Annotated in this window: 24 protein-coding genes (1 of these 24 cut by a window edge); 11 read left to right on the top strand and 13 right to left on the bottom strand. The window is 70.6% G+C overall.

Features of this window, described 5'->3' with window-relative positions; all coding sequences use genetic code 11:
- Positions 1-21: 21 nt before the first annotated feature.
- From hemH to SX243_00475, 4 genes are read right to left on the bottom strand one after another with little or no spacing between them, the layout of a single operon-like run.
- Positions 22-1,158, bottom strand: a complete 1,137-nt coding sequence (hemH, locus tag SX243_00490) for a ferrochelatase (GenBank protein MDY7091426.1) — start codon at positions 1,156-1,158, stop codon at positions 22-24.
- Positions 1,155-2,381: a flavoprotein gene (locus SX243_00485; GenBank protein MDY7091425.1), complete on the bottom strand. Its 1,227-nt coding sequence runs from the start codon at positions 2,379-2,381 to the stop codon at positions 1,155-1,157. The genes hemH and SX243_00485 overlap by 4 nt, the downstream gene beginning before the upstream one ends.
- A 52-nt stretch (positions 2,382-2,433) precedes the next feature.
- Positions 2,434-3,483 carry a metallophosphoesterase family protein gene (locus SX243_00480; GenBank protein MDY7091424.1) on the bottom strand — a complete coding sequence of 350 codons (1,050 nt, stop codon included), beginning with the start codon at positions 3,481-3,483 and terminating at the stop codon, positions 2,434-2,436.
- Position 3,484: 1 nt separating this feature from the next.
- The gene (locus SX243_00475) at positions 3,485-4,456 is read right to left on the bottom strand and encodes a radical SAM protein (protein MDY7091423.1); all 972 of its coding nucleotides are present in this window, start codon (positions 4,454-4,456) and stop codon (positions 3,485-3,487) included.
- Between the two features lie 459 nt (positions 4,457-4,915).
- Here SX243_00475 and SX243_00470 point away from each other — a divergent pair, with 459 nt between their 5' ends.
- From SX243_00470 to SX243_00445, 6 genes are read left to right on the top strand one after another with little or no spacing between them, the layout of a single operon-like run.
- Positions 4,916-5,299 (top strand): hypothetical protein, encoded by a 384-nt coding sequence (locus tag SX243_00470; GenBank protein ID MDY7091422.1) that lies wholly within the window; start codon positions 4,916-4,918, stop codon positions 5,297-5,299.
- Positions 5,300-5,308: 9 nt separating this feature from the next.
- Positions 5,309-6,460 carry a 3-oxoacyl-[acyl-carrier-protein] synthase III C-terminal domain-containing protein gene (locus tag SX243_00465; protein MDY7091421.1) on the top strand — a complete coding sequence of 384 codons (1,152 nt, stop codon included), beginning with the start codon at positions 5,309-5,311 and terminating at the stop codon, positions 6,458-6,460.
- Positions 6,461-6,518: 58 nt separating this feature from the next.
- Entirely contained in the window at positions 6,519-7,109 is a 591-nt protein-coding gene (locus tag SX243_00460; GenBank protein ID MDY7091420.1) for an isoprenylcysteine carboxylmethyltransferase family protein, read from the top strand.
- Positions 7,106-7,393, top strand: a complete 288-nt coding sequence (locus SX243_00455) for an acyl carrier protein (protein MDY7091419.1) — start codon at positions 7,106-7,108, stop codon at positions 7,391-7,393. Before SX243_00460 ends, SX243_00455 begins: the two co-directional genes overlap by 4 nt.
- Before the next feature lie 5 nt (positions 7,394-7,398).
- A complete protein-coding gene (locus tag SX243_00450) occupies positions 7,399-9,270 on the top strand; it encodes a fatty acyl-AMP ligase (GenBank protein MDY7091418.1) in 1,872 nt (623 codons plus the stop codon).
- Positions 9,263-10,423 carry an NAD(P)/FAD-dependent oxidoreductase gene (locus tag SX243_00445; protein MDY7091417.1) on the top strand — a complete coding sequence of 387 codons (1,161 nt, stop codon included), beginning with the start codon at positions 9,263-9,265 and terminating at the stop codon, positions 10,421-10,423. The genes SX243_00450 and SX243_00445 overlap by 8 nt, the downstream gene beginning before the upstream one ends.
- A 10-nt stretch (positions 10,424-10,433) precedes the next feature.
- On the opposite strand, the gene SX243_00440 is transcribed toward SX243_00445, so the two are convergent.
- Both SX243_00440 and SX243_00435 read right to left on the bottom strand, forming a co-directional pair.
- Positions 10,434-11,195: a hypothetical protein gene (locus SX243_00440; GenBank protein MDY7091416.1), complete on the bottom strand. Its 762-nt coding sequence runs from the start codon at positions 11,193-11,195 to the stop codon at positions 10,434-10,436.
- Between the two features lie 662 nt (positions 11,196-11,857).
- On the bottom strand, positions 11,858-12,502 hold the full coding sequence (locus SX243_00435) for a hypothetical protein (GenBank protein ID MDY7091415.1): 645 nt from the start codon (positions 12,500-12,502) through the stop codon (positions 11,858-11,860).
- Between the two features lie 194 nt (positions 12,503-12,696).
- Here SX243_00435 and SX243_00430 point away from each other — a divergent pair, with 194 nt between their 5' ends.
- Genes SX243_00430 through SX243_00420 form a run of 3 tightly spaced genes read left to right on the top strand, consistent with a single transcriptional unit; the run spans position 12,697 to position 17,646 of the window.
- Positions 12,697-14,709 (top strand): serine/threonine protein kinase, encoded by a 2,013-nt coding sequence (locus SX243_00430; protein ID MDY7091414.1) that lies wholly within the window; start codon positions 12,697-12,699, stop codon positions 14,707-14,709.
- A complete protein-coding gene (locus SX243_00425; protein MDY7091413.1) occupies positions 14,699-16,204 on the top strand; it encodes a hypothetical protein in 1,506 nt (501 codons plus the stop codon). The genes SX243_00430 and SX243_00425 overlap by 11 nt, the downstream gene beginning before the upstream one ends.
- Positions 16,201-17,646, top strand: coding sequence for a LysM domain-containing protein (locus SX243_00420; GenBank protein MDY7091412.1), 1,446 nt, complete (start codon positions 16,201-16,203; stop codon positions 17,644-17,646). Before SX243_00425 ends, SX243_00420 begins: the two co-directional genes overlap by 4 nt.
- 92 nt (positions 17,647-17,738) lie before the next feature.
- On the opposite strand, the gene SX243_00415 is transcribed toward SX243_00420, so the two are convergent.
- Positions 17,739-18,362, bottom strand: a complete 624-nt coding sequence (locus tag SX243_00415) for a CsgG/HfaB family protein (GenBank protein ID MDY7091411.1) — start codon at positions 18,360-18,362, stop codon at positions 17,739-17,741.
- 151 nt (positions 18,363-18,513) lie between these two features.
- Positions 18,514-20,253 (bottom strand): cyclic peptide export ABC transporter, encoded by a 1,740-nt coding sequence (locus SX243_00410; GenBank protein ID MDY7091410.1) that lies wholly within the window; start codon positions 20,251-20,253, stop codon positions 18,514-18,516.
- A gap of 143 nt (positions 20,254-20,396) precedes the next feature.
- Between SX243_00410 and SX243_00405 the strand changes: the two genes are divergently transcribed.
- Entirely contained in the window at positions 20,397-21,782 is a 1,386-nt protein-coding gene (locus tag SX243_00405; GenBank protein MDY7091409.1) for a hypothetical protein, read from the top strand.
- Positions 21,783-21,798: 16 nt separating this feature from the next.
- Here the strand turns inward: SX243_00405 and SX243_00400 are convergent, their stop codons facing one another.
- From SX243_00400 to SX243_00390, 3 genes are all read right to left on the bottom strand, one after another.
- Complete coding sequence (locus SX243_00400) at positions 21,799-28,683, bottom strand: SDR family NAD(P)-dependent oxidoreductase (GenBank protein MDY7091408.1); 6,885 nt, start codon at positions 28,681-28,683, stop codon at positions 21,799-21,801.
- On the bottom strand, positions 28,680-38,603 hold the full coding sequence (locus tag SX243_00395; GenBank protein ID MDY7091407.1) for an amino acid adenylation domain-containing protein: 9,924 nt from the start codon (positions 38,601-38,603) through the stop codon (positions 28,680-28,682). The genes SX243_00400 and SX243_00395 overlap by 4 nt, the downstream gene beginning before the upstream one ends.
- 80 nt (positions 38,604-38,683) lie before the next feature.
- A complete protein-coding gene (locus SX243_00390) occupies positions 38,684-49,978 on the bottom strand; it encodes an amino acid adenylation domain-containing protein (GenBank protein ID MDY7091406.1) in 11,295 nt (3,764 codons plus the stop codon).
- Positions 49,979-50,037: 59 nt separating this feature from the next.
- Between SX243_00390 and SX243_00385 the strand changes: the two genes are divergently transcribed.
- A complete protein-coding gene (locus tag SX243_00385) occupies positions 50,038-50,877 on the top strand; it encodes a hypothetical protein (protein ID MDY7091405.1) in 840 nt (279 codons plus the stop codon).
- 1 nt (position 50,878) lies between these two features.
- On the opposite strand, the gene SX243_00380 is transcribed toward SX243_00385, so the two are convergent.
- Both SX243_00380 and SX243_00375 read right to left on the bottom strand, forming a co-directional pair.
- Entirely contained in the window at positions 50,879-53,317 is a 2,439-nt protein-coding gene (locus SX243_00380) for an ABC transporter permease (GenBank protein MDY7091404.1), read from the bottom strand.
- Positions 53,314-57,671: the 3' portion of an amino acid adenylation domain-containing protein gene (locus SX243_00375; protein ID MDY7091403.1), read on the bottom strand. It continues 2,542 nt past the right edge of the window; the window shows 4,358 of its 6,900 coding nt (coding positions 2,543-6,900); its start codon lies beyond the right edge, outside the window — the gene reads right to left on this strand; its stop codon occupies positions 53,314-53,316. Before SX243_00375 ends, SX243_00380 begins: the two co-directional genes overlap by 4 nt.

The raw sequence follows: 57,671 nt of genomic DNA, 5'->3' as shown, positions 1-57,671 counted from the left end.
GGTGGGCGCCAGCCCACCATTTTATTGGCCGTAACCACCGTCCGCGTGCACCGGGCACCGCGCCAGCTCCTCCGCTCGCTGCCGGGAGGCCGAGGCATCCTTCTCCGCCGCATCTCCGTCCCACTCCGAGGGACCCTGGACCCAGCCGGCGAGATTCCGGTGCACGACGCCGGCGAGGGCGTCGAGGTGGTCCGGACGGTCGTTCAGGGCCGGGATGTAGCGGAAGCGTTCGCCGCCGTTGTGCTCGAAGGCCTCGCGGTTTTCACCGTCGATCTCCTCCAGGGTCTCCAGGCAATCGGCGGAAAAGCCCGGGCAGACGACGTCTAGACTCTTGACACCGCTCTTGGCCATGGCGGTGACGGTGTCGATGGTGTAGGGCTTGATCCACTCCTCCTTGCCGAAGAGGCTTTGGAAGCAGACCTCGTAGCGCTCCTTGGGCAGCTCCAACGCTTCCGCCACCAGCCGCGCCGTCTTGTGGCTTTGGCAGTGGTAGGGATCGCCGCCGAGGAAATAGCGCTTGGGGATTCCGTGGAAGGAGAAGATCAGCTTCTCCGCCGGCCCGTCCTCACCCCAGCCCTCCCGCAGGCTGGCGGCCAGGGCGTCGATGTAGGCGGGGTCGTCGTGGTATTGGTGCACCGTCCGCAGCTCCGGAACCCAGCGCCAGGAGCGCAGCTCTTCGGTCACCGCGTCGACGGTGGACGCGGTGGTGGCGGCGGCGTATTGGGGGTAGAGGGGTAGCAGCAGGATGCGCCGGCAGCCCTTCTCCCGCAGCTCCCTCAGCCCGCTGGCCACCGACGGGTTGCCGTAGCGCATGCCGATGGCCACGTGCAGCGGGCTGCTCACCACCCGGTGCAGGCGCTCTTCGACGCCGGCGGCCTGGCGGCGGGTGATCAGCAGCAGCGGCGAGCCCTCGTCGGTCCACACCGTGCGGTAGGCCTCGGCGGACTTCGCCGGCCGGGTGGTGAGGACGAAGAGGTTTAGGATCACTTGCCACTTCCAGGCCGGAATCTCGATCACCCGCGGGTCGGAGAGAAACTCCCGCAGATAGCGCCGTAGCGCCGGGGTGGTGGGAGCGTCGGGAGTGCCCAGATTGGTCAGCAGCACGCCGACGGCAGGAATCTCGCCGTGGGCGAAATCCGCCTCGCCTTGATAGTTCATGAACCTTCTCCTGCCAGCAGGGCCAGGGCATCGTCCACCTGCCGCCAGCCGCTGCGCAGCAGGAAGGTGGTGTTGCGGCCGTAGGATTTCGAACCGAGGATGAAGAAACCCGGCTCCGGGTTGACCAGGGTGCTGGCGTCCTGGCCGCCGGCGGTGAGGCAGTCCTCGCTAGCGCTTCCCAGCAGCGCGGCGGCGAGCTTGATGGGGCCGCAGGTGGCATAGCATTCGTGGACCTGCAGCTGGCGGTAGAGGCGATGGTCGCCGACGTAGCCGGTGAGGGAGAGGATGCGATCGATTTCCAGCATCTCCGGCTCGGTGCCGTTTCCCATCGGGCGCAACCAGACCCGGAGCGGAACGCTGACATCGTCGGGAGCTTCCACTGCATCCACCGTCACACCCCGGCGCATTTCCAGGGGCCCGTCGCCGCGGGCCAGCTCGGCGGCGTCCCGGGCCAGCCGGGCGCGGTCCGGCAGCGCGTCGCCGGGCAGGGGTTTCGGCGGTGCCTCACCGCGCAGCGCCCACACCACTTCGGTGCCGGGGCGCTCCTCCGCCAGCCCGGCGAGGTCGCGGGCGGCGGTTTGGGCGGAATGGCCCGCTCCCACCAACAGGATGCGGCGGCTGGCCCATTCGTCCGCCTCCACCGTCAGGTCCGGGATGTGGCGAACGATGCGCTCGCCGGCGGCGCTCTCGCCGGGGGCGGCGATGCCTGCCTCTCCGAGCGCGTTGGGCTGATCGTAGGTGCCGGTACAGTCGAGAACGGCGGCGGCCTCGAGGGTGCTTTGGCGCCCTGCGGCATCCTCCACCAGCAGGCGGAAGGGCCGGCGGCCGCGCTCGGCGGAGCCGATCTCCTCGTGCTTGAGGAGTCCCCGGCGGCCGATCTCCAGCACCCGCAGCCCCAGGAGCAGATGCTCCGCCACCACTGGCAGCCGCGCCGCCGGCTCCAGCACCTGAGCCGACAGCTCGGCACCGGTGGGGCATTCCTCGCTGTCCGGCACCACGTGGCCAGCGGCTTCCAGATGCCGGCGCAGGCGCGGCGAGACGTCGAGGCTCCAGGGCGTGAAGAGGCGCACGTGGCCCCAGCGGCGGACGCTGGCGGCGACCCGGTCCCCGGCCTCCAGCAGCACGAAGAGCCGCCCGGCGTCCGCCAGGGCGAGGGCCGCCTCGATTCCGATGGGGCCGGCGCCGAGAACGGCGACGGGGAGTTGCTCCAGGTTCTGACTCATGATTGACAAGACCCTCGGATGGATTGGAGCGCGGAACGGCGCGGCGGGGCGGCTAGAAACGCGAAGCCTGGCGCTCCCGCGGCGGCAGGATTTCCAGGCAGGTGGTCCACCAGCCGGTGAGGATGGTCTCGACGAACTCCTCCGGCAGCTGCTCCTGCCGCATCTCTTCCGCCAGCGCCCGATGATCGTATCTCAGGGGCACCAGCTCTACCTTCAGCTGTTCGCCTCTAGCCTCCAGCAAGCAATAGCGTACCGCTGTCTCCCCGTCGTTGGGGGGCCGGCCGATGACGCCGACATTGACCACGTCGCCGCCGGAGGGCAGCGAGCGATGCCATTCGATGCCGGTGTGGGTACACAGGATGCCGTCGCAGCGCTCCTGGCGCAGCAACATCTCGAGGAACGGTATCGGCGAGGTGGAAGAGAAGAGGAACTCGTTGATCCGCCGCGGCGAGCCGTGGACCAGCAAGAGCTCCCGATCTCCCACCCGGATGCGCCGGCGCCGCGGCAGCCGACCCATCCAGGCCTTGAACTCGTCGGAGCAATGCTGGGCGGTGTAGCGATAAGAAATCTCGGCGAAGTGATTGTCCCGGGGATCGGTGTAGCCGCAGTTGCAGTCCTCCCGGCCGCTGGCCAGGGACTCCTCGTAATTGCCCTGGATGGTGGCAACGCCCGCCTCCACCAGCAGCGGCCAGACCTTTTCCGGGTTGGGGCCAAAGCCTCCCAGGTCGCCCAGGCAGTACACCGCCTCGGCGCCTCGCCGCCGGGCGTCGTCGAGCAGCGCCGCTAGTCCCAGGTGGTTGTTGTAGACACCGCCGAAGACCGCCACCTTGGAGTACGGCCCCTCCGCCGGTACGCCGTCCGGCGTCTTGACCAGGAAGCCCTCCACCTCCCGCCGTCGCTCCTCCGGCGTCAGGGCGCGGCCGCTGGCGGCGGCGGCGGCGCGAAACTCCGCCAAGGGCACCAGCTTCTCCCCCCAGGTGGCCATGCCGCGGTGGGCCGCCAGGCGTTCCCGGTGAGCGCGCAGCACGGCCTCGCCGTCCGTTTGTGGAGGGCGGTCGGGTTGTGGGGGGCCGTCCGGTCCGGGTGTCTTGGGGTCGCTCATCTCAGGTCTTGCAGCTGACGCCGTAGACGTGGCAGGTCCAGCAGGCGGCGTGATCCAGGGGATAGGAGCCCAGGGTGTCCGCCAGCTTCTCGCCCATGCGGCCGGCGGGCTCGTTGACCAGGATTGGACACACCCACACTCCCTGCTCGGTGACCATGCGGCAGGAGCTGCACTGCAGGTGGTCGGTGGCGCCCTCCGGCAGGTCCTCGGCACGCAGCCGCTGCCAGCTCTCGTAGGTACCCCCGCGCTCCGCCTCGGCGCCGATCTGGAAAACCGGCAGCACCTTGAGTCGCGGTTTGTCGATGCCCAGACCCCGCAGCAGCTCGAAAAAGCGCTCCTTGCCCGCGGCGCTGCCGGAATCGCTGTACACCTCGGTCACCGTCAGCACCGGGTTGAGACCCACCGCCACCAGGTTGCTCAGGGCGTCGAGGACCCGCTGGAAGGTGCTCGGGCCGCGGATGGCATCGTTGCTCTCGGCGTCGTAGCCGTCGAGGGAGATGCGCAGGTCCAGCGAATACTCCGAGGCGTCGGCGAGAGCCTTGAGGCGCTGGCAGCGCTCCGCATCGAGGAGCAGGCCGTTGGTCAGCACCGACGCCGGACCGACCTCGAGGGTAGCCTCCAGGATGGCCTCCATCTGCGGGTTGAGAAAAGCCTCGCCGCCGGTGAAGTAATACTCCTTGACCCCCAGCGCCACCGCCTCCTCCAGCACCTCCCGGACTCGCTCTAGGGACAAATGGCCGTGGGTACGGTTGGTAGGGGAGCTGGAGACGAAACAGTGGGTGCAGGCGAGATTGCACAGGGTGCCGGCGACCTGGAACCACAGGGTGTCCAGAGAATCCAAGGCGACCCGCGGCGCAGCCTCTTCGCTTTTCGAGAGCGCAGTCTTCGAGAGCGCAGTCTTCGAGAGCGCGGTCGTCGGGGCCGCCGCGGCGTCTTCCTCCGGGGCCAGCACGGGTAGAGGATCGCGAGCCATCAGGAACCGGCGTGCCGGGGGCGCGAAGGACGAGAGAGAAGGTCGGAGGCGCTCAAGGTCGAAGAATGGGTCGCTCGGTTTGGGGTCAAAGGGTCGGAAATGTTCGGAGCCTCGGAATCTTCAGGTCGCGAACATCGGGCCGCACGAGGTGCCGCTGCCACGGGCCAGAACGAATCTCGGCGCAACGGCCGCACCCGAGTATACGCGCAGGCCCTTGATTCAGATCTCTGTGGTTGAGATCCAGCCGGTATACTCGGCGCGCAAGGGGCTTGCCAAGCCCAACCCTGGATTCCCCGCACCGGGCACCGTCGCCGGCCCCTCTCTCCGGGCTGGGCGGCTGCCGGAGCGCGTGCTTCCTCGGTCTGGCCCATCCGCGAGCCCCCATCCGCGGCCGGGACGCCGAATGACCGGCGTCCCGAATGACCGGCCTCCAAGCCCGCGGCGGACTCAAAAACCACCGTGCTCAGATTTCTCGCCCTTGCGTTCCCCGCCATCGCCCTGATGATCTCTCTATTCCATTTTGGCTGGGATGCTCTCGACCTGGGCGCCGACCTCAACCTGGCGCCGCGGGTGCTTTTCGCCAGCTGGTTGCTGGAGGCGGTGGGGCTGATCACCCTCTTCCTGCTCATCCACGGCGCCGGCCGCGGGCGCTTCCTCGCCGGCATCGCCGCCGGCTGGATCGCCTGGGTTTTCCGCGGGCCGCTCTTGGTTCTCACCCTCGCCGGCGCTGCCCGTATCGCTCCGGAGCCCTGGTGGAATGCCACCCTCGGCTGGCTCGGCCTCTACACCCTGTGCGGGATCCTCCTCGCCCTGCTGGCCCGGCGGACGGGATTCGACTCCTAGGTGCCAGCCTTGCCCCCCTCTCCTCCGCCTCGTGGAAAGCCCTCGGCCGCAGCCTCCCCCGGGCCCCGCATCGCCGCCGTGGGCCAGGGCTTCCCGGCTCATTACTACGACCAAGAACAACTCCTCGGCGCTCTCGAATCGCTGTGGGGGGACCGCTTCTTCAACCCCCAGCGGCTGCGCCGGCTGCACCGCAACGTGTTGGTGGGAGGGCGCCACCTGGCGCTGCCCATGGAGCGCTATGCCGAGCTCGAAACCTGGGGTCAGGCCAACGACGCGTGGATCGAAGTGGCCCTGGAGGTCGGTGCCGCGGCGGTACAGGACGCCGTGGCCCGGGCCGGGCTGGAGCTGGCGGACATCGGTGCCCTGATCTTCGTCACCGTTACCGGAGTCGCCACGCCGTCCCTCGACGCCCGGCTGATCAATCGCCTGGGGCTGTCGCCCAATCTCACTCGCTTACCCATCTTCGGCCTCGGCTGCGTCGCCGGCGCCGCCGGCATCGCCCGGGCCACCGACCTGGTGCGCGCCGACCCTCAGAAGGTGGCGGTGCTGCTGTCGGTGGAGCTGTGCTCCCTGACCCTCCAGCGGGAGGACCTGGAAGTAGCCAACCTCATTGCCTCCGGCCTCTTCGGCGACGGCGCGGCGGCGGCGGTGGTGGTGGGGAGTGAGCGGGCTGCGGATCTGGCTGCGGATCTGGCAGGGGACGAAGCGGAGAATGCTCTCGGGGGATGGCCGGAGATTCTCGCCACCCGCTCCGTCTTCTACCCGGACAGCGAGGGGGTCATGGGCTGGGACATCTCCGAGCGCGGCTTCCGCATCGTCCTGTCGCCGGAGGTGCCGACCATGGCCCGGGACCACTTATGCCGGGACGTGGACGCCTTCCTCGCCGATCACGGCTTGGGCCGCGGCGACATCGCCCGCTGGATCTGCCACCCCGGCGGACCCAAGGTCCTGGAGGCCATGGCGGAGGGTTTGGAGCTCCCCGACGGCGCCCTCGACGTGACCTGGAGAAGCTTGCGAGAGGTGGGCAACCTCTCCTCCAGCTCGGTGCTGCTGGTGCTGCGGGAAACCCTGGAAAGCCACCGCCCGCCGGCGGGTAGCTACGGGCTGCTGCTGGCCATGGGCCCGGGTTTCTGCTCCGAGCTGGTGCTGCTACGGTGGTGAGAAAAGACAACCCATTCTGCCGGCCTGTCTGCCGGCCTGTCTCCTGGACCTAGCCGCCATGACCGAATTTCTCGGCCTCGACACCCGCCAGCTCTACCTCGGGCTCCTCGCCCTGGTGGTGGTGGAGCGTCTCTTCGAACTGCGGCTGGCGCGGCACAACCTGCGCTGGGCCGAAGAGCACGGCGGCGTCGAGGCCGGCGCCGGCCACTTCCCGGTGATGGTGGCGGTGCACACCCTCTTCCTCATCGCCTGTCCGCTGGAGGTTTGGTTTCTCCACCGCCCCTTCGTTCCGGCGTTGGCGCTGTCCATGACCCTGCTGCTGGCGGCCACCATGGGCCTACGGTATTGGGCGGTCAAGACCCTCGGCGTCCGCTGGTCGCCGCGGGTGGTGGTGGTGCCCGGGCTGCCGGCGGTGAACGCCGGCCCCTACCGCTTCCTGCGTCACCCCAACTACCTGGCGGTGGTGCTCGAGGTCGTCGCCCTGCCGATGATCCACGGCGCCTGGCTCACCGCGGTGGCCTTCTCCCTGGCCAACGCCGCGCTGCTGGCGGTGCGTATCCCGGCGGAGGAGGCTGCGCTGGCGGAGCACAACGACTACCAGAACCGGCTGGGAGATCGCGCGGCGCTGCTCCCCGGGAGGCGCGGATGAGCGATGTGGCGGTTCTCCGGGCGACGGTGCTCGAAGGCATTGAAGAGGTCGCCCGCCGGCACCTCCACTGGCAGGGAGCGGTGCGCCGGGAGATGCGGCTGGTGGAGGATCTGGAGCTCGACTCCATGCGTCTCTTCGTCCTCGCCGCCGAGGTGGAAAACCATTTCCGCATCGCCCTCGACGAAGCGGACGAGTTGCGGCTGGTCACCGTCGGCGACCTCGCGGATCTGATCCTGCGCAAGCTGACGTCTCGAGATCAGAGCGAGCCGAGCCCTAGCGGGTAGATGCCATGAGCGCCCCCACCCTCACCGCCCAGCTCGCCGCCGCTGCATCCTCCGAGGGCGCCACCGGCACCGGCGGGTTGCGCTTCCTCGACCGCCGGCTGGAGGAGCGCTGGCTCGGCTGGGGGGAGCTCCACCACCGCGCCCGCCAGGTGGCGGCGGGTCTTGCCGCCCTAGGAGTCCAGGCAGGGCAGCGGGTGGCCCTGATCTACCCCACCGGCGAGGACTTCTTCGCCGCCTTCTTCGGGATCCTCGCCGCCGGCGCGGTGCCGGTGCCCCTCTATCCGCCGGTGCGCCTCGGTCGGCTGGGGGAGTATCAAGAACGCACCGCCGGCATGTTGCGGGCCGCCGGCGCGCGGCTGGTGCTGGCGGAGGGCCGGGTGGCGCGGCTGTTGGGACCGGCGGTGGAGATCGCCCGCCCGCCGTTGGGCGTGCGCCGTCTCGACGAGCTCGCTGAGGGGCTCTCCGGGGGGCTCGACGGGGCCGGCGGGCCAGAGCATACGGCCACCGAGGACGAGCTGGCGCTGGTGCAATTCTCCTCCGGCACCACCGTCGCCCCCAAGCCCGTGGCCCTCTCCCACCGCGCCGTGGTGGCCCAAACGCGGATCCTCAACGCCCACTGGCCGCCGGACGCGGCGGGCCTGCCCACCGGCGTCAGCTGGCTGCCCCTCTACCACGACATGGGGCTCATCGGCTGCGTCTTCTCCGCTCTCGCCCTGGGTACCGAGCTCACCCTGCTGCCGCCGGAGGATTTCGTGGTGCGGCCGGCGCTGTGGCTCAAGGCCTTGTCCCGCACCCGCGCTGCCGTCTCGCCGGCGCCCAACTTCGCCTACGCCCTGGCGGTGGAGCGTATCCGCGACGACGAGCTAGCCGGCGTCGACCTGAGCGCCTGGCGAGTGGCCTTGAACGGTGCCGAAACGGTGGCGCCGGAAGTGCTCCGGGCCTTCTGCCGCCGCTTCGCCCGCTGGGGCTTTCGGCCCGAGGCCCTGACGCCGGTCTACGGCCTGGCGGAAGCCGCTCTGGCGGTGACCTTCTCGTCCCTCGACCAGCCCTTCGAGAGCCGCCGCTTCCAGCGCCGGCCGCTGGTGGAGGAGGGCCGGGCGGTGCCCGCCGAAGGGGCCGCCAGGGAAGCCGGGTCTCGGGAAGTCAGCTCTCCGGAAGCCGGGTCTCGGGAGGGTGCGGGTGAAGAGGACCAGGAGCCCGCCACGGAAATCGTCTCCGTCGGCCGGCCGCTGCCGGGCTTCGAGCTGGAGATCCGCGGCGACGACGGCGCCCCCGTCGGCGAAGGCCGCGCCGGCCGGGTGTGGATCCGCGGCCCGTCGCTGATGGAGGGCTATCTCGATCAGCCCCAGGCCACCGCCGCGGCGCTCCGGGACGGCTGGCTCGATACCGGCGACCGCGGCTTTCTCTCGGAGGGTGAGCTCTACCTCGCCGGCCGCGCCAAGGATCTCGTGCTGCTGCGCGGCCGCAACTATGCGCCGGAGGAGATCGAGCAGGCCCTGGACCCCCTGCCGGCGGTGCGCACCGGCTGCGCGGTGGCCGCCAGCTATCTGCCGGAAGGCGCCGATGGCGAGCAGCTGGTGCTGCTGGTGGAAGGGCGCCGCGGCGCCGGTCGGCAAGAGCTCGCCGACCTCCCCGAGGCCTGTCGCCGAGCGGTCTTGGCGAAGGTCGGGGTGCGCGCCGAGGAAGTAGTCGTGCTCGCCCCCGGCACCCTCCCGCGTACGTCGTCGGGCAAGCTCCGCCGGAGCACGGCGCTGGAACGCTGGCGTCTGGGCACCCTCGAAGCGCCGGATTCGGTCAACCCCCTGACCCTGGGCCTGGCTTTCGGCCGCAGCGCCATCGCCTACGCCCGCGCCGGAGGACGCAAGGGCCATGGCTGAGAACCCCAACGGGAGCCCCATCGTCGTCGTTGGCGCCGGTCCGGCGGGGCTGGCGGTGGCCCTCGGGGCTCGCCAGCGGGGCCTGGAAGTCCTGGTCCTCGACCGTCGCCACCCACCGCTGGACAAACCCTGCGGCGAGGGCCTCATGCCCGATGCCGTCGCCCGCCTCGACGAGCTCGGCGTCCGCCTCGACCCCCGGGCCACCGCCCCCTTCCGCGGCATCCGCTACCTCGACGGCGAGGTGGTGGCGGACGGCCTCTTCCCCCACGGCGGCGGTCTCGGCGTCCGCCGATTGGAGCTCCACCGCGCCCTGGTGGCGCGCTGTCACGAGCTGGCGGTGGAGATCCGCTGGGGCCAGCGGGTGACGGGAGTGCGCAGGCTCGAGAGCCGGCGGGGGGCGCCGCCCCGGGCCGTCGTGGAGACCGCGGAGGAAGAGATCCCCGCCCGCTGGGTGGTGGCGGCGGACGGCCTGCGCTCGCCCCTGCGCCGGCAGGCCGGCCTCCAGGCTCCCGAACTGCGCCGGACGAAAGAGCACCGCCGCTTCGGCCTGCGCCGGCACTACCACCTGGCTCCGTGGAGCGATCGGGTCGAAGTCTATTGGGCCGACGGCTGCGAGGCTTACGTCACGCCGGTGGCTGCTGGCGAGGTGGGCGTGGCGATGTTGTGGGGCGGCGACGGCCGGGGCTTCGACCAACTGCTGGAGCATTTCCCGGCCCTCGCCGAACGCCTCGAAGGCGCCGTTCCGGCGAGCCGCGACCTCGGCTGCGGCCCCCTCCACCAGCGGGTGCGCCGGGTCACCCGCGGCCCCCTGGCCCTGGTCGGCGACGCCTCCGGCTATCTCGACGCCATCACCGGCGAAGGCCTGGCCCTGGCCTTCCACCAGGCCGCCGCCCTGGTCGACGCCCTCGCCGCCGGCAACCTCCGCCCCTACGCCCGCGCCCACCGCCGCATCGGCCGCCTGCCCAACACCCTCACCGCCGTCCTCCTAGCCATCGAACGCCGCCCCCGGCTCCGCCGCCGCGTAATCCGCACCCTAGCCGCCGACCCCGCCCTCTTCTCCCGCCTCCTCGGCATCCACGCCCGAACCCTCAAGCCCACCCAGCTCGGCTTCGATGGGGCCTGGAGACTGGTGCGGGGGTTGGCGGGGGCCTAGGCTTCGCTCCTTAGAGCAGACAACGGAATGCTCGCGACTCTGCCGAGTTGACGGTGCTTGCAACCCAACTGAACATCGAGTTGTTGCAGCTGGCGTTGCCATAGGCCTCGACAGCAGGTCCAGAGTTGCCGCTGCTACTTATGACGACCGCTGCAGTATTGGATCCCCATTCCCAATTGCCGGTCATGTTGCTTATCCCGAATGAAGTGGCGTTGAGACAGCTGAGCCGCCATTCGAAAGTTTCAGGCAGTCGCATCCCCAACAGCAAGCAAGTGGCTTTAGCGGTTTCCCAAGTGGTCGCGGTTCGCTCATCACGTTCTATCACCCAGCCAAGATCTCCCACGTCGCAGTTACCCCCGGTGGGAGGCTCAGAGATGGTGTGGATGTCCGCTTGGATCGCGCCGGCCTTCAGGCAGATTTCAGTATAGGGCTCGGCAGGGGTGAAGTCTTGGATTCGGTTGTTGTAGATACCAGAGTTCGCGGTTTGTGAGCCGCCGGTGGCAGCAGCGGTTGTCTGCAACGTACCGTCCGGAAACCTAACCCCGCCGGACGTCGTCTCGAGGATTCCATCAGCGACAAGGCCCTGTGTGACAGCGGTTGGGCCGTCGAGAGTAATTTCACCACCACCGACGACAGTGACATTTTCCGGGATGTTCTCGAACGAGATAATCTGAATGGTTGCACCCTCCTCCTGGGCCACCACCGGCGGATGACTCAATAGTCCCGATGCGCTAAGGAGAATAAGCCCGAGAAATAAGTAGCGAAGAAACATGACGAGATCCTTTCTGGAAAGGCGCGTACCAAAGCCCTGATAAAAAGAGTGACTGGTTGAAGAAGCACTACCCCAACAGCCCGCAGCCATAAGACCGGAAGCATGGCGCACGATGAGCAATTATAATTCGACTGGTAGTCCTGGGCGAGGAGTATCTTCGAACATTCCTGCCGGGTGGCTATTGTTTGTCGTAGAAAAGGCCTCGTCGACTATGGGCTGGCCAACCTATCCCGTCTTCACGCAACCGCGACTGCGAGGGGCCTACGGATCCTTCCACCGCAGACGGTTTCGGGCCGTCACCGAAGGTCTAGGCATCTGCTGCTTGAGACGATCAACCACTTATGGGATATGAACCGGGTTTTGGATTGCTAACCAGCAGGACAGCTCGCCCAGAGGTGGTACAGCTGTGCCTTGAGAGTCGTCGTGGAGAAGTCCTCTAGGTACAGCGCGCCCGATGAGTACCGGCTCTCCACCAGCCACGTGGAGCGGAACAGCCTCACCATCCGGACCCACATGAAGCGGATGACCCGGTTGACCTGCGCTTTCTCCAAGAAGTGGGAAAATCTGCGGGCTGCCTTCGCCCTTACACTTCGCCTTCTACAACTTCTGCCGGTTCCATCGCTCCCTGCGGATGAACCCGGCGATGAAGGCGGGCGTGGTGGCTAGCCCTTGGAAGATGGCGGACTTGCTGGCGGCTTGATGGCCAATTTCAGAAGTCGAGCTTCACCGTTGACACCCAAGTGCAGCTGAAAAATGGACCGGCAAGGCAGTGGATCAAGTGGGATTGGAATAATGACCCGCTCGGGGGAAACGTGAGTCGCTTCGATAGAGAAAAGCTGCTCGCCATCTGGACTTCTCCAAACGACACCGACTGAGTAGATGGCATCTGTGCATTCGGCGAGAACGTTTTCGGCGCGAAGCTCTTCAAGAACCCCAGCCGTCACTTCGAGCAGATGACTTGGATCGGGATCTATAGCGAGGCCCCTAGTGTCATCCTCGGAGGCAGGCTGAAGCCGCACCTTGTAACCGAGCGGCTCAAGTCTACTGTCGAACTCTGGCTCCCTGAATCTCATGAGGGCCACGGTTTTGAGCCTCAGCTTGTGGTAAGCCCAGAACTGTCCCCAAATCATCAGGATCACTCCGCCTGCAATCGTCACCTCAGATGGAACAACAAGGCCGAATCGTCTCTCGATCCAATTAAGACCTAAAGTAGAGAGGAAGACGACCACGCCGCCAAGAAAGGCGATCACGGCGCCCACAGCCTCTCGGACGTACTCGACCAGAGATTTCCAGATCTGCCGTCCCATACCAACCCCCACAGCCTCCACGCGCCGGCCCCACGCCGTCGCGCTCTGCGGGGAAGTCTAGCGGAACGGGTCAAACGCCTACCTACGGCCTACCAACAGCCCATTAGGACACCACCCGCCTCCACCCACCCTCCCCGCCGCTGCCGCGGACGGGGTAATATTGTTGTTTCAACGGAATTTCCCACGTGGAACTCATGAAGCGCTGGCTCCCCCAACTTCGTAGGCCGAGAGTTCGCCTCGGCCTGCTGCCCCGACTGCTCCTCGCCCTGGCCCTGGTGGGCTTGGTGCCGCTGGTGATGGTGACGGCGGATCGGCAGCGGGTGGAGGAGTCGTTGCGGGAGCAGGTGCTGCGTACCCATGCGCTGGCGGCGCGCAATACGGCGGATCGGGTGGCGGGGTATTTGGATCTGCATCGGGCGGTGGCGGATGCTTTGGCCAACAATCCGCAGGTTTATGGGGATCCGTCCTCTCCCGCCACCGGCGAGCTGCTGGCGGGGCTGCTCCAGGGGCAGGAGACGGTCTATGCCCTGGCGCTGACCAATATCGAGGGGGAAGAGTTCCTCCGCGCCCAGCGGCGGGAGGGGGCGGCGGCGGCGGAGGTGGCGCTGCGGGCGCCGACCAGCCGCGAGGTGACCCATCTGACGGCGGACGGAGGAGAGTGGTTGCGGCTGGACATCCCCTTCGCCGACGCCAGCGGCATGGTGCGGTTGCTGGCGACGGCGCGGCCGCTGGCGGAGCTGCTCCGCCCGAAGGAGATCGGCCGCGAGGCGGAGCTGGTGGTGGCGGACGAGGGCGGCCGGGTGGTGGCCGGATCCTTGGCCAGTCTCGACGAGCTGCCGCCGTCGCTGGTGGCCAAGGCGGTGAGCGGGCGCATCTCCGGCGCTGCCGGTGAGGACGAAGCGGTGGTGGGGGCCTTCTCGCCGGTGCCGGCGGTGCCCTGGGTGGTCATCTCCACCCAACCCCGGGAGGTGGCGGAAGCGGTGGCGGCGCGGCTGCGGCTGCGCACCCGCATGGCCGTCGCCGGCGCCATCTTCGCGGTGCTGGTGCTCTCCCTGGCGGCCTGGGCCTCGGTGGTGCGGCCCATCCGCGACCTGGTTCGCGCCCAGCGGGCGTTGGTGGGGCTGACGACGACCCCCGGCGGCACGGAGATCGAGCAGTTGCAGGAGTCTTTCTCCGTTCTCGAGCGCCGGGTCAAGGCGCGGGAGGCGCTGGACGAGGTCTTTCTCGGCCGCTACCAGGTGCTGGAGGTACTGGGGGAGGGAGGCATGGGTACCGTCTTCCACGGTTGGGACCCGACGCTGCAGCGGCCGGTGGCCCTCAAAACTCTGCGGCTGACCCAGGAGATGGAGGAAGAAACCCGCCGCAAGCGGGTCTCGGAGTTGCTCCACGAGGCGGTGGCGGCGGCGCGCATCAATCACCCCAACGTGGTGGCGGTCTACGACGTGGTGGAGAAAGACGAGCTGGCCTTCATCGCCATGGAGATGGTGGAGGGTCGGTCCTTGGAGGATTTCCTGGGGTTTCACCGGCGGCTGAGCCCCGGCCAGGTGGTTTCCGTCGGGCGACAGATTGCCCTCGCCCTGGGCGCCGCCCACGAGCGCGGAATCGTGCACCACGACGTCAAGCCCGGGAACGTGTTGCTGGGGCCCGACGGCGAGATCAAGGTTGTGGATTTCGGCATTTCCCGCTTCCTCTCGTCGCTGGCGGAGGAGAAAGACAAGGTCTTCGGCACCCCCGGCTATCTGCCACCGGAGGCGCTGCGGGGGAAGGGCTACACCGAGGCCGGCGACCTCTTCGGTCTCGGTGCCATCCTCTACAACTGCCTCACCGGGCTGCGGGCCTTCCCCGGCACCAGTGTTCGGGACGTGGTCACCCGCACCCTCTACGATGAGCCCCCGCCCCCGTCGGAGTCCGCTCCCGGCGTGCCGCCGGAGCTGGAGGCGGTGATCCTGAAGCTGCTGGCCAAAGATCCCGAGCAGCGCTTCTCCAGCGCCGGCCGGGTGGCGAGGGCTCTGGCGGTGCTGGAGGAAGAGGTCCTGAGCTTGGAGTCAGAGGGTTTGCAGTCAGGGGATGACGAAGGGTTTTCCCGGGGAGAAAGCCGGAAAGAAAGCCAGAAGAAAGAAAGGAACTCTCGCGATGCAGCAGACATGGGCCGTTCTCGCCTTCTCTCTACTGTGCCTTTCCGTGCCGCGCCCGGCCGTGGCCGCTGACGCCCCGAAGGCTGTAGAACAAGATCCCCCCCAGACGGTGGAAGAGCCCAACGAAGGGTCCGCCGAGGAGCCGGTTGAAGGAACCGTCGAGGAGCTGGTCGTACCGCCGGGGGTCTGGGTGGAGCTGGCGAGGCCTGCGAACGCCGTCGCCGTGGAGGCGGCCCTGGGAGGCGGGCTGTTGCGGCCGGTGGGTGGGCGGCTGCGGGCTCCCGAAGCCGGGGACCACTGGCTGGCGGTGGCCTCCCGGGACGCCGCCGGAACCCGCTCGCCGGTGCGCTGGCTGCGGCTGCGGGTGGACGGCACGGCGCCGCGCCTGGAGGTGACGGTGGAGCCGCCGCCGGTGGCCGCCGCCGCCGAGGATTCTCGCCGGGAGCCCTGGATCGCCCCCGCCAGCCGTGCCCAGGCGAAGGCGGAGGACGCCCCGGCGGGGGTCGCCGCCCTCGCCCTGGAGGCCGGCGCCAACCACCTGATGATGCGCGCGGAAAGCCTGAGTCTGGAACTACCCACTGCGGGGGAGGTGGAGCTGACGGCGCGGGCGGAAGATGCGGTGGGCAATGCCGCCGATGCCGAGATCCGGCGCTTGCGGGTGGACGCCCGGGCGCCGACGGGAGAGGTCGTTCTCGAAGGGCCGACGGTGACCCGCGGAGACCGCGTCCTGGCGCCGCCCTCACTGGTGGTGACGGCGCGGGTAGAGGACGGCGAGAGCGGGGTGGCGAGCTGGACTCCCCGCATCGGCGGCGAGGAAGTGTCGGCGGAGCGTTGGGCCGGCCCATGGACCGCCGGCCGCTACTCCCTCGACGCGGTGGCGGAGGATCGGGTAGGCAACCGCGGCGCGCTGCCCGGGGTGACGGTGGAGATCGACGATGAGGGGCCGGAGGTCGCCTGGACCTTCGTCGGCGCCGAGCCCCACCCCGCCGGTGTAGCCCCGGCGGGGAAGGAGAGCGCCGGGGAGCGAGTCTATCGATCGCCGGTGCTGGTGCGGCTGACGGCACAGGACCCGGCCCGGGTGGCGTCCCTCCATTGGTCTCCCGACGGCTCGGACTGGCGGCTTCTGGAACTGGCGGAAAGCCCGGAGACCACCACCGCCGCGGTGCAGACCCACGGCCCGGGATGGCTGCGGGCGGCTGACGGCGTCGGCAACCGGAGCCGTCAAGAGGTGACGGTGCGTATCGACGACGAAGCACCGATGCTGCGGGTGACGGGCCCCCGGGGCGAGGTTCCCGCCGGCGAGCTGGTGGATCTGAGGCAAGGCGAGACGATCTCCATCACCGCCGAGGACCCGGGCTCCGGCATCGCCGCCGGTGAAGCCACGCTGGTGGGCTGGCTCGACGGCCGGCCCTTGCCCCAGGAGCTGAGCTTTCCCACCCGCGGCCGCTATCGCCTGCTGGCCTGGGCGGAGGATCGGCTGGGCCATCGGGCGGAAGCGCTCTGGCAGATTCATGTGGACCGATCGGAAGAGCCCGCGAACCGGCGGGAAGAAGAGGTGCAGCCATGAGCCGCCGAAAGCATTCCATCGCCGGGCTCCTGGCCCTGGCCGCCGCCCTCCTCGCTCTGCCGTCCCTGCCGGTCCAGGCTCAGGACCCGGCCCGCCTAGCGCCCCTGCCCCATCCCGGGGACGAGGTCTCCTGGTACGTGGTGAAGGAGGGGGACACGCTGGAGGAGATCACCGGCCGCACCCTCGGCGTGGCCTATCTGTGGCCGGAGAATCACCGCCTCAATCCCACCATCCGGGATCCCGACCGCCTGCGCATCGGCCAGCGCATCCGCATCATCACCTCCCGCGCGCCGGCGGCCCGGGAGGCGGAGGTGACCCTGGTCTCGCGGGTGGTCAAGACCCAACGCTTTCCCAGCCGCCAGGAGGAGGACGCCTACGTCGGCGCCCGCCTCCAAGAGAGGGATGGCGTGCGCACCGCGGAGAGCTCGTCGGCAGAGCTGACTTTCGAGGAGGAGCGCAAGCTCTTCATCGGCGAACGCTCGCTGGTCTTCCTGGAGCGGGTGGATTCCACCCTCACCGGGGTGCAGCGGGAGTCCATCGAAATCCGCCAGGGCATGGCGGAGGTCACCGAGCGTGCCAAGGGAAAGCGCCGCAGCGAGATCGAGATCATCGTCGGCGAGGCCCGGGCGCGGCCCCAGCCCGGCGCCGGCGAAGCCGCCCAAACCCGCGCCAGCCGCCCCGCCGACGGCGGTGCCCGGGTGATGGTCTACGGCGGCAGCAGCGAGGTGGAGGCCGCCGGCGAGACCGTCGAAGTGCCTCAGGGCATGGGCACGGCGGTGCCCGAGGACGGCCCGCCGGCACCGCCGGAAAAGCTCCTCCCCGCCCCGGCGCCGGTTGCGCCGGCGGCGCGGCAGGCCTTCGACTACTCGAACCCCCGCTTCCGCTGGCAACCGGTGACCGCCGCCGTCTCCTACGTGGCGGAGGTGTGCGCGGACCGCGAATGCTCTGCCCTGGTGCGCCGGCAGGACGCCCTCACCGACACCCTCTGGGAGCCCGAGCCTCTACCCCCAGGAGCCCTCTTCTGGCGGGTGACGGCGGTGGCGGAGTCCGGCCTCGACGGCTACCCCAGCGAGCCCCGCCCCTTCGAGATCGCCTCGCCCCGGCCGGACCTGCTGGCCCCGGCGGTGGCGGCGGCGTTGGTGGGGCCGGGGACGACGGACTCTGAGGCAGAGAAGACGGTGGCGATGTTGGGCGCCCAGGGACGCCTGGAGCTCCACGCCGCCGACGACATCTCCGGCGTCGCCACGGTCCAATACCGATGGGGCGGTGGCGAGTGGCGCACCTACGCCGGGGAGCTCCTCGAGCCCCCAGCGGGCTCCGGCCCTCACCAGCTGGAGGCCCGGGCACAGGACCACCGCGGCCGCTTCTCCGAGCCCTGGATTCTGGAAGTCCACCGCTCCGCCACCGCCCCCGAAGCTCCGGAGGTGCGCTGGCGGCCTTGATCCGCTCTTCGCCAGCGAACCGCCCCAAACGCAACAAGGCCCGGCGTCCCTCGAAGGGAGCCGGGCCTTGGAGTATCTGGAAGAGCCTCGGATCAGAGGTCGGCGTTCTTGATGCTGGCGGTGAGCTCCTGGATCACCGGGCGCATCACCTTGTCGAACATCCGGCGGTCGTTGTCGACGCCGCCGCCGAAGCCGCCGACGGAGACCTTGACCTTGGAGTCCTCGCCGCGGGCCTCGTCGGCCCACAGGATCTCGCCGGTGGTGGTGTCGATGATGCGGGCGTTCATCGCCGCGGTGAAGGAGCGCTTGCCGGCGCGGAAGCCGGGCAGGCGGCCGACGCTGCGGCCGTGGGCGCCGGAGTCGGTGGCGCCGTACTCGGTGACGGCACCGGTGAGGAAGTACTCGACGCCCAGCAGCTTGCCAGCCTGAATGGCGGTGGAGGGGTCGACATCACCGGAGAGGGAGAGGTTCTTCTCGCGCATCAGGGCGTTGAGCTGCTCGCGGTCGATGACCCGGAACTTGCCGCTCTTCACCAGCTCGGTGACGAAAACGTCCTGAGCGGCTTCGGCGCCGCCGTGGCCCCACCATTGGTTGTCGGCCTTGTTCTTGAATTCGAGCACGGCGATGCGTGGCTTGTCCGACGCGTCGGCGGCCAGGGGCGCGAAGGCGACGGCGAGAAAGGCAGCGCAGAGAACGAGAGAAAGGACACGCTTCATATTGAATTCCTCCAGGGTGTTTCGCAGTGAGATGGCATGTACGCGAAAGATCGAAAACAGGGGTGCCCGCGCGGGGCTCATAGCAAGTAATTCGAGTCCCTAGGATACCAGATCTGTATCGACCTTCGGGAATAGGTCTTCCGCACCACCCTCAGCGCCGCTGATCCCGGGAGCCCACCACCCGAGCCGTCAGCTCGTGCACCGGGGGGAAGGTGACGCGGCCGAAGTCGAAGTGCAGCACCCGATCCGCCAGATGAAAATAGGCGTCGTCGTGACTGATGACGAAGAGGGTCTTGCCTCGCCGCCGCAGCTCCGGCAGCAGCTCGAGGTAGAAGAGCTGCTTGAATTGGGGATCCTGGTCCGCGGCCCACTCGTCGAAGAGATAGATGGGGCGGTCTTCCAGATAGGCGGTCAGGAGCGCCAGCCGCTTGCGCTGGCCCTGAGACAGCTCCAGCGTGCTCAGGGTGCCATTCTCCACCGAGACCTTGTGGGCCAGATCGAGACTCTCCAGATAGGTTTGCACCCGCTGATCCAGGGAGGGCTCGAGAGACGACTCCGGGGATGGCTCGCCGGAGCCTCGGGCGCTGGCCGCCCCCCCCAACCCCAGAAGGTCTTGGAAGAGATAGAAATCCGCAAAAACCGCCGAGAAGAGCTGACGGAGACGGTCTCGGCCATCGTCGGTAACCGGCATGCCGTCGAGCAGCAGCTGGCCATCGGTGGGGGCATAGAGGCCGCTCAACACCTTGGCGAAGGTGGTCTTGCCGCTGCCGTTGCCGCCCACCAGGAAGACGATCTCCCCAGGGGTGAAGCGCGCGTCCACCGGCCCGAGGGTGAAGGGATGGCCGTCCCGGCCGTCGTAGACCGAGGTCACCTGATGCAGCTCCAGGGAGCTCCACCGCTGCGGCATCTCGTCGGCCTCGGCCTCGTCCACCGCTGCGTCGAGGGCCAGGCCGACCTTGGAGATCTTCTGCACCGCCACCCCGGCGCGGGTGAGCACCGGGATGTTCTGCAGCGTGGTGTCGATGGGCACCATGATGTAGAGGATGGCGAGGGTGTATCCGGTGAGCACCTCCAGATTCGCCGTGCCCATCTGCGGCAGGGTGAAGAGGAGCACGCCGATGAGAGCGTAGAAGAGAGTGCTGCCGAAACTGTTGGCGACGGCGAAGACCGTGCCGCCCCGAACCCCCAGGGTGCGCAGCTCCTGGACGGTGGGTTGGAGCTGCTGGCCGAGGAAGGCGTGGCGGCGCAGCAGGTGGAGCTTGAGCTCCTTGAAGCCGTCGGTGAGGCCGCGGAAATGCTCCACCAGCCGGTCCTCGGTATCGCGACGGCGCTGGAAGTATTCAAAGGCGCGGGAGAACGCCAGGCGATAGGCGGTGATGCCGGTGACCGCCACCGCCAGCACCAGCACCAGCAGCTTCCAGGATAGCCACCCGAGGTACACCAAGCAGCCCCCCACCAGGGTCAAGTTCATCAGGATCATGGGGGCGATGGAGGTGGCGATGGCGATGGCGGAGACGTCGCTGGTGAGGGCGGCGAAGATGCGTGCCTTGCCCAGCTCTTCCATGCGCTTGAGGGAGTTGGCCAGCACCCGCCGGCTCAGCCGCAGGCGCAGGCGGCAGATGGCGTCGGCGGTGAGCTGGAGCATCAACACTTCGGCGCCGAAGCGGGTCAGGGGCAGCAGGGCGCAGAGGGCGACGAACTGCCAGAGCAGCGCCGGGGACGGGTCCGCCACCTCCGCCAGGGTGCTGTTGATGGTGGCCACCAGGGCGGCGCTGACGGCGCCGCCGGTGAGCCCGCAGACCATGGCCAAGACCACCTTCAGCCGCGCCGAGCCTTCGCCGTCGAGAACCCGCAGGATGAAGCGCAGGATGCGCAGCAGATCGTGGGTCATGGTCCGGCCTCCGCCCGCCGCCCCCGCCGGGGTTGAAGGCCTCCGGATCGCTGGCGTCCTTGGTACCATGAGCCCGTGGGCGCTGCATCAATTCTCATGTTCTGCCATCTCCCTCTCCTCCAACTCGTCCGCCGGGCGAAGCCATGAGCGCCGAGCCCCGCCTCACCTCGGCGATGGATGCCGGGATCGCCGAGACCCTGGAGACCGTCGCCGGCCTCGCCAGCCCGGTGGTACGCACCTGCCACGTGGGCAACAACACCTCCAACGTCTGGGGCTGGCTTGCCCTCGCCGGCAACGCCTACCTGGGCCAATACGACCACACCCTCTACGGCGTCGACGAGAACTGTATCCCCTGGGTGCTCCTCGGCGACGACGGCGTCGTCGAGGCGTGCTTCGACCACAAGGGGCAGCCGCGGCCGGAGGAGGTGGGGCAGCACGTCAATCAGCATCTGGCCAAGGCCCAGCGGAAATACTTCGCCCACCTCAACTTCGGGATCTTCGGCCAGCACCAGGGGGAGGACTTGATCACCTCCCACTATCGCCTGGCGGAGCGCCTCAGCCGGCAGATGAACGGCCGCGGAGTGCGCATTCGCTCCCAGGAGGTGCTCGACGAGGCGGAGCTTTTCCGTTCCCTGATCCACGACTTCTTCCGCCACCGCAAGCTCGACCTGCTGTTCAACCGCTGGGTTCGCACCACCGGCAAGAAGGGCTATGCCGTGGCGAAGAAGATCCGCAGCATCGAATACGGCGCCGGTGGCCGGGCGACCATCACTGCCGCCTCGTCCGGCACCGTCTTCGAGGGCACCGCCGAGGAGCTGATGGAAGCTTTCCTCGACGGCATGGCCAAAGTCTCCCACCGCATCCGCACCGCCGAGCCCCTGGGCAAAATCAGCTACCCATGGTTCGAGAACTTCTTCAACTTCCTCACCTACGCCGCCCGGGAGCATCGCACCGACCCCGACCAGCGGGTCTTCTGGCATGCCGGTGGCTCGTCGAGCCAGTACTACATCCACCACGAGTGGGTGCAGAGCGGATTTGCCGAGCTCACCGAGCTGCTGGAGGCCTGGGGCTATCTGCCGGTCGGGGCCCGAGTGTCCATCATCCCCACCTTCTGCTGCCAGCTCTTCGCCACCACCGAGGACTCCCTGCCGCTCCTCGAGGCGCTGCTGGCGGCGTGGCAGGAGTGGCTGGAGGAGCGCGGCGAGGTCGCCGAAGCCTTGGTCCAGCGCCTGAATACCGCCACCGACGCCTTCGCCGTCGGCGCCGCCGTGGCGGAGGAGCTGGCCGGGCCCCAGGGGGAGGAGCTGGTGCGCCGCATGGACGCTTTCAACGGCGCCGACCGCAACCGCCTGCCCATCGCCCACGCGGCGGATCTGGGCCACCCCACCTACAATAAATTCGGCGTCGCCCAGCACCATCTGCTGGGGGTCGAGCCGCTCTATCCTTGGGCCTTCCGGGAGCTCACCTGGGGTCAGGCGGAGCTGCTGATCAAGGCTCTCGGTCATCTCACCATCCACCGTTCCGGCTAGCGCCCCTTGGTGCCACCTAGCGCGCTGGCGCCGGTGACGAGAGCGGCGCCAGCAGGTCCGAGAGCCGGCGCTGGGGGTCTTCCGGCAGACTCCGCAGCAGGCCCAGATAATCCTCCACCAGGCGCTCCACCGTCGACGCCTCGAAGAGGTCCGTGCGATAGCGGAAGGCCACCCGCAGGCCGTCGCCGGTCTCGCCGGTGATCACCAGCAGATCCCGGGACACCGCCCCCGGGTCGATCTCCAGGGAGCGCAGCTCCAGCCCCGGCAGCGAAAAGCTGCGGCCGGGGTAGTTCTGGAATACGAAGGCCACCGGGAAGACCTGGTGATAGGCCTCCAGCCAGCCGGGCTTGAGGGCTCCCATGAGGTCCGCGAAGGGCAGGAATTGATGATCGAAGGAGCGCACCGTGGAGTTGCGGGTGCGCTCCAAGAGCTCCTCTACCGTCGGATCGCCGGCCAGGTCGTTGCGCAGCACCAGGACGTTGGTGAACAGACCGATGAGGGGCTCGGTCTCCACCCGCTCGCGATTCGCCACGTCGGTGGTGAGGGCGATGTCCCGCTGGCCGGTGTAGGCCGCCAGCAGCACGTTGAGAGCCGCCAGCTGGACCATGAAGGGGGTCGCGTTGTGGCTGCGGGCGAAGGCCTTGAGAGCCTCGTAGGGCTCTGCCGGCAGCTGGCGGAAGATGTCCTCCGAGGGGAAGCCGCCGCCGCCCTGGCGCGGGTGGTCGCCGGGAAGCTCGAGGATCGGGAAGTCGCCGCCGTCGAGCTCGCCGCGCCAGTGTTCCAGCTGCTCCGCCAGCACGCCACCGGCCACCAGATGCTCCCGCTGCCAGACGGCGTAGTCGCCGTAGCGGATGGGCAGCCGGGGCAGCCGGGGCTCGCGCTGCTCCACCGTCGCCGCATAGAGCTCCGCCAGCTCCTGGGCGAAGAGGCCGCCGGACCAGCCGTCGGTGATCAGGTGGTGTTTGATGACGAAGAGCTCGTGCTCTTCGGCAGAGCGCCGGATCAGGGTGATGCGGAAGAGGATCTCCCGCTCCAGATCGAAGACGTGGCTCGCCTCATGATCCCGCAGCCGCCGCGCCTCCAGCTTCGACACCTCCTCCGGTAGCCGGCTGAGGTCGACCAGGGGCATGCGCAGCCGCAGCCGGGGCAGCACCACCTGCTGTGCCCCGTCGTCGCCCTGGCGGAAGCGCGTCCGCATGGCCTCGTGGCGGTCGAGAATGAGCTGCAGACCGGCGGCCAGCACCGGCAGGTTCAGCCGCCCTACGAAACCCACCGCCAGCGGCAGGTTGAGGGAAGCACTGGCGCCACCGCGGCGGTAGCGGGCCCAATAGCGTTCCTGGTTCAGGGACAGGGGCAGCACCTCCCCCTCGGTGGCCTCGATGGGCGGCAGCCGGGTGGCCGCCGGCGCCTCGCCACTGCCGGCGCGCTCCGCCAGCTGTGCCACCGTCGGGTGTTGGAAGAGGTCGTTGGGGGAGAGCTGGAAGCCCTCCTGGCCGGCGCGGGCGATGGCCTGGATGGCGATCACCGAATCGCCGCCGAGCTCGAAGAAGGAGTCGTCCATCCCCACCCGCTCGATGCCCAAGACCTGCTGGAAGATCTCCGCCAGCTGCTCCTCGGACGGGTTGCGCGGCGCCACATAGGGGGTTGCCAGATCCGGCCGCGGATGCGCCGGTCGGGCCGCCGCCGGGGCCCGGAGCTGCTCCATGCGGGCGAAGATCTCCTGCTCCAGCGCCTCCAGATCGACGGTGGAGACCACCACCCGCGCCGGTGCTGGATGGCTCAACAGCCCTTCCAACACCCGCAGGCCCTCCTCCGGAGCCAGGCCCCGCTGCAGCACCGTCGGCTGTCTCGCCGCCTGCTTCGGTTTCTGCTCGCCCTCTTCGTTGGCTTCATCGGCCGCCATGGGATCCATGCGCACCCGCTTGTAGGTGTAGTCCTCCACCTCCACCAGCACCCGGCCCTCGGGGTCACAGACGGTCACGTCGTAGCTCAGGCTCTCGGGAGCGTCGCCGTCCGCTTCCTCACCAAGAGCTCTGGCCTCATCGAGACCTCTGCGCCGGGCGTGCACCACCACGTGCTCGGGGATGGCGCCGAAGATGCGCAGCCGGCGGTAGCTGAAAGGCGCGTAGGGACCGCGGTCCCGGGCGCGGTAGAGGCTGCCCACGGCGACGTCCATCAGGCCCGGGTGGAAGGAGAAGAGCCGCAGATCGCCGGCGACCTGAGGATCCAGCCGCAGCTCCGCGAGGCTCTCGTCGTCGCCAGCTTCCGGTCCGGAGGTGTAGAAGGAGACCAGGCTGCGCCAGCGCGGGCCGTAGCGCGCCACCTCTTCGTCGTCTCGGGAGCCGTCGTAGCCCAGCCACCAGGTGCGCAGCCGCTCTTCCGGCGGCGTGCTGCGGCAGCGCTGCCGCAAGGCGTCGAGGTCGACGGTGCCGGCGGCAGCCTCCACGCCCCGGACCCGCGCCACCCCGTGCACCGTTTCCGGCCCGTCGTCCGGTCCCACCGGGCCTCCGGTGCTCGCCGGGCGGCTGGCGAGCTGGAAGCGGTACTCGTCGCCGGCGGGCTCCAGCCGAGCCTGGACCTGCCGGGGGCTCTCGCCCAGCACCAGGGGAGCCATGAAGAAGACGTCGTGAATCTCCACCGCCCGGTTTGCTGGGGAGCCGCCCTCCTCCTGAGACTCGAAGAGCGCCCGGGCGATCTCCAGCTGGCCGGTGCCGGGGACCACGGCACGGCCGAGGATCCGGTGCTCGTCCGCCACCCAGGTCTGTCCCGCTTGCAGCTCGCTGTGAGCGGTGAGGGTGCCGTCGGAGCTCTCGATGCGCTGCAGGAAGGGGTGGCGCCGCGGGTCGAGGCGGGTTCCAGCGGCGGCCATGCCCACCTCCCGCCAGGCGTCCCAATCGATGGCCAGGGCGCGGCGGCCCTCGCCGCGGCGGGCCTCGGCGAAGGCGTCCAGGTAGGCGTTGGCGGCGGCGTAGTCCACCTGCCCGACGCCGCCGAGGACGGCGTTGACCGAGGAGAAGAGCACCAAGAAAGTTTCCGGCCGCGAACTGAGGAGCTGGTCGAGAACCCGGGTGCCGGCGACCTTCGGCGCCAGCACCACGGCCATTTCCTCGGCACTGCGCCGGCGGGCGATGCCGCCGCCGGGAACGCCGGCGGCGTGGAAGACGCCGTCCAGGGGACCCAGCTCTTCTTCCGCCCGCGCGAAGACCTGCGCCATTGCGCCGGCGTCGGTGACGTCGGCGGAGCGCACCAGGATGCGGGCACCGGCGGCTTCCAGGCTGCGGATCTCGGCGATGCGCTGGCGGATGTCCGGCGGCGTGTTGTGGTGGGCATCGGCGAGGATCTCGTCCCAGGTCTCGCGGGCCGGAAAGGGGGAGCGGCCGATGAGCACCAGCCGTGCTCGGCGCTCCTCCGCCAGGCGGCGGGCCAGGGTCCAGCCGAGACCGCCGAGGCCGCCGGTGATCAGGTAGGCGCCCTCCTCCCGCAGCCAGCTCCCGTCGTCTCGCGGGCCGTCGTCGGTCGCGAGAGCCCACGGGCTCAGGCGCCGGGCGAAGCGGCGGTCGCCGCGCAGCGCCACCCAGCGCCAGCGCAGCCCGGTCGCCGCATCGGCCGGGGTCTCCGCCGGCTCCTCCGCCAGGAGCTCCCGGGCCAGGGTCTCCACCATCGCCGGCGCAGCCGGCTCCTCCGGGGCTCCGGTGAGGTCGAGGCCGCGGCAGACCAGGCTCGCCTCCTCCTGGGGCAGCACCGCCACCACGCCGGTGAGCAGCGCCTTGGCGGGTTCCACCGGTCCCTCGCCGGCGACGCTGGCGAGACCGCGGGCGACCAGCGTTAGCTCCGCGGGCGCCTGGGCCGTGCCGGCGTCCGCTACCGCCACGGCGAGGGCGGTGAGTTCGTGGACCCGGGCGGCGTCTTCGCTGGTTTGCTCACTGGCTCCTTCGCTGGCTTGGGCCCAGGAGTCCATTCCCCGCAGGTCCACCACCCTCGCGACGGAGAGGTCCTCGAGCCGCTGAGCCCAGGGTTCATCCTCGGCCTCGGCCTCGGCCCCAGAGAGGATGGAGACTTCTTCTCCCCGACGCTCCAGAGCCTCGGCGAGGGCCTTCGCCCAGCCCCCCTGATCGGGAATCAGGCACCACGAGCCGCCCTCATCGCCGCTGTGCTCCTCGGCGGTGGCGGGCCGGGGAGAGCTCGGCGCGAGCTCGTGCCAGGTGGGAACCGACAGCCAATCGTCCTCCGGCCGGCGGTAGAGTCCGCGGCGGCGCCGCGCCGGGGCCTGGGGAGAGCGGCGGCCCTCGACCCAAAAGCGCTGGCGCTCGAAGGGGTAGGTGGGCAGGGGCACGCGGTGGCGCTGTTCGCCGGAGTAGAGCCGTTGCCATGGAATCGCTGCCCCTTGAGCCCACAGCGCCCCCAGCGCCGCCATCACCCGCCGCTCCTCGGGCACCTCGGACGCCTTGCCCAGGGAGGCCACGGCGGTGGCGCCGGCGCGCCGGGCGAGGGACGAGAGGGTCTGCCCCGGCCCCACTTCCAGGAGCAAGGGGTCGCCGTCGAGGAGCTCCTCCAGGCCGTCGGCGAAGCGCACCGTCTGGCGCAGCTGGCGGCACCAATAGTCCGGGTCGGTGGCCTGCTGGGGGGTAATCCAGGTACCGGTGACGTTGGAGACGAAGGGAATCTGGGGGGCCTGGAGCTCGATCTCCCGAAGCCGCTGGGCGAAGGAGCCGAGGATGGGATCCATCATCGCCGAGTGGAAAGCGTGGGAGGTGGCCAGCCGGCGGCAGCCGACGCCCTCCTCTTCCAGGCGGCGGGCCAGGTCTTCCACGGCCGACACCGGGCCGGAGACCACGCAGCGCTCGGCGGCGTTCACCGCCGCCAGGGCCAGGGCGTTCCCCAGCCGCGGCTCGATCTTCGACGCCGCCAGGGGCACCGCCAACATGGCACCGGCGGGGCGGCTTTGCATCAACGCTCCCCGGGCGGCCACCAGGGGCAGCGCCTGCTCCAGGGTCACCACCCCCGCCAGACACGCCGCCACCCACTCCCCGAGGCTGTGACCGAGCATGGCCCGAGGCTCGACGCCCCAGGAGATCCACAGCTGGGCCAGGGCGTAGCTGATGACGAAGAGGGCCGGCTGGGCGAGGGCAGTGGTGCCTAGGCGCTCCGCCGCCGCGTCCTCCTCTCCCGCCGGCGGATCCAGGAGCTTCCGCAGGTCGAGCAAGAGGTGGGGCTCGAGGAGCTCGCTGCACCGATCCACCACCCGCCGGAACTCTCGTTCGGTGCGGTAGAGCTCCATCCCCATGCGCAAGTGCTGGGTGCCCTGGCCGGGGAAGAGGAAGGCCACCGGCCGGTCGTCCCGGGCAGCGGTGGCGGTGAAGCCCTCGCCGGCGGCCAGCTGCCGCGCCATCTCCTCGCGATCCCGGGCCACCACCACCCGCCGGCGGGGGAGGCCTCGGCGGCCCATCTGCAGGGTGAAGGCGACGTCCGCCAGGGGCTGCTCCGGATGGCTCTCCAGATGCTTGGCCAGGCTCTCGGCGAGCTGCTCCAGACCGCCGTCGCCGCGGGCGGAGAAGGCGGCGATCTGCCAGCGCCGGGAGGGGCCGGAGGGCAGCCGCCGGGGCGCCTCCTCGAGCACCACGTGGGCGTTGGTGCCGCCGACACCGAAGGAGCTGATGCCGGCGCGGCGGGGGCCGTCCACCGGCCAGGGCGTGGGCTCGGTGGGCACGAAGAAGGGGCTCTCTTCCAGCTCCAGCCGCGGATTGGGTCGGTGGAAGTGCAGGCTCGGAGGAATCTCGCCGTGCTCCAGGGAGGAGACCGCCTTGAGGAGCCCGGCGACGCCGGCGGCGGCGTCGAGATGGCCGACGTTGGTCTTCACCGAGCCCAGGGCGCAGCGCTCCGGCCGCGGTGCCGAGCCGTAGACCCGCTTGAGGGCGGCCACCTCGATGGGGTCGCCGAGGGTGGTGCCGGTGCCGTGGGCTTCGATCATCCCGACGGTCTCCGGCTCGATCTCCGCCAGCGCCAGCGCCTCCGCCAAAACCTCCGCCTGGCCTGCCTCGCTGGGGGCGGTGTAGCCGGCCTTGAGGGAGCCGTCGTTGTTGATGGCGGTGCCGCGGATCACCGCGTGGATGGTGTCGCCGTCGGCCATGGCCTCGGACAGCCGCTTGAGCACCACCACCCCGACCCCGTCGCCGAAGGCGGTGCCGTTGGCCTCTGCATCGAAGGCCCGGCAATGGCCGTCGGGAGATCGATGGCCGCCCTCCAGGTAGGGGTAGCCGCTGACCAGCGGCACCTTCACCGACACGCCGCCGGCGAGGGCCAGGGTGGATTCCTGGTTGATCAGGCTCTGGCAGGCCAGGTGCAGCGCCACCAGGGAGGTGGAGCAGGCGGTCTGCACCACCACGCTGGGGCCCCGCAGGTCGAGCTTGTAGGAGACCTTCGAGGCCAGGAAGTCTTTGTCGTTGCCGACGATGATCTGCAGGTCGCTCACCCCCTCCAGCACCTCCGGGGACGAGTAGAGGTTGCGCAGATAGGTGTTGGCGGCGACCCCGGCGAAGACGCCGATGCGCTCCTCGGCGCGGGCCGGGTCGTAGCCGGCGTCCTCCAGCGCCGACCAGGCGGCCTCCAGGAAGAGGCGGTGCTGGGGATCCATCAGCTCCGCCTCCGACGGGCTGTAGCCGAAGAGCCCGGCGTCGAAGCGGTCGGCATCCTCCAGGGTCGACTTGGCGCCGACGAAGTTGGGCGCCGCCAACGCCTCCGGCGGCGTGCCCGCCGCCAGCAGCTCCTCGTCGGTGAAGAAGGAGATGGACTCGACGCCGGCGCGCAGATTCTGCCAATAGGTGGCAAGATCCGGCGCTCCCGGGAAACGGCCGAAGCGGCCGATGATGGCGATGTGATGAAAGGCGTCGTCGAACGAGCTCATGCTCCCTCCGAAGGCTCGGGGTTGGGGCGTCGTGGCGGTCCGCCGCTACGGCGGCGCAGCGAGGCGAGTCGGGCCTGGGCGCGGGCGCGGCTCTCGTCGACGGCGGGAGCATCCTGCTCCTCGTTCGCCAGGAAGCCCGCCAGCGACCGCACCGTCGGATGGCGGAACATCTTGACCACCGAGATGGGGCGGCCGAGGGCGGTGCGCAGGCGGCTGTTGGCCTCGACGATGAGCACCGAATTGCCCCCCAGGTCGAAAAAGTTGTCGTCCACGCCGACGGATTCGAGATCGAGGATCTGCTCGAAAACCTCGGCGATGACCCGTTCCGTGTCGTTGCCCGGCGGTGCGTAGGGCTGGTCCGAGGCGGCCTCTGGGACTTCCTGGGCAGCGGTCTCGCCGGCGCGCTCCGCCAGCGCTCGGCGGTCGAGCTTGCCGTTGGGAGTGCGGGGCAGGGAGGAGAGCTCGACGATGCGCGCCGGCACCATGGCCTCCGGCAGCTCCCGGGCAAGGACCTGGCGCAGCGTCGCGGTATCGAAGGCGGTGTCGGCGGAATCCGCGGCGGTGTCGGCAGCAGCGGTGCTGGCAGCAAGAGGGGCCGACGGCTGGATGCCGCCGTCCTCCGGGCGCCGGGCGTAGATCATGTACACCCGCACCGGCGACGGATGGTCGTCTTCCACCACCACGTGATCGTCGATGGCCACCTCGAAGCCGTGGGCCTCCAGGAAGTCGGTGCATTGGTCCCGCAGGTCGTCGCCGTGGACCTCCGCCACCACCTGGCGCACCCGCGGCCAGAGCTCGTCGTCGAGGCCGCGCATGACGTGCATCTCGCTGCGCTCGACGTCGATCTTGAGCAGGTCGATGCGCTCGACGCCGTAGCGTTGCACCACCTCCGTCAGGGTGATCAGCGAGCGGCGCACCCGGCGGCTCTCGAATTGCTGGTCCAGGTACTCGGTGAGCTGCTGCTGGTCGAGCACCGAGCGGGCGCCCTCGGAGGCTTCCTCCCGCAGCCAGGCCTGGATCAGGCTGGCGGTCTCCCGCTTGTCCTCCTCGGGGTCGGCGAAGCGGCTCGACATGCCCGGCATGTGGGGGTAGAAGGTGAACTCCGCCTCCCCCGGCTCGTCGGAGACACCCTGGTCGAAGAGCACCACGTCGAGATCGTAGAGGGCGACGTTGGTGGCCAGGGCGCCGTGGGTGTCGGGCATGGGCTCGAAGGAGTAGACCCGGGCGCCGGGGCTGGCATGGTGCACGAAGAGGGTGAAGAGGCCGACGTTGGCCCCGACGTCGAAGACGCAGGCGCCTTCGTCGAGGGTCACCCCGTGCTGCAGGTAGGTCTCGGTCTCGAAGATCTCCCGGTACATATTGTTCGCCTGGAAGTCGCTCAAGTGGGTGACCACCATGCCGTTGGGCAGCCGCACTTCCAGCCGGCCGGCGAGGAGCGAGCGCCGCCGCTGGGCGTCGACGGCGGGGGTGAGGGCGGCGCGCCGGGTGGGCACCACGTAGGCCATCAGGCGGGTGTCGCCGGTGCTGCCGCGGGTGGCCACCACCGCCGCTTCCCGCACCTCCGGCCGTGCCTCCAGGTGCGCCTCGATCTCCCCGGGCTCGATGCGGTGGCCGCGGATCTTGACCTGCTGGTCGACCCGGCCCTGGAAGAGCAGCACGCCGTCGCCGCGCCGCCGCGCCAGGTCCCCGGTGCGGTACAGGCGAGCGCCGGGCTCGGCGGCGTAGGGATCCGGCAGGAAGCGCTGGGCGGTGAGAGCCGGGCGGCCGTGATAGCCCCGCACCACGCCCACTCCCCCGATCATCACCTCCCCTGGTGTTCCCACCGGCACCAAGCCGCCGGAACGGTCCAGCAGGTGGATCTGGGTGTTGGCCACCGCTTGGCCGATGGGCACTGCTTGGCCGATAGGCACCGTCGCCCCCTCGCCGGCCACCGGGTGGCAGCTGGACCACACCGTCGTCTCGGTGGGGCCGTACATGTTGAGCAGACGGCCCATCAGCACCGTGGCCAGATCCTGGGCCAGTTCCGCCGGCAGCGCCTCGCCCCCCACCAGCAGCGCGTCGAGCTCCGCCAGGGCGGGGCGGGAGTCGGGGTCGAGGGCGAGCATGCGGGCCAGCGACGGGGTGCATTGGAGGTGGGTGACGCGGTGGCGGCGGATCAGCCCGGCGAGGCTTTCGGTGACCGCTTCCGGGGTCCGGGGGCGGAAGGCCGGCAAGGCCACCGTCGGCGGGTTCTCCCCCTGCCAGTCCCGGCGCAGGGCGTCCAGGGGCTCCAGGGCGCCGAGGGCGTCGTCGGTGGCGACGCCGAAGTCGAGGAGGCACGCCACCTCGTCGGCACCGGCGGCGCTCATCGCCTCGAGGATCTCGCGGCCACGGCGCTGGTCGCCGATGAGGGAAGCGCCGTTCAGATAGCGGCCGACGTGGGCCTCCAGCAGGGCCTCGATCTCCCGCTCCTCCTCCTCCGTCGGCGTGCCCTCCGGCACCAGCGAGCCGATGAGATCGGCAGAGCTGCGCAGATAGCGCCGCAGCGCCTGCCGGGCCGGTTCCAGGTCGTCGGCGACGAAGGTGTGGAGCATCACCGCCACGTGCCCCGGATGGCCGGGATGGTGGCGCGCCAGGGCCTCGCGGTAGACGCCGATCTTCTCCTCCAGCGCCGCCAGGTCCTGTCCCAGCATGTGGGTCAGCACGCCGGTGCCCAGCTCGCCGGCGAGGGCGAAGGTCTCCGGGTTGCCGGCGGCGGTGGTCCACACCGGCAGCTCCGGTTGCAGAGGCCGCGGATAGGTTCGCACCGCGAGGGTCTCCCCCAGACCGTTGGGCAGGGCCACGGCCTCGCCGCGCCACAGGGCCCGCACCTGCTCGATGCCCTGGCGCACCAGCTCCTTGCGCTGGGTGAAGTTCTCCGGCGCCAGGACGAAGTCGTTGGCGTGCCAGCCGGAGGCGAAGGCGACGCCTACCCGGCCGCGGGAGGCGTTGTCCAGCAGCGCCCAATCCTCCGCCACCCGCACCGGCGAGGTCAGCGGCAGCACCACGCTGCCGGCGCGGATCTCCAGGCGCTCGGTGACCCCGGCCACCAGGGCGCCGGTGAGGGCGGGGTTGGGGAAGGGGCCGCCGAAGGCGTGGAAGTGACGCTCCGGAGTCCACACGGCGCGGAAGCCGTGGCGGTCGGCGAAGCGCGCACCTTCGAGGAGCAGGCGGTAGGGGTCGTTGTCCTCCGGACTCTCCCTCTTTGCCTCACGTGTTGCCTCACTGGCGAAGTACGCGAGGCTCAGGTCGCGGCCCCGATCTTGCTGGCCCCGGTTTTGCTGGCCTCGGGCCTGCTGGCTGCGGGCCTGCTGACCGTGAGCGGAACCCCGCATCGGCTCGCCGGGGGCTTTGGCGGCGAGGACCTGGGCGCCGGAAAGCTCCTGGGCGCCGGCGAGGACCACCCGGTGGCCTCGGGAAAGGGTCCACAGGAGCTCCAGCACCGAGATGTCGAAGGAGACGCTGGTCACCGCCAGCCAGGTCTTGGGCTCGTCGCCGAGAACCTCGTCCATGGCCGCCAGGAAGCCGGCGAGGGTGCGGTGGGGCACCATGACGCCCTTGGGCCGGCCGGTGGAGCCGGAGGTGTAGATCAAATAGGCCAGAGTCTCCGCGGCGCTGCCTCTCAGCTCGGGCCAGCTCAGCTCGGGCCAGCTCTCTTCGGGCGGGGCCTCTTGGGAAGCAGAATCTTCGGTGGAGGGTTCCTCCTGCAGCGGATCGATCACCACCGGCGCCGCGGCGGAGGACCCGCTCAGTCGCTCCGCCAGCTCGGCGGTGGTGATCAGCGCTCCGGCGCCGGAGTCTTCGAGCATGAAGGCCAAGCGCTCCCGCGGGTACTCGGGGTCCAGGGGCAGATAGGGGGCGCCGGCGTCGAGCACCGCCAGCAGCGCCACCACCAGCTCCGTCGAGCGCGGCAGGCACACCGCCACCGGCTGCTCCGGGCCGACGCCGGCACCGACCCCAGCATCGAACCCAGCCTGGCGCAACCGCCGGGAAAGGCGCGCCACCCGGCGCCCCAGCTGGCCGTAGGAAAGGCTCTCCTCGCCGGCCACCAGCGCCGGCGCTTCGCTCCGGTCCGCACAGGTTCGGCGGAAGCGCCGGCTCACCGACTCCTCGAGGGCGGCGAGAGGTCGGTCCGTGGCGTTCCAGCCGTGGACCAGCTGGTGGCGCTCGGCGGCGGTGAGCACCGGCAGGGTGTCGAGGCGTGGCTCGAAGCCCTTGGCGAGGCCGCCCAACAAGGTCTCGAAGGCTCGCGCCCAGCGCTCGCCGGTGGCGGCGTCGAAGAGGTCGCGGCGGTATTTGAGGGTTCCCCCCAGGCCGCCCTGCTGCTCCGCCAGGGTGACGATGAGGTCGTAGGGCGAGGTGCCCGCGGGCACGTCCACCGAGCTCAGCACCAGCCCCGGCAGCTCGATGCGCGGCACCGGCGCGTTCTGGAACAGCAGCAGCACCTGGAAGAGGGGGTGGCGGCCCAGATCCCGCTGTGGGTCCAGCGCCTCCACCAGGCGCTCGAAGGGTAGCTCCTGGTGCTCGAAGGCGCCCACCACGGATTGGCTCACCGCCGCCAGGAGCTCCTCGAAGGAGCGGCCGCCGGGAGTGTCCTGGGCGAGCACCAGCAGGTTGACGAAGCAGCCGATGAGGGGCTCCAGCTCCGCCCGCGGACGGTTGGCGACGGCGGTGCCGATGGCCACCTCGTCCTGCTGGCTGAGGCGGTGGAGCAGGGTCTGGAGCGCCGCCGCCACCACCATGAAGAGGGTGGCGCCGTGCTCCCGGCCGTGCTGCACCAGGCCTTGAACCACTTCCGGTGCCACGGTGAGGGAGGCCTCGCCGCCCTCGGCGGAGGGTTCCAGGGGCCGCGGATGGTCGGTGGGCAGCTCGAGAATCAGCTCCCGGTGCCCGAGCTCGCCGCGCCAATAGTCGAGCAGCTTCTCCAGGCCGCTGGGCTCTCCTTCCCGGGCCTTGTCCTCCGAAGCTTCCAACCGGCGCCGCTGCCAGGCGGCGTAGTCGGAGAATTGCACCGGCAGAGCGCCGAGGGGGGACGGTGCCCCCAGGCGCTCGGCCTCGTAGAGCGCCGCCAGGTCGCCCACCAGCACTCCCAGGGACCAGCCATCGGCGACGATGTGGTGCAGGGTGACCAGCAGCAGCGACTCATCGGCGCCGAGGCGGAGCAGGGTGGCGCGCAGCAGCGGCGGGCTCTCCAGGTCGAAGAGCTCCAGGGCCTCGCGCCGGGCGAGTTCGGCGATCAGTCCATCGCGGTCCGCCGGGAGAGGCGAATCGGAGCTGGAGGCTTCGGTGAGATCCAGCCGCCGCAGCCGCGGATTGGGGTTGGGCAGCACCATCGCCCGGGGACGGCCCTCGCGGGTGCCGTAGGCGGTGCGCAGCACGGCGTGGCGCCGGAGGAGCGCCGCCAAGGCCCGCTCCAGCGCCGCCTCGTCCAGCTCACCGCGCAGGCTGACGGCGGCGGGGATGTGGTAGGCGGGGCTGTCGGGCTCGATCTGGTGGATCAGCCACAGCCGCTCCTGGGCGAAGGAGAGCTGCACTTCCCCCGCGGCGGCGGGGATGAGGCCCTCGGTGTCTCCCTCGGAGGGATAGCCGAGCTCGGCCGCCAGGTCCCGGGTCACCGGCGCCAGGCTCTTCAGGGGGTAGCGGTCGGTGCCGCTGGCCGCCGCCCGCGCATCGATGCCGTCGTGCTGGTGGAATTTGGGGTCGCCGTGCATCCGGGATTGGGCGTAGAGGCCGTCGGTCATGCGCTCGCCCTGGTAGGGCTCGAGCATCGCCTCCTCCGGCGTGAGGCCCAGCCAGCGACACAGGTCCCGCATCACCCCCGCGGGATCCGCCAGCAGGTCCTCGAAGCGCAGGGTGCGGTGGCGCTCCGGAGGCAGCTGGGCGAAGAAGCGGCGGATATTCTGCTGCCCCACGGTCCACAGCAGCTCCGCCTGCTGGCGCGGCGTGTAGGGGTTGTCGAAGCGCAGGAATTGCTCCAGCCGCACGTCGACGTAGGAGCGCACGGTGGCGCAGGGGTGGCGCACCAGCTGAATGTAGTAGGCGCCGTCGAAGAGCTCCTCCGCCCGCGCCAGGGCGGTGGGGTCGAGGGCGTAGGTAGAGGTCTTGTCCACCACCGTGCGGCCGCTGCGCTCCTGCAGGTAGGCATAGGCGTCGGCCACCGGGCGGTCTGCGTCCTCCAGCTCGCCGAGGCGGCGAATGGCCTCCTCGGCGTCACAGTCTTCGAGCTCCATCACCGCCCGCAGCAGGCCTTCCCGGGCGAAGCGGTGGGCCCCCGACAGGTCGTTCCGGCGCTTCCCCAGGGTGCGGTAGCCGAGCAATTCGAGCTCCGGCGGCGAGAACAGCCGGGAGTGGCCGGCGAGCATCACCCGCAGCAGGGTAGAGCCGGAGCGCGGCGGCGAGAGGATGAAGATCGCCGGCGGCAGCTTCGCTTTGGGCTCGGCTTCACTGGTTTCTTGGGTCTTTCGGGCCTCGTGAGCTTCGGCCACCATCCGCCGCAGGTCGAGGAAGTCGAAGGGGCCGACGCCCTCTTCCTGGCCGGGGGCGGCGGGCAGCGGCGCCGCCGACTCCCCCAGCCGCAGGCGCAGCTTGCGGGTGCCCTCGGGGTAGTGGGTTTCCAGGAAGGCCACCAGGTCCCGCAGGGTCTGGGCCTGGAAGAGAGCGGTGACGTGGAGGATCTCCCCCAGCTCCTGCTGCAGCGCGTTGACCACGATGGCCGCCTGGATGGAGTTGCCGCCGAGGTCGAAGAAGCGCTCGTTGCGGCCCACCCGAGAGACTCCCAGGACGCGGCACCAATGGGCCTCCAGGTGGCGTTCCAGGGGGGTGGTGGGGGGCTCGAAGCCCTGGGCCTTGACCTGGCTGGCGTCCGGGGACGGCAGGGCGTTGCGGTCCACCTTGCCGCTGCCGGTGCGCGGGAAGGCGTCGAGTTTCATCACCACCGATGGCAGCATGTACTCCGGAAGATCCTCCGCCAGCTGTCGGCGTAGCGCCGCGACATCGAGGGCGGGACCGGCCTCGGCGTCGGCTGGCTGGTCCTGGTCGGTCGCCGGGGCAGTGGCGGCGGGTACCACGTAGGCCACAAGCCGGTCCCCCAGCTCGCCTCGGCGATCCGCCATCACCACCGCCGCCTCGATCTCCGGGCGGCGCTCCAGGGCCGCCTCGATCTCCCCCAGCTCGATGCGGAAGCCGTGGACCTTGACCTGGTGGTCGATGCGACCGTGGAAGGTGAGCTCGCCGGAGGGCCGTGGCCGCACCAGGTCGCCGGTGCGGTAGAGGCGCGCTCCCGACTCGCCGCTGAAGGGATCGGGGACGAAACGCTGGGCGGTGAGGGCGGGGCGGCGGAAATAGCCGCGGCTCATCCCCGCTCCGCCGATGAGCAGCTCGCCGGGCACCGACAGCGGCGCCAGGCGACCGTGGGGATCGGCGACGAAGAAGCGGGTGCCGGGGAGGGGGCGGCCCAGGGGCACCGACGTGCCCGCTTCGATCTTCTCCACCGACGACCAGATGGTGGTCTCCGTCGGGCCGTAGAGATTCCACACCTCGCCGCCGCGCTCCAGCAGCTGGTCCGCCAGGCTGCGGCTCAGAGCCTCGCCGCCGCAGAGGATGCGCAGCTCCGGGCCGCCGCGCCAGCCGGCGTCCACCAGCAGCCGCCAGGTCACCGGCGTCGCCTGCATGACGGTGATACCGGAACGCTCCAGGCGCTGGCGCAGCCGCACCGGGTCGGCGGCCTCTCCCGCCTGGGCGAGCACCAGCCGGGCGCCGCACACCAGCGGCAGATAGAGCTCCAGGCCGGCGATGTCAAAGGAGAGAGTGGTCACCGCCAGCAGGCTGTCTTCGGAGCTCAGCCCCGGGCGCCGGCTCATGGCGTGGAGGAAGTGCAGCAGCGGCCGGTGAGCCACCGCCACTCCTTTGGGGCGGCCGGTGGAGCCGGAGGTGTAGATGACGTAGGCGGTGAGGTCCGGGTCCACCGGCGGCAGCGTTGGAGAGCTCCCGTTCTCAGGGGCGCCGGAGAGCGATTCTTCGAGCAGCTCCTCGAGGCTCAGGGCCGGGGTGGCGTCCCCGGAAAGCAGCGATCGGTGTTGCTCCTCCACCAGCGCCAGCAGCGGGCGGGAGTCCTCGATCATGAAGGCGATGCGCTCCCGCGGGTATTCAGGGTCCACGGGAACGTAGGCGGCTCCCGTGCGCAGCACCGCCAGCAGCGTCGCCACCAGGTCCGCCCGGCGGTCCAGCAGCAGCGCCACCCGGGTGCCCGGGCCGACGCCGTGGCGGTGCAGGGCGTGGGCGAGCTCTTCGACCCGCTCCGCCAGCCGGCGATAGCTCCAAACCGCGTCCGCCGCCTCCAGCGCCGTCGCCTCGGGGGTGCGCCGGGCCTGAGCCTCGAACCAGCCCGGCAGACCGCCGGCGGTGTCCAGCTGCGCCGCCGGCGGCTGGCCTTCCAAGAGCAGCTGGTGGCGCTCGGCGGAGGGCATCAGGGGCAGCTCCGAGAGGCGCTGGTCGGGGTCTTCCACCACCGCCTCCAACAAGGTCTCCAGATACCCCAGCATGCGCTCGATGGTGGCGGCGTCGAAAAGATCGGTGCTGTACTCGAAAAAGCCCGCCAAGCGCTCCGCATTGCCGAAGAAATAGAGCGAGAGGTCGTATTTCGACGTGCCGGTGCCCATCTGCCAGGGATCGATCTCCAGATCCGGCAGCTGGTGCGGCGCGTGGGGGAAGTTGAGCAGGTTGAACATCACCTGGAAGACCGGCGTGGTGGACAGATCCCGCTCCGGCTTGAGGGCTTCCACCAGCCGCTCGAAGGGCAGATCCTGGTTCTCGTAGCCGGCGAGGGTGACCTCCTCCACCCGGTGTAGGAACTCGCGGTAGGTGGGGTCCCCGGACAGGTCGGTGCGCATCACCAACATGTTGACGAAGAAGCCGATGAGGTCCTCCAGCTCCCGGCGCTGGCGGTTGGCGATGGGGGAGCCGAGGACCAGGTCGGTACGCCCCGTCAGCCGCATCACCAGGGTGCGGAAGGCCGCCGCCAGGGTCATGTAGAGGGAGCAATTCTCCGCCTCGCTGAGCTGGTGCAGGCGGCGGCTGAGGCGGGCGTCGAGGGTGAAGTAGCGGTGGGCGCCGGCCAGGCTCTGCACCGCCGGCCGGGGATGATCCGCCGGCAGCTCCAGAAGCGGCGGGGCACCGGCGAGGTGGCGGACCCAATAGTCCAGTTCGGCGTCCAGCAGCGCCTCGTCGAGCCAGCCCCGCTGCCAGACGGCGAAGTCGGCGTATTGGATCGGCAGCTCCGGCAGCGGTGACGGCTGCCCTTCCACCATCGCCTGATAGAGCTGTGCCACCTCCCGCGCCAGCACCATTTGGGACCAGCCGTCGGAGACGATGTGATGGATGGAGAGGAAGAGCACGTGCTCCCGCTCCCCCAGCACCACCAGCAGGCAGCGCAGCAGCGGGCCGGTTTCGAGGTCGAAGGGCCGGCGCATGGCCGCCGCTCCCACTTGCTCTGCCGTGTGCTGTGCCGCATCCGCGTCGAGGCCGCCGAGATCGAGACGCGGCAGGGCCAGGGAAAAGGGTTCCCGCACCTGCTGCACCGCCTCGTCGTCGACGGTGGTGAAGACGGTGCGCAGGGCCTCGTGGCGGCGCACGATCTCGTCCAGGGCGCGGCCCAGGGCGGCGGGGTCCAGGGCGCCGCGGAAGCGGATCGCCCGGGGCATGTTGTAGTACGGATTGCCCGGCGCCAAGCGGTCCAGGAACCACAGCCGCTGCTGGGCGAAGGACAGGGGCTCGGAGGGCGCCGGCTCCCGGCGGGGGATGCGCTGTTTTTGAGCCTCGCGGCGGCGCTTCTGGAGCAGCATCAGCTCGAAGAGCTTGCGCTGTTTGGGAGAGAGCTTGTCGAGGCGTTGGGAGACGTCTTGCATGATTCCTCTTCAATGACCGCGCCGGCGGGGTGGACCGCAACGGCTTCCACCGTGCCGGCGGCTGATGCGTAACCTCAGGTTCAGGATTCCTCCGCCTTGCCCGCCAACATCTGGCTCAGGGCTTCGTCCAGGTTCTCCTCGCTCATCTCCTCGATCCGCCGGAGGAGCTCCTCGTCGCTGGCGTCGAGACTCTCCGTCTGCGCTTCCCGCACCGCCGTGGAGAGACCGGCGACGGTGGGCTCGGCGAAGAGTCGGCGCAGGGGCAGCTCGGTGCCGAAGGATTCGAAGATGCGTGAGGTGACCTGGGTGGCGAGCAGGGAGTGTCCTCCCAGCTCGAAGAAGTTGTCGTGGACCCCCACCTCCGGCAGCCGTAGGACCTCGCGCCAGATTTCCGCCACCGCTTCCTCCACCGGATCCCGCGGCGCCACGAAGGGCGCGCGGCGGGAGCGGGCGCGCTCCGGCTCGGGCAGGGCCTTGCGGTCCACCTTGCCGCTGCTGGTGGTGGGCAGGGCGTCGAGGGAGACGAAGGTGCTGGGCACCATGTAGGCCGGCAGATGCTGCGCCAGAAAGGCCCGCAGCTCGGAGACTTCCAGCTCGGTGTGATCCGATTCGGGGCCGGCCGGTTCGGAATCTACCCCCTCGCCTCCGGTGACCAGATAGGCCACCAGCTGGGCGTCGCCGTCCTGAGCCGGCGGTGCCGTCACCACCGCCTGGCGGATCCCGGGGTGGCGCAGCAACGCCGCCTCCACCTCGCCCACTTCGATGCGGTAGCCGCGCACCTTGACCTGATGGTCGGCGCGGCCGAGGAAGATCAACCGCCCCCGGCCATCTCGGCGTACCAGGTCGCCGGTGCGGTAGAGGCGTCCGCCGGCTTTCCCGGCGCGGGGGTCGGGCACGAAGGCGGCGGCGGTGCGCGCCGGCAGACCGCGATAGCCGCGGGCCAGGCCGGGGCCGGCGAGGTAGAGCTCGCCGGTGACTCCCAGAGGTACCGGCTGATGATGGCGGTCGAGAACCTCCAGCCGCGCTCCCGGCAGGGGCTGTCCCAAATGAATGGGCCACTCTTCGCCCCGGGAGCCTTCCGAGTCCTCCGCCGGCGGCTCGGAAAGAGCGGGGATGCGCGCGGTGGCGATCCACACTGTCGCCTCGGTGGGGCCGTAGAGGTTCCACACCTCCGGCGCCACCGCGGCGAGGCGGCGGGCCAGGGGCCGGGGCAGCGCCTCGCCGCCGCACAGCACTCGCAGGCCAGTGGGCAAGCCAGCGGGGTTGCCCCAGCCGGATTCCAGCAGCTGATGCCAGCCGGCGGGGGTGGCCTGCATCACCGTCGCCCCCACGTCCTGCAGCCGCCGTCCCAGGGCGTAGGGGTCGGCGGCGGTCTCGGCGTCCACCAGTGCCAGCCGGGCGCCGCGGGTCAGCGGCAGGAAGAGCTCCAGCAGCGAGATATCGAAGGTCAGGGTGGTGATGGCCGCCAGGGTGTCGCCGGCGTCGAGGCCCGGGCGCTCGGCCATGGCGTCGAGGAAGGCCAGGAGCGAGCGGTGGCGGACCTCCACTCCCTTGGGTCGACCGGTGGAGCCGGAGGTGTAGAGCACGTAGGCGAGGCTGTCGCCGCGGGCGGGAGTTTCCTCCTCCGAAAGGGCTGCTTCCGAGGAATCCGCAGTCGACACGTCCTCCAGCACCAGGCGCTGGGTCGAGGGTCGGCTCGGCGTCTGCCCCTCGGGGCCCTGGGCGTCGAGGGCTTCGGCGCTCGCCCGGTCGGCGAGCAGCAGCCGCGCTCCGGAGTCTTCCAACACCTGGGCGCGCCGGCGCACCGGGTGACGGGGATCCAGGGGCACGAAGGCTCCCCCGGCGGCGGCCACCGCCCACAGCGCCGCCACCAGACGGCTGCGGCGCTCCAGCGCCACCGCCACCGGCGATTCCGGTCCGATCCCTGCAGCCCGCAGGCGGGCGGCGAGGCGCAGACTGCGGTCCCGCAGCTCGCCGTAGGTGGTCTCGCCGTCGGCGTCAACGATGGCCACCGAATCGGGATGCTCGTCGGCCACCGCCCGGAGGCGCGTCGCCAGCGTCTCGTCGCCGGTAGCCTTGGGCTCGGTCGGCGCGGGCCCGGGGGCGAGCTCGTGGCTCAGCTGGTGCTCCTGGGCCGGCGTCAGCAGGGGCAGGCGGGAGATAGGCGTCGCTGGATTCTCCACCGCGGCGGCTAGCAGGCGGTGCAGGGCGCCGGCCCAGCGCTCGACGGTGGTGGCGTCGAAGAGATCCCGCCGATAGGAGAGCTCCCCCGCCACCGCTTCTCCCCGCTGACTCAGGGAAAGGGTCAGGTCGAAGGGTGCGGCGTCGGTGCTGAGATCCCAGGGCAGAAGCGCTAGGTCCGGCAGGTGCAGCGGCTCCAGGGGCGTGTTCTGGAGGATGAATAAGACCTGGAAGAGGGGGCTGCGGGAGAGGTCGCGGTCCGGCTGGAGCTCCTGCACCAGCAGCTCGAAGGGCAGCTCCTGATGCCCCTGGGCTTCCAGGGACGTCTCCCGCACACGCTCCAGCAGCGCGCCGAAGCCCAGATCGCCAAGACTCCGCTCGAAGCCGGCGTCGACCCGCAGCACCAGGGTGTTGACGAAGAAGCCGATGAGCCCCTCGGTCTCGACCCGGGTGCGGCCCGCCACCGGTGAGCCCACCACCAGATCCGTCTGCCCCGTCAATCGATGGAGCAGTGCCTCGAAGCCCGCCAGCAAGACCATGAAGAGGGTGGCGCCGGAGCGACGGGCGAGGCGTTGGAGCTCGGCGGAGAGCTGCGCCGGGAGCTCGAGGCGCACCTCACCACCGTCGGGGCTGAGCACCGCCGGCCGCGGCCGGTCCGTGGGCAACTCCAGGTTCGGGGTGCGGTCGCCGAGGCGTCGGCGCCAGTAGCCGAGCTGGTCTTCGAGAACCTCGCCGGCCAGCCACCGCCGCTGCCAGGCGGCGAAGTCCGCGTATTGAATCGGCAATTCCGGCAGCTCCGGTAGCCCTGGCAATCCGGAAAGCTCGGCGTCGTCGGCGTCGGTGTCCCGGCACCGCCCCTGGTAGAGGGCGCCGACCTCCCGCACCATCACCCCCAGGGACCAGCCGTCGGCGGCGATGTGGTGCACGGTGACCACCAGGCGGTGATCCTGCGGGGCCAACCCGGGATCACAGCGCAAGAGCAGGACTCGCAGCAGGGGCCCCCGCGACAGGTCGAAGGGCCGCCGCGCCTCCACCTCCGCTAGTCGTCGGGCTTCGCGCTCCCGGGGGCCTGCCGGCAGCCCGCCGAGGTCGACGGTGGGGAGGGCGATGGACGCTTCGTCCTCGACCACCTGGCGGGCCTCGCCGCGGTCGCTCTCGAAGCGCGTGCGCAGCACCTCGTGGCGCCGGAGCAGCTGGGAAAAGGCGCCGGCGAGGGCCTCGGGCTGGAGCGAGCCTTCGAGGCGCAGCCCGAAGGGCAGGTTGTAGACCGGCGTGCCGGGCTCCAGCTGGTCGAGGAACCACAGGCGCTGCTGAGCGAAGGAGAGGGGCAGCGCGCCGTCCCGCTCCACCGGCTCGAGGGGCGGAGCCGTCTCGTCGCCGGCCGCTTCTGCCGGCGCGTCCTCGGGCTTCTCCAGCGCCGCCGCCAGCCCTGCCACCGTCGGCGCCTCGAAGAGTCTGCGCACCGGCAGGTCCCGGCCGAGGACGGCGCGCACCCGCGCCAGCACCTGGGTGGCCAGCAGCGAGTGACCGCCGAGCTCGAAGAAATCGTCGTGGCGGCCGATGGGGGCGACGCCCAGGAGCTGTTCCCAGATCTCCGTCAGCCGCCTCTCGGTCTCGCTGGCGGGGGCTTCGAAGGGCGCGCCGGTGGCGGGCCGTGGAGCGCTGGGACTCGCCGCCGGCGGGGCGGTCTGCTCGGGTCGCGACAGGGCGGCCCGAGGGTCGCGCGGAGCGAGGGTCGCCCGCGTCAGCCCCGGCAGCGCCAGGGCGTGATCGAAGAGCACCAGCCACCGCTCCGGCCCCCCGGTCTCGAATCGGCCTCCGCCAGCCGTCAGGGGCAGGGTCAAAACTCGCCAGGAGGAGCCTCCCCGGGCCTGGTGCTCGCCCCAGGCCATGGCCTGTTCGGCACGCAGGAGCGCCGGCAGGCTGCTGCCGTAGACCTCGGCGAGATCCTGCAGCAAGACCGCCCGGCGGGGCGCGACCTGTTGGACCAGCTCATCCAGCTGCGCCAGCTGCCGACGGCCCCGCTCCAGCCCCCGGGCCGCGGCGTCGACATCCACCGTACCCAGATCGCTTGTCTCCGAGAATTCCTCGGTGGACCCTTCCTCGCCGGGGCGGCGGTGGAGCCAGAGATCGATGGGCCCCAGGGTCGCCGCCGCTCGCTCCAGCGCCGCTGTGGCCACCGCCTCCGCTCCTGCCTCGCCCTCCGGCGGCAGAGTCTCCTGCCAGAGCTGCCGGGCGCTGGCCTCGATGGCTTCGAGGAGCTCCGTGGTCTCGGTCGCGGCTTCGCCGCCGGACGTCTCAATACCCTGGGAGATCGTGTTGCTGGAGACCGTGCCACTGGAGACCGTGCCACTGGAGACCGTGCCGCGGGAGAGCAGCGCCAGGCGCAGCGGTCGCCGGCGGGCCAGCGCCAACACCAGGGCCAGCAGGGCCGGATCCTCGGCGCCGGTGCAGAGCACGGTCTCGATCCCCTCCTCGCCATCGGCGTCCGGTGCGGGCTTTTCTTCCGTGAGGTTTTCCGGTGCGCTCTCCAGCCGGCTGCCGGCGCTCCACCAGAAGCTGCCGCGCTGGGCGTTGCGGGGATCGTTTGCGGCCTCGCTGGCGGTGGCCAGCGCTGCCTGCAGGTGCCGGGCGAGATTCTTGCCCGGCGCCGGCGGCAGATCGACGCAGCGGGCCGCCAGCCCGGCTCGGCGAAGCTGCGTCGCCAGCGCCGGTGCAAGCCAGGCTTGGGTTATCGGAGTCTCGTCGCCGAAGACCTCCTCCTGGCCACGGCTCAAGAGGATCACCGGGCCGAGGCTCTCGGCATGTCGCGCCAGGCTTTGGGTCAGGCGGAGCGCGGGCAGGGTTTCGAATTCAGCTTCGCCGGCCTGCCAGCCGGCGGTGAGCCAGAGCACTCCGCGCCCTTCGCCGTCTCCCGGATCCTCCAAAGCCCCCTCGATGAGCTCCGGCAAGGGGGCCTCGGGGCCGGCGACCAACCATCGTGGTGGCTCCACCAGGTCTTCCAGGGCCGGGGCGAGCCGCGGATCCAGCTCCCCGTTCGGCGCCAGCACCAGCCAACGGCGGGGCACTTGGTTCTCGGCGGTGCTGCCCTCCGCCTCGTTAGCCTCCCCCTTGTTGCCCTCCCCCTTGTTCAGCGCATCGCCCTGGCGCCAGGTGGGCAGGTGCAGGTAAATCTGCTGGTCCGTCTCCGCCGGAGCGGATCCCTGGACCCAATAACGATGATCGTCAAAGCTGGTCGGGGGCAGCGGAACCCGGCGGCCGGCGGCGGGCAAACGGCGCCAGTCGAGAGCGCCGCCGGCGAGCCAGACCTCCGCCGCGGCCCGGCGGGGCTCCCGGGGCTCTTCGCCGTCGCGCTCCCGGGGTAGAGAGGCGATGACCTGCACTGTGCTGGTCCTCGCCACCATCCGGCGGGCCAGCGCCGAAAGGGCGCGTCCGGGGCCGACCTCCAACAGCAGTCCGGGGGAGTTCTGAGAGGGACTGCCTTGGTCGGCGTCGTCCTGTTCGAGCAGCCGTTTCAGAGCTGGCCCGAAGCGCACCGTATTGCGCAGGTGGCGAACCCAATACTCCGGGGAGGTCGCTTCCTCGGCGCTCAGCTCCTCGCCGCTGGCGTTGGACAGGATCTCCGCCCGCGGCGGCCGCAGCGGCACCGCCGCCACCTCGCGGCGGAACTCGTCCAAGACCGGATCCATCATCGAGCTGTGGAAGGCGTGGGAAGTGCGTAGCCGGCGGCTCTCGATGCCGCGGGCTTCCAGCGCTTCCGCCAGCGCCGCCATGACCTCGTCGGGGCCGGAGGCGACGATGGCTTCCGGCCCGTTCTCCGCCGCCAGGTCCACCGCCGAGACCCACTCCCCGTCCATCTCCTCCAACAATTCGCGGAAGCGCTGCGGCGAGAGGCTCAAGGCCAGCATGGTGCCGGCGGGCAGGCGCTGCATCAGCTCGCCGCGCCGGGCCACCAGCCGCAGGGCGTCTTCCAGCGCCAGCACGCCGGCGCGCTGGGCGGCGACGTACTCCCCCAGGCTGTGACCGAGCATCACATCCGGAGCCACGCCCCAGCTCTCCCACAGCTCGGCCCAGGCGTAGGAGAGGGCGAAGACCGCGGGCTGGGCGAGGCGCGTCTGGGCCAGCGCCTCGTCGCTGGCGCCCTCGCCGTAGAGAGCCTCGAGGAGCGATTCTCCCAGGGGCTGGCGGAGGATCTCGTCGCAGCGCTCCAGCGCCTGGCGGAACACCGGCTGGGAGTCGAAAGCTCGGCGGCCCATGCCGGCCCAGGCGGTGCCCTGGCCTGGGAAGAGGAAGGCGGTCCAGCGGGCGCGGCCGGTTCTCTCGGCGCCTCGGACCCGGGCGGGCTCTCGGCCCTCCAGGGCGGCCAGGGTCTGCTCCCGGGTCGAGGCGAAGATCACCCGCCGGTGCCGGTGGCTGCGCCGCCCCACCGCCAGCGTGTGCTCCACATCCGCCAGAGATAGCTCCTCATGCTCCTGCAGGTAGGCCGCCAGCCCCTCCGCCGTGTGCTCCAGCGCCGTCGCCGTCTTCGCCGACAGCACCAGCGCGTGCTCTCGTGGCTCCTCCGAAGTCTCTTCGGCAGCGGGCCGCTCCGGCGCCTGCTCCAACACCACGTGGACATTGGTGCCCCCGAGGCCGAAGGAGCTCACCCCCGCCCGCCGCGGACCCTCCGGCTTCGGCCACTGGGCCAAACCCCGGGGAACGAAAAACGGGCCTCGGTCCCACGGAATCTGCGGGCTCGGCTCTTCGAAGTGCACCGTCGGCGGGATGACCCCGTGACGCACCGCCAGCACCGCCTTGACGAAGCCCGCGATCCCCGCCGCCGTGTCCAGGTGCCCCAGATTGCTCTTCACCGAGCCCAGGGCGCAGCTGCCGGGCGGGAGCTGCGAGCCGAGGGAGCCGTAGGCGCGGTTCAAGGCGGTGATCTCGATGGGGTCGCCGAGGGCGGTGCCGGTGCCGTGGCCTTCGACATAGCCGACGGTGGCGGGGTCGATGTCCGCTTCCTCCAGCGCGGCGCGGATGGCCAGGGCCTGGCCCTCGACGCTGGGGGCGGTGTAGCCGACCTTGCGGTGGCCGTCGTTGTTGAGGGCGGAGCCGCGGATCACCGCCAGGACGGTGTCGCCGTCCTCCAGGGCTTCGTCGAGCCGGCGCAGAACGACGGCGGCGACGCCGTTGCCGCCGATGGTGCCCTGGGCGCCGGCGTCGTAGGGCCGGCAGCGGCCGTCGGGGGAGTTGATGCCACCCTGCTGGTAGGGGTGGGGCATGGCCTGAGGCACGCGCACCGAGCTGGCGCCGGCGAGGGCCAGGTCGCATTCGCCAGCCAGGAGCGCCCGGCGAGCCATGTGGACGGCGGTGAGGCCGGTGGAGCAGGCGGTCTGGACGAGCATGGAGGGTCCGGTGAGGCCCAGCAGGTAGGAGACGCGGGTGGCGAGGTGATCCTTGTCGTTGCCCAGGATCATGGGCCAGGGGGTGTCGAAGCCGCGCTGGCGCAGGTGGGGGAAGACGTTGTGGAGTAGATAGCCGGCGAGGCTGGTGCCGGCGAAGACGCCGATGGGGCCGGCGGTCTCGTCGGGGTGGCCGGCGCGGTCGAGGGCCTGGGCGGCGACCTCGAGGAAGAGCCGGTGCTGGGGATCCATGAGCTCGGCTTCCCGGGGGTTGATGCCGAAGAAGGGCGCGTCGAAGCGGTCGATGTCGTCGAGCCACCCGCGGCGCTTGACCAGGTGGGGGTCGTCGAAGGTGTCGGGGTCGAGGCCGGCTTCTTCGGCGAGGGCCTGGAGCTCCTGCGGGGAGATATCGCGGACGGCCTCCTGGCCGGCGAGGAGATTCTTCCACAGCTGATCGGCGTCGGCGGCGCCGGGGAAGCGCCCCGCCAGGCCGATCACCGCCACGGCCTCGTCGCCGCGGGGAGCCCGGCGACGACGAGACGGCCGCGCCTCCGAAGCCTCGGTTCCTGAAGCGGGGGCGCGCACCACTCGGCGAGCCAGGGCGGCCACCGTCGGATGCTCGAAGAGTTCCACCAAGCTGAGCTCCGCCTGGAAGGTGCGTTCGATCTCCTCGTGCACGCGGATGGCCAGGATCGAGTGGCCGCCGAGGTCGAAGAAGTTGTCCTCCAGCCCCACCTCGTCCAGCTCCAGGGCGCGGCGCCAGATCTCGGCGATGGTCTTCTCCGCCTCGCTGCGGGGCTGCACCAGCTCGGTGGCCAGCTCCGGGCGCTCGCTGCTGGGCTCCGGCAGGGCCTTGCGGTCCACTTTGCCGTTGGGGGTCAGGGGCAGAGCGTCCAGGAGCATCACCACCGCCGGCACCATCACCGCCGGCAGCGCCTCGCCGGCCCGCCGCCGCAGCTCGTCCACGGTGAGAGAGGGATCTTCTCCGTGGCTCTCTTCGGGCACCACGTAGGCCATCAGCCGGCCTTCGCCGCTGCTGTCCCGGCGCACCACCGCCACCGCCGCCGCCACCTCCGGCAGCGCTTCCAGCACGGCTTCCACCTCCCCCAGCTCGATGCGGTGACCGCGCACTTTGACCTGGAAGTCCATGCGGCCCAGGTAGTCCAAAATGCCCTCGGCGCGCTGGCGCACCTGGTCGCCGGTGCGGTAAAGCCGGGCGCCGGGGACCGCGGCGTAGGGGTCGGGAACGAATCGTTGGGCGGTGAGGGCGGGGCGGTGCAAATAGCCTTGGGTGACTCCGGCGCCGCCGATGGCCAGCTCCCCCGGGGCGCCCAGGGGTACCAGCCGCAGCCGGTGGTCGAGGACCCGCAGCTGGGTGTTGGCGATGGGGCGCCCGAGATGCACCGGGCCGGTATCCCGTGGTCCGGCATCGACGGCGGCGACGCTGGACCAGATGGTGGTTTCCGTGGGGCCGTAGAGGTTCCACAGCTCGGCGCCATTGGCGCGTAGCTGCTGGGCCAGCTCCCGGCCCAGGGCTTCGCCGCCGCACAGCTGGCGGAAAGGTGGCCGGGCGCGGAAGCCGCTGGCAGTGAGCAGCCGCCAGGTGGCGGGGGTCGCCTGCATCACGGTGGCGCCGCTCTCCTCCAGCAGTTGGCCCTCCAGCAGCTGGCGCAGCCGCCGGCCTTCGGAGGCCTGCTGGCGGTCGGCGAGGACCACCCTCGCCCCCACCGTCAGCGGCAAGAAGAGCTCCAATACAGAAATGTCGAAGGACAGGCTGGTCACCGCCACCAGCACGTCGTCGGCTTCGAGCCCCGGCTTTCGGGCCATGGAAGTGAGGAAGTTGACCACCGCGCCGTGGGGCACCATCACGCCTTTGGGCTTGCCGGTGGAGCCCGAGGTGTAGATGGTGTAGGCCGGCGACTGGGGCAGGGAGAGCGATGCCTCTTCGGCGTCCTCGCCAGCCGAATCTCCCGAGGCCAGTAGCTCTTCGAGGCTGAGGACGCGGCAGCCCTCCGGCGCCCGGGCGCCGAGCTCCGAGCCGGCCTCCGCCAGCACCAGCTCGAGGCCGGCGTCGTCCATCATCAGTGCCAGCCGCGCCGCCGGGTAGGCCGGGTCCAGGGGCACGTAGGCGGCGCCGGCGCGCAGCACGCCGAGGAGCGCCACCAGCAGCTGCGGCGTCCGCTCCAAGCCCAGGCCCACGCGGTCACCGGGGGCCACTCCGGCGGCGATCAAGGCCGCGGCGACGCGCCGGGCTCCGGCCATCAGCTGGCGGTAGGTGAGCCGCTGCTCGCCCTGGACCACCGCCGGCGCGTCGGGGGTGCGCCGGGCCTGGGCCGCAACCAGGCCGTCGAGGGTTGTCTCCTCCGGCGGTGGCTCCACCGGGCCGTCCCAGGCCACCAGCAGCTGATGCCGTTCCGCTGCCGACATCCAGGGCAGAGCGTCCAGCGACCGTCGGGGATCCGCCCCCACCTCCTCCAGTAGGCGGTGGAAATGCCCGAGCAGGCGCTGGACATCCGCCGCCGACATGCGCGTGCGGTCGTACATGATGCTCATGGGCAGGGTCTTGCCCTGGCGCAGCACCACCGTCAGAGGGTAGTTGGTGCGCTCCCGGGCGTGGTGGCGGACGATGCGCAGGCCGCCGGCGGCAAGGCCGCGGCCGGCCAGGTCCTGGGTCGCCTCCTCTCGGGTCACCGACTGGGACTCGCCCAGCAGCAGCGGATCCACGGGATAGTTCTCGTACACCAGCAGGGTCTCGAACATCGCCTGCCCGCGGGGCATGGAGCTCCAGCCCTGGATCTGATGCAGTGCCAGATGCTCGGTGTGGCGCAGCTCCGCAAGATGGCGCTGCAGTCCCTGGATCCAGTCGAGGAAGCTCTGCTGCCGGGGCAGCCGGGCGCGAAGAGGCTGGGTGTTGATGAACAGACCGACGGTGGCCTGGGCTCCCGGCAGCTCCAGTGGGCGGCCCGCCACCACGGTGCCGAAGAGCACGTCGCCGCGGTCCTGGTAGCGGCCCAGGAGCAGCGCCCAGACGCCTTGCACCAGGGTCGCCAGGGTGACGCCGCAGCCGCGGCCCAGGACGCCCAGGGCGGCGGTGGTGGACCATGGCACCTCGTGCGCCAGATCCCCCCAGCGTGCTTCGCCGGTGGCGGCGGGATCCTCCGGCGTGCCGTAGTCGAAGACCGCCGGCTCGCCGAGACCCGCCAGCTCCTGGCGCCAGGTGGCCTCCGCCGCCTCCTGGTCCTGGCGCCGCAGCCAGGCGATGTAGTCGCGGAAGCGGGGGGCGGGATCGAGAGGCAGGGAGGAGCCGTCCACCAGTGCCTGGTAGCGCCGCAGCAGCTCCTGGAAAAGCAGCGACACCGACCAGCCGTCCACCACCAGGTGATGGCGGGTCCACAGCAGCTCGCTGTCGCCGTCGGACCAGCGCAGCAGGGTCATGCGCACCAGCGGCGGACGGGTGAGCTCGAAGCCGCGGCGCTGATCCTCCCGGAAGACCTGGGAGCGGCACCGCCGCTGGTCCTCGGGGCCGAGGCGCCGCAGGTCGATCTCGATGAAGGTGGGCTGGGGGCGGCGGTCCACCACCTGCACCGGTTCCTTGAGCTCCTGCCAGCGGAAGGAGGTGCGCAGCACGCCGTGGCGCTCGGTGACCTGGTGCCAGGCCCGGCGCAGGGCGGCGACGTCCAGCGCCCCCTGGAGCTGGAAGCTGATCTGGCCCACGTACATCCCCGAGCCCGGCGTCGCCAGGGAATGGAAGAGCATTCCCTGCTGGGTCGGGGATAGGGGGTAGAAGGATTCGATGTGCTTCTTGCGGCTCATGCTGCCCGCCCTTCCTGGACCGTACCCGGCCCCCCGAGGGCTGCTACAGTCCTCTGGCCATGGCGGATTCCACTCCCACTCCCACTTCCACTCCCGAGGGCGCTCCGAAGCTGTCGCCGGAGGAGGCGGTGCGGGCCCTCTCCCGGCGCCGGTTGATCCTCACCTGCACCACCGGCCGCAGCGGCACCGGCTTTCTCACCGCCGTCCTGGGCCTGGTGCCCGGTCTCGCCGCCCGCCACGAGCCGCGGCCCTGGCTCACCGAGGTGATGCGCGAGGCACAGCAGGATCCGGATCTCGCCCGGCGTTTTCTCCTCGAGGAGAAGCTCCCGGCCATGGCGGCGGTGGAGGGTAAGCTCTACGCCGAGACCAGTCATCTCTTCTGCAAAGGCTTTCTCGAGCCCCTGGTGGAGCTCGGGCTGCGGCCGGATCTGGTGATCCTCTCCCGGGAATCCCGGGCGGTGGCACTGAGCATGCTGCGCCTGGAAACTGTCCCTGGCCGCAGTGTCCAGGGGCTGCGCTGGTATTTGTCGCCGGAGGATCCCCATGTGTTGCCGCTGCCCGGCTGGCAGGAGCTGACGGACTACCAGCTGTGTTTTTGGTACACCCAGGAGATCGCCCGCCGGTGCCGGCACTACGAGAGCTGGTTCTGCGCCCGGGATCTGCGGGTGGCGCGCATCGAGCTCGCCAGGCTGCGCACCGTCAGCGGCTTCGCTGGCCTGCTGCGGGATCTCGATCTGCCCCGCCCCGGTCTCTACGCTTGGCTGCGGCTGGCGGTGAACCGCTACACCCGGGTCAACTCCAAGCGCCGGGAGAAGGTCGACGCAGCGCCCCCCGGCGACCTCGACGCTCAGGAGCGCGAAGTGCTGGAGCGCATCGGTGCCTCCGGGGGCGATGGCTGACTCAGGGCGGGTCATGGCGGCTTGATTCCTCACGTCGTTCTCGCTCTTCGAACAGCTTTCCCGGTTCCACCCGCAGCGCCCGCCGGGCCGGCAGATAGCAGGCCAGCAGGGCCACCGTGCCCAGCACCACCGGCACCAGGACGAAGGTGCCGGGGTCCAGCGCTTGCACTTGGTAGAGTTGGCTCTCCAGCAGGTGGGCGAAGGCGAAGGCCAGAGCCAGGCCGAGGCCCAGTCCGAAGGCCACCGGCAGCAGCCCGCGCTCCAGCACCCGCCGCAGGATGTCCCGGGAGGTGGCTCCCAGGGCCATGCGGATGCCGATCTCTCGGCGCATTTGTTGGGTCAGGTAGGCCTGGACGCCGTAGATGCCGAAGGCGGCGAGGAGGGTCGCCAGCAGGGCGAAGAGCCCCAGCAGGACGACGCTGAAGCGTTCCGTGGCCACCGACCGTCCCACCGCCTCTTCGACGGTGCGCAGGTTGGCCACCGGCAGGCCGGGGTCGAATTGCTGCAGCGTCCGCCGCACCGTTTGCACCGCCGCATCGGGACCGCCGGTGGTCGAGAGCACCAGGCTCATGGACGGCCACGGCCGCTGCAGCATGGGCACGTAGATCTCCGGCCGCGGGCTCTGGTCGAGGCTGAAATGGTGGACGTCGCCGAGGATGCCGACGATCTCCCGCGGTACCTCCTCCGCTCCGTCGCGAATGAACAGACTGCGCCCCAGGGCGTCGCCGTTGGGGAAATAGCGCTCGGCGAAGGTGTGGTTGACCATCGCCACCCCCGGCAGGGCGGAGTCGAAGGCGGTGAAGGTGCGGCCCCGCAGCAGGGGAATGCCCAGGGTCTCCGCATAGTCGACGCTGATGCGCCGGTACTCGGCTACCAAGGCATCTTCCTGGCCGGCGCCCTCCTGACCGCTGATGATGAAAGAGCGGCTGCCGTCCTCGCCGCTCATGGGCAGATGGGAGGTGGCGGCGGCGGCCTCGATGGTGGGCTCTTCCCGCAAGCGCTCCAGCAGCCGGTGCAGGAAAGCGCCGGGATCGTCGCCCTCCGACAGCCGGGACGACGGCACCGAGAGATCGAGGGTCACCAGATTGCGCGCCGAGAACCCGGGATCCACTGCCACCAAGGCGGAGAAGCTGCGCAGAAGCAGGCCGGCACCGATGAGCAAGACCACCGCCAGGGCGACCTCGGCGGTGATCAGGGCGGTGCGCAGGCCGCGCCCCGCTCCTCCCTTGCCCTGGGAGCGGCCGGCACTCCCCAGAGCCTGGGTCAGATTCACCTTCGAGCCGTGGAGCGCCGGAATCAAAGAGACGGCGAGGCCGGTGAGCACGGACAGGGCGAGGGCGAAACCGTAGAGACGCCAGTCGAAGGCGACCCGGTCGAAACGCGGTACTTCCACCGGGGTCAGGGCGCGCAGGCCCTCGATGCCCAGCCAGGCCACCGCCAGACCGACCACCCCGCCCAGCAGTCCCAGCACCAGTCCTTCCACCAGCATCTGGCGCAGCAGCCGGCCGCGGCTGGCGCCCAAGGCGGCGCGCACCGCCATCTCTTGGTGCCGAGTGGCTCCCCGGGCCAGCAGCAGGTTGGCGACGTTGGTGCAGGTGATGAGCAGGACGCAGCCCACCGCCAGCAGGAGCACCATTAGCGCCGGCTCCACCGCCCCCACCAGCTCCTGCCGCAGCGGCACCACCCGGGCGCCGTGGCCGGTGTTGGTGTCCGGGAAGGTCGCGGCCAGCTCCTCCGCCAGGCGGCCCAGTTCTTCCTCCGCCTGCTGGAAGCTCGCCTGCGGCGCCAGCCGCCCCACCACCGTCAGGAAGTGAGCCTGGCGGTTGGCCCGCCCTTGGGGGGACGGCGCGTAGACCACCAGCACGTCGAAGCTCTTGCCCAGGAAGAGGAAATCCGGGGGCAGCACCCCCACCACCTGGCCCACGGTGTCGTCCAGGCGCACGGTGAGGCCTTCCAAGGGGGCCGCTCCCAGCTGGTTCTGCCAAAAGCCGTGGCTGACGATGACCACGTCGGCGGCGCCGGTCTCGGCGTCGGAGGGCGCGAAGCGGCGGCCCCGCAGCGGGCTCACTCCCAGGGTCTGGAGCAAATCGGGGCTGGCGATGAGCCCGGCCAGGCGTACGGGGAATTCGTCGCCGGCGAAGTTGAAGAAAGCCTCGGTATAGGCCGAGAGGGCGCTGAAGCTCTCCGCCCGCTCGCGCCAGTAGAAAAAGTCCGAGGGGGTCACCAGGTAGCTCTGGTCGCCCACCTGGGGCCGCTGCTCCCAGACCACCGCCAGCTCCTCCGGGTCGTCGAAGGGCAGAGGCTGAACCAGCACCGTGTCGACGATGCTGGTGAGGGCCGTGGTGGCCCCCAACCCCAGCGCCAGGATGCCGATGACGACGCCGGCGAAGAACGGGGAGCGGCGCAGGGCGCGGAGACTGAAGCGCAGGGATCGCATCATGAGGCGGGCCCTCTGGTGGAATTCTGACCGGTCGGTTTCTGACGAGTCGGCTTCTGGCGGCATAGCTCCTGGACCAGGACCTGTGCCAGGACCTGGAGCTGGGGCGGCGAGAGCATGGTGGTGTGGCTGCCGGGAACGATGCGGTGCTCGATGCCGCCGCGGGCGAGGTCGCGCCAGCCCAGCAGCTCCTCTTCTTCAGTCTCTTGCCGGGACGAGATGCGCGGCGTGAACAGGTGCAGGGAGCCGGCGTAGGGCTCCGGAGCATAGGCCCAGGCGGCCCGCCGGATGGCGACGAAGACCCGGTAGAGCCGTCGGTAGGTTGCCTCGCCAAGGCTTTGGGCGGCCCCCGGAGCGCGCTCCTGGAGCCGCTCCCAGACCAGGTCGCCCCAGCTTTCGGGAGAGGTCTCCTGAAGCTCCTCGGGGGCGATCTGCAGTCCCAGCTCGGCGGCGAAATAGTAGGTCGCCACGCCGTCCACCCACCGCGGGTCGGCGTCCCGCTGGTGGCGCCGGGCGACGGTGTCGAGGATCCCCAGCCAGGCGACGTTCTCGCCGTCCCGGTGCAGCTGCTGGGCCATCTCGTAGGCCACCAGCCCGCCGATGCAATAGCCTGCCAGGTGATAAGGCCCGGAGGGCTGACGGCGGCGCACCGCCTGCAGGTAGCGACGGGCCATGGCCTCGATGGTCTCCAGGGGCTCGACGCTGCCGTCCCCCACCCCTGGGGCCTGGAGCCCGAAGAGAGGCTGGTGCGGGGCCAGCTCCCGGGCCAGCTCACGGTAGTTGAGCAGATGACCGCCGCCGGGATGCACCAGATAGAGCGGCGGGCGCTCGCCGTCCGGCTGCAGCGGCACCAGTACCTCGCTGCGGCGCTCCTCCGGTGCCAGCTCGGCGCCCAGCACCACCAGCGGCTGCATCTCCTCCACCGCCCGGGCCAGGGCTGCGACGGTGGGCTCGCGGTAGACCTGGGAGAGAGGGATCTCGACCCCCGCCATCTCCTGGATCTGCGCCACCAGCTGCATCATCAAGAGCGAGTGGCCGCCGAGGGCGAAGAAGTCGTCGTGGATGCCCACCCGCTCAAGCCCCAGCAGCTCGCGGAAGATGCGCTCCAGCCGCCGCTCCTTGGCGTTGCGGGGGGCCTCGTAGGGCCGGTCGCTCAGGGAGCGGTCCCGGGGCGGCGCCGGCAGGGCGCGGCGGTCGATCTTGAAATTGGGAGTGCGGGGGAGCTCGCCCAGCACCACGAAAGCCGACGGCACCATCATCTCCGGCAGCCTCCGGCGAACGCGGCGCTGGAGCTCCACGGGGTCGATCTCTGCGCCTTCGGCAGGAGCCACGTAAGCGACCAGACGCACGTCGCCGATGGACTCAGCAGAGGTGCCCCCGGAGGTCTCCGAACGTGCCACCACGATGGCCTCCCCCACCTCCGGGGACTCCAGCAGGCAGCCCTCCACCTCCCCCGGCTCGATGCGGAAACCGCGGATCTTGATCTGCTGATCCGCCCGCCCGGCGAAGGTCACCTCGCCGCCGGGGGTCAGCCGGCCCAGGTCGCCGGTGCGGTAGCAGCGGACGCCAGTCTCGGGATCGGTGAAGAAGCGTTGGGCGGTGAGGGCGTCGTCTCCCAGATAGCCGAGGGCCAGATGGGGAGAGCGCACCACGATCTCCCCCACTTCGCCGATGCCCGCTGGGCGGCCTTCGCCGTCCAGTACCAGCAGCTGGGCTCCCGGCATGCCGCGGCCCAGGGGCAGCACCTCGTGCTCCGCCGCCTGGGCGCCGCCGGTGTCGACGGCGACGCGGTGATAGCTCACTGCCCGCTGGGATTCGGTGGAGCCGAACATGTTGATGCACTGCACCTGCGGCGCCATGGCTCGCAGGCGGGCGACGTCGTGGCGCCGCAGCCGATCGCCGACGAAGAAGACCCGCCGCAGCGCCGGCAGCTGGGGGCCATGACCCAGGGCCTGGGTCAAGAGCTGGCCCATGGCAGGGGTCAGGTGGCTCACCGTCACGGCGCTCTCGGCGAGCCAGCGGGCCAGAGCCACCGGGCTCTCCATGGCTTCGGGCTCGGGGATCACCAGGGCGGCGCCGATCATCAGCGGGGTGAAGAGATCCCGCTGCAGCGGGTCGTGGGCCAGCCCCGAGAGCATGGAGATACGGTCGTCGGCGCCGAGCTGGAAAGCCCGCGCCTGCCAAGGCATGAAATGGCTCAGGGAGCCGTGGCGCCCGAGCACCGCCTTGACGCCGGTGGAGCCGGAGGTGAAGGTCACACAGGCGGGGTCGTCGGCGCCGCGGGGGACGTCTTCGAGCCCAGCTTCCTCCGCGCCGAGCTCCGGAGGCACGGCAGCGACGGAGATTCGCCGGCCGTCGGGAAGATCGCGCAACAAAGCGTCGAGCTCCGCGGGCTCCGGTCCCGCTTCCTCCAGGCTCAACCACGCCGCCGGCGGTGCCAGCTCGAGCATGGAGAGCAGACGTAGTGGCGGGTAGGCGGGGTCGAGGAGCATGAACACTCCGCCGGCCCGCAGCACCGCCAGCACCGCCGCCGCCACCGCCGGGCTGCGATGGGCCCACACTGCGACGATCTCACCGGGTGCCAAGCCCCCCGACCGCAGCCGGCGGGCCAGGGCGCCGCTCCAACGGTCCAGCTCCTCATAGCTCCAGCGGCGCTCGCCGTGGAGGATCGCCGGGCGCTGGGGGTCCTCCTCGGTGCGCTGCCGGAAGAGCTCCGCGACGGTGCCGCGGAAGGTATCCGGGAGGACCGCATCGGGGGAGCTCTCCGGCTCCTCCAGCAGGGCCTCTTCTCCCGGACCACGGAGTCTGATGGAGGAGAGGCGATTCTCCGGCCGCCGTACCGCCTGCCCCAACACCGTTGCCAGCTGGCCCGCCATGCAGGCCATGCGCACCGAGTCGAAGAGGTCGGCGTTGTACACCCACACCAGCCGCAGGCGATCGTCTCGCTGGTTGGCGTAGAGGGTGATGTCGAACTTCGAGCTCACCTCCGGCGTGCTGGAGAGGTCCATCTCCAACCCCGGTACCTCGCGGCGCTGGCTGGGCAGGTTGAGCAGATTGAGGAAGACGCGGAAGAGCGGCGTGCGGCTCAGGTCGCGCTCCGGCTGTAGCGATTCCAGCAGCTGCTCGAAGGGCAGGTGCTGGTGGGCGTAGGCGCCCCGGGCGGCCTCTGCGGCGCGCTCCAGCAGCTCCAGGAAGCTGGGGTCGCCGCCTAGATCCAAGCGCAGCACGAGGGTGTTCAGGAAGCAGCCCACCAGGCGCTCCGTAGCCACGTGCTCGCGCCCCGCCACGGGGGTGCCGACGGCGATGTCGTGGCCCCCCAGGTGGCGGGCGAGGACGACGTCGAGGCCCGCCAGCAGCACCATGAAGAGGGTGCCGCCGGGCACGCGGCGGGCCAGCCGCTGCAGCTCGGCGGTGAGCTCCGCCGGCAGCTCCAAAACTTCCTGGCCGGCGCGGAAGGTCTGCACCGCCGGCCGGGGGCGGTCGCTGGGCAGATCCTGCATCGAGGACAGCCCCGCCAGCCGCTGGCGCCAATAGTCCAGCTCCCGCCGAGCGAGGCCGCCGGAGCCGAGCACCTGGCGCTGCCAGCGGGCATAGTCGGTGTATTGCACTTCCAGGGGGGGCAGGCTCGCCGCCGTCCCTTTGACTTCGGCCGCGTAGAGCTCCGCCAGCTCCTCCAGCAGCACGCCGATGGACCAGCCGTCGCCGATGATGTGGTGCAGGGCGAGGAAGAGCTCGTGGTCCTGCTCCGAGCGCCGCAGCAGCGAGGCGATCCACAACGGGCCATGGGCGAGGTCGAAGCGATGCTTCTTGTGCCGGGTGGCCAGCGCCAGCGCCGCCTCTTCCAACGCTGACCCCTCAAGGGCGGAAGCGTTGATGGTCTCCAGCTCCGTCTCGGTCCTGTCTTCGGGCGTGGGCGCCGGCAGAACCCGCTGCACGGGGCGTCCGTCGACGAAGGCGAAGACGGTGCGCAGGCTCTCCTGGCGCTGCGCCAGCTGATTCAGAGCGCGGCGCAGGGCGCCAACGTCCAGGGCCCCCCGCAGGCGCACGGCGGCGGTGAGATTGTAGGCGGGGTTGCCGGGATCGAGGCGATCGAGGAACCACAGCCGCTGCTGGGCGAAGGAGAGCGGGGCCTCGCCCTCGCCGCCTGGACTCTCCGGCGAGGCGAGGAGCGGCGGCAGGTCGACGGAGCTATCTTCGGTGGCGGGCTGGGGGGCCTCCAGCCGCCGCGCCAGCTCGCCCAGCACCGGGGTCTCGAAGAGCATTTCCAAGGGCACCGTGCGGCCCACCAGCCGGCTCACCCGCGCCATGGTCTGGGTGCCCAGCAGCGAGTGGCCGCCGAGCTCGAAGAAGTCGTCGT

The organism is Acidobacteriota bacterium (assembly GCA_034211275.1).
GTDB lineage: Bacteria > Acidobacteriota > Thermoanaerobaculia > Multivoradales > JAHZIX01 > JAGQSE01.
The sequence above is the reverse complement of the archived record's forward strand: the minus strand, read 5'-3'. Positions and strand labels throughout refer to the sequence as shown.

Bases quoted from the DNA above. Each gene is read 5' to 3' on its own strand.
- hemH (MDY7091426.1), bottom strand. From the start codon at position 1,158: ATGAACTATCAAGGCGAGGCGGATTTCGCCCACGGCGAGATTCCTGCC.
- SX243_00485 (MDY7091425.1), bottom strand. From the start codon at position 2,381: ATGAGTCAGAACCTGGAGCAACTCCCCGTCGCCGTTCTCGGCGCCGGC.
- SX243_00480 (MDY7091424.1), bottom strand. From the start codon at position 3,483: ATGAGCGACCCCAAGACACCCGGACCGGACGGCCCCCCACAACCCGAC.
- SX243_00475 (MDY7091423.1), bottom strand. From the start codon at position 4,456: ATGGCTCGCGATCCTCTACCCGTGCTGGCCCCGGAGGAAGACGCCGCG.
- SX243_00460 (MDY7091420.1), top strand. From the start codon at position 6,519: ATGACCGAATTTCTCGGCCTCGACACCCGCCAGCTCTACCTCGGGCTC.
- SX243_00455 (MDY7091419.1), top strand. From the start codon at position 7,106: ATGAGCGATGTGGCGGTTCTCCGGGCGACGGTGCTCGAAGGCATTGAA.
- SX243_00450 (MDY7091418.1), top strand. From the start codon at position 7,399: ATGAGCGCCCCCACCCTCACCGCCCAGCTCGCCGCCGCTGCATCCTCC.
- SX243_00445 (MDY7091417.1), top strand. From the start codon at position 9,263: ATGGCTGAGAACCCCAACGGGAGCCCCATCGTCGTCGTTGGCGCCGGT.
- SX243_00440 (MDY7091416.1), bottom strand. From the start codon at position 11,195: ATGTTTCTTCGCTACTTATTTCTCGGGCTTATTCTCCTTAGCGCATCG.
- SX243_00435 (MDY7091415.1), bottom strand. From the start codon at position 12,502: ATGGGACGGCAGATCTGGAAATCTCTGGTCGAGTACGTCCGAGAGGCT.
- SX243_00430 (MDY7091414.1), top strand. From the start codon at position 12,697: ATGAAGCGCTGGCTCCCCCAACTTCGTAGGCCGAGAGTTCGCCTCGGC.
- SX243_00420 (MDY7091412.1), top strand. From the start codon at position 16,201: ATGAGCCGCCGAAAGCATTCCATCGCCGGGCTCCTGGCCCTGGCCGCC.
- SX243_00415 (MDY7091411.1), bottom strand. From the start codon at position 18,362: ATGAAGCGTGTCCTTTCTCTCGTTCTCTGCGCTGCCTTTCTCGCCGTC.
- SX243_00410 (MDY7091410.1), bottom strand. From the start codon at position 20,253: ATGACCCACGATCTGCTGCGCATCCTGCGCTTCATCCTGCGGGTTCTC.
- SX243_00405 (MDY7091409.1), top strand. From the start codon at position 20,397: ATGAGCGCCGAGCCCCGCCTCACCTCGGCGATGGATGCCGGGATCGCC.
- SX243_00400 (MDY7091408.1), bottom strand. From the start codon at position 28,683: ATGAGCTCGTTCGACGACGCCTTTCATCACATCGCCATCATCGGCCGC.
- SX243_00395 (MDY7091407.1), bottom strand. From the start codon at position 38,603: ATGCAAGACGTCTCCCAACGCCTCGACAAGCTCTCTCCCAAACAGCGC.
- SX243_00390 (MDY7091406.1), bottom strand. From the start codon at position 49,978: ATGAGCCGCAAGAAGCACATCGAATCCTTCTACCCCCTATCCCCGACC.
- SX243_00385 (MDY7091405.1), top strand. From the start codon at position 50,038: ATGGCGGATTCCACTCCCACTCCCACTTCCACTCCCGAGGGCGCTCCG.
- SX243_00380 (MDY7091404.1), bottom strand. From the start codon at position 53,317: ATGATGCGATCCCTGCGCTTCAGTCTCCGCGCCCTGCGCCGCTCCCCG.